The 54,080-nt window shown below is 69.3% G+C and carries 57 protein-coding genes, 1 tRNA gene and 1 pseudogene (2 of these 59 running past the window's edge); 41 read left to right on the forward strand and 18 right to left on the reverse strand.

What is annotated here, in order from left to right:
* Window positions 1-41 carry the 3' end of a DUF5779 family protein gene (locus tag ACQUQ0_RS08305; RefSeq protein ID WP_435184492.1) on the forward strand. It extends 244 nt beyond the left edge of the window, so only the last 41 of its 285 coding nucleotides appear in the window; the start codon falls outside the window, past its left edge; the stop codon is at window positions 39-41.
* A gap of 24 nt (window positions 42-65) precedes the next feature.
* On the opposite strand, the gene ACQUQ0_RS08310 is transcribed toward ACQUQ0_RS08305, so the two are convergent.
* Window positions 66-848, reverse strand: a complete 783-nt coding sequence (locus ACQUQ0_RS08310; protein ID WP_435184493.1) for a fosmidomycin resistance protein — start codon at window positions 846-848, stop codon at window positions 66-68.
* A gap of 147 nt (window positions 849-995) precedes the next feature.
* Here ACQUQ0_RS08310 and ACQUQ0_RS08315 point away from each other — a divergent pair, with 147 nt between their 5' ends.
* The 4 genes from ACQUQ0_RS08315 (at window position 996) to ACQUQ0_RS08330 (ending at window position 5,654) form a co-directional block, all read left to right on the forward strand.
* Window positions 996-3,290: a PAS domain S-box protein gene (locus tag ACQUQ0_RS08315; protein ID WP_435184495.1), complete on the forward strand. Its 2,295-nt coding sequence runs from the start codon at window positions 996-998 to the stop codon at window positions 3,288-3,290.
* A 73-nt stretch (window positions 3,291-3,363) separates the two neighbouring features.
* Complete coding sequence (locus ACQUQ0_RS08320; RefSeq protein ID WP_372389761.1) at window positions 3,364-3,690, forward strand: cupin domain-containing protein; 327 nt, start codon at window positions 3,364-3,366, stop codon at window positions 3,688-3,690.
* Between the two features lie 81 nt (window positions 3,691-3,771).
* The gene (locus ACQUQ0_RS08325) at window positions 3,772-4,746 is read left to right on the forward strand and encodes a beta-ribofuranosylaminobenzene 5'-phosphate synthase family protein (protein WP_435184496.1); all 975 of its coding nucleotides are present in this window, start codon (window positions 3,772-3,774) and stop codon (window positions 4,744-4,746) included.
* Between the two features lie 71 nt (window positions 4,747-4,817).
* Entirely contained in the window at window positions 4,818-5,654 is an 837-nt protein-coding gene (locus ACQUQ0_RS08330) for an RAD55 family ATPase (RefSeq protein ID WP_435184497.1), read from the forward strand.
* Window positions 5,655-5,674: 20 nt separating this feature from the next.
* On the opposite strand, the gene ACQUQ0_RS08335 is transcribed toward ACQUQ0_RS08330, so the two are convergent.
* A complete protein-coding gene (locus ACQUQ0_RS08335; RefSeq protein ID WP_435184498.1) occupies window positions 5,675-7,336 on the reverse strand; it encodes a sensor histidine kinase in 1,662 nt (553 codons plus the stop codon).
* A 570-nt stretch (window positions 7,337-7,906) separates the two neighbouring features.
* On the opposite strand from ACQUQ0_RS08335, the gene ACQUQ0_RS08340 reads away from it, so the two are divergent.
* The 7 genes from ACQUQ0_RS08340 to purF all read left to right on the forward strand — a co-directional run bounded on the left by ACQUQ0_RS08340 (window position 7,907) and on the right by purF (window position 15,705).
* Window positions 7,907-8,113 (forward strand): hypothetical protein, encoded by a 207-nt coding sequence (locus ACQUQ0_RS08340; protein WP_435184499.1) that lies wholly within the window; start codon window positions 7,907-7,909, stop codon window positions 8,111-8,113.
* A gap of 75 nt (window positions 8,114-8,188) precedes the next feature.
* The gene (locus ACQUQ0_RS08345; protein ID WP_435184500.1) at window positions 8,189-9,415 is read left to right on the forward strand and encodes an HD domain-containing protein; all 1,227 of its coding nucleotides are present in this window, start codon (window positions 8,189-8,191) and stop codon (window positions 9,413-9,415) included.
* 58 nt (window positions 9,416-9,473) lie between these two features.
* A complete protein-coding gene (locus ACQUQ0_RS08350) occupies window positions 9,474-10,487 on the forward strand; it encodes an amidohydrolase family protein (protein WP_435184501.1) in 1,014 nt (337 codons plus the stop codon).
* 86 nt (window positions 10,488-10,573) lie between these two features.
* A complete protein-coding gene (locus tag ACQUQ0_RS08355; protein ID WP_435184605.1) occupies window positions 10,574-11,293 on the forward strand; it encodes an alpha/beta fold hydrolase in 720 nt (239 codons plus the stop codon).
* A gap of 212 nt (window positions 11,294-11,505) precedes the next feature.
* Window positions 11,506-13,422, forward strand: a complete 1,917-nt coding sequence (dnaK, locus tag ACQUQ0_RS08360) for a molecular chaperone DnaK (protein ID WP_435184502.1) — start codon at window positions 11,506-11,508, stop codon at window positions 13,420-13,422.
* Window positions 13,423-13,581: 159 nt separating this feature from the next.
* Window positions 13,582-14,001 carry a hypothetical protein gene (locus tag ACQUQ0_RS08365; RefSeq protein ID WP_435184503.1) on the forward strand — a complete coding sequence of 140 codons (420 nt, stop codon included), beginning with the start codon at window positions 13,582-13,584 and terminating at the stop codon, window positions 13,999-14,001.
* A gap of 120 nt (window positions 14,002-14,121) precedes the next feature.
* The gene (gene purF / locus ACQUQ0_RS08370) at window positions 14,122-15,705 is read left to right on the forward strand and encodes an amidophosphoribosyltransferase (protein ID WP_435184504.1); all 1,584 of its coding nucleotides are present in this window, start codon (window positions 14,122-14,124) and stop codon (window positions 15,703-15,705) included.
* A gap of 36 nt (window positions 15,706-15,741) precedes the next feature.
* Here the strand turns inward: purF and ACQUQ0_RS08375 are convergent, their stop codons facing one another.
* Window positions 15,742-16,143, reverse strand: a complete 402-nt coding sequence (locus ACQUQ0_RS08375; protein ID WP_372389772.1) for a MoaD/ThiS family protein — start codon at window positions 16,141-16,143, stop codon at window positions 15,742-15,744.
* A 56-nt stretch (window positions 16,144-16,199) separates the two neighbouring features.
* A complete protein-coding gene (locus ACQUQ0_RS08380) occupies window positions 16,200-16,760 on the reverse strand; it encodes a DUF420 domain-containing protein (RefSeq protein ID WP_435184505.1) in 561 nt (186 codons plus the stop codon).
* Between the two features lie 119 nt (window positions 16,761-16,879).
* On the opposite strand from ACQUQ0_RS08380, the gene ACQUQ0_RS08385 reads away from it, so the two are divergent.
* The 5 genes from ACQUQ0_RS08385 to ACQUQ0_RS08405 all read left to right on the forward strand — a co-directional run bounded on the left by ACQUQ0_RS08385 (window position 16,880) and on the right by ACQUQ0_RS08405 (window position 20,185).
* A tRNA-Leu gene (locus ACQUQ0_RS08385) sits at window positions 16,880-16,964 on the forward strand.
* Window positions 16,965-17,126: 162 nt separating this feature from the next.
* Window positions 17,127-17,669, forward strand: a complete 543-nt coding sequence (locus tag ACQUQ0_RS08390) for a helix-turn-helix domain-containing protein (protein ID WP_435184506.1) — start codon at window positions 17,127-17,129, stop codon at window positions 17,667-17,669.
* A gap of 57 nt (window positions 17,670-17,726) precedes the next feature.
* Entirely contained in the window at window positions 17,727-18,941 is a 1,215-nt protein-coding gene (locus ACQUQ0_RS08395; RefSeq protein WP_435184508.1) for an alanyl-tRNA editing protein, read from the forward strand.
* Window positions 18,942-19,016: 75 nt separating this feature from the next.
* On the forward strand, window positions 19,017-19,589 hold the full coding sequence (locus tag ACQUQ0_RS08400; protein ID WP_435184509.1) for an HAD family hydrolase: 573 nt from the start codon (window positions 19,017-19,019) through the stop codon (window positions 19,587-19,589).
* Window positions 19,590-19,762: 173 nt separating this feature from the next.
* On the forward strand, window positions 19,763-20,185 hold the full coding sequence (locus ACQUQ0_RS08405; RefSeq protein ID WP_435184510.1) for a hypothetical protein: 423 nt from the start codon (window positions 19,763-19,765) through the stop codon (window positions 20,183-20,185).
* 23 nt (window positions 20,186-20,208) lie between these two features.
* Here ACQUQ0_RS08405 and ACQUQ0_RS08410 read toward each other — a convergent pair whose 3' ends face one another.
* From ACQUQ0_RS08410 to tbsP, 3 genes are all read right to left on the reverse strand, one after another.
* Entirely contained in the window at window positions 20,209-21,096 is an 888-nt protein-coding gene (locus ACQUQ0_RS08410) for a bifunctional methylenetetrahydrofolate dehydrogenase/methenyltetrahydrofolate cyclohydrolase (protein WP_435184511.1), read from the reverse strand.
* A 149-nt stretch (window positions 21,097-21,245) separates the two neighbouring features.
* A complete protein-coding gene (gene glyA / locus ACQUQ0_RS08415; protein WP_435184512.1) occupies window positions 21,246-22,493 on the reverse strand; it encodes a serine hydroxymethyltransferase in 1,248 nt (415 codons plus the stop codon).
* 86 nt (window positions 22,494-22,579) lie between these two features.
* Window positions 22,580-23,398, reverse strand: coding sequence for a transcriptional regulator TbsP (tbsP, locus tag ACQUQ0_RS08420; protein WP_435184513.1), 819 nt, complete (start codon window positions 23,396-23,398; stop codon window positions 22,580-22,582).
* 144 nt (window positions 23,399-23,542) lie between these two features.
* Between tbsP and ACQUQ0_RS08425 the strand changes: the two genes are divergently transcribed.
* On the forward strand, window positions 23,543-25,237 hold the full coding sequence (locus tag ACQUQ0_RS08425) for a YcaO-like family protein (protein ID WP_435184514.1): 1,695 nt from the start codon (window positions 23,543-23,545) through the stop codon (window positions 25,235-25,237).
* A gap of 166 nt (window positions 25,238-25,403) precedes the next feature.
* Here the strand turns inward: ACQUQ0_RS08425 and ACQUQ0_RS08430 are convergent, their stop codons facing one another.
* The gene (locus ACQUQ0_RS08430) at window positions 25,404-26,543 is read right to left on the reverse strand and encodes a DUF63 family protein (RefSeq protein ID WP_435184515.1); all 1,140 of its coding nucleotides are present in this window, start codon (window positions 26,541-26,543) and stop codon (window positions 25,404-25,406) included.
* Between the two features lie 92 nt (window positions 26,544-26,635).
* Window positions 26,636-27,430, reverse strand: a complete 795-nt coding sequence (locus tag ACQUQ0_RS08435) for an inositol monophosphatase family protein (protein WP_435184516.1) — start codon at window positions 27,428-27,430, stop codon at window positions 26,636-26,638.
* 164 nt (window positions 27,431-27,594) lie between these two features.
* Here ACQUQ0_RS08435 and ACQUQ0_RS08440 point away from each other — a divergent pair, with 164 nt between their 5' ends.
* A complete protein-coding gene (locus ACQUQ0_RS08440) occupies window positions 27,595-27,873 on the forward strand; it encodes a hypothetical protein (protein WP_435184518.1) in 279 nt (92 codons plus the stop codon).
* A 136-nt stretch (window positions 27,874-28,009) separates the two neighbouring features.
* Here ACQUQ0_RS08440 and ACQUQ0_RS08445 read toward each other — a convergent pair whose 3' ends face one another.
* Together ACQUQ0_RS08445 and ACQUQ0_RS08450 are read right to left on the reverse strand one after the other, a co-directional pair.
* On the reverse strand, window positions 28,010-28,984 hold the full coding sequence (locus ACQUQ0_RS08445; RefSeq protein WP_435184519.1) for a biotin--[acetyl-CoA-carboxylase] ligase: 975 nt from the start codon (window positions 28,982-28,984) through the stop codon (window positions 28,010-28,012).
* Between the two features lie 18 nt (window positions 28,985-29,002).
* A complete protein-coding gene (locus tag ACQUQ0_RS08450) occupies window positions 29,003-30,838 on the reverse strand; it encodes an acetyl-CoA carboxylase biotin carboxylase subunit (RefSeq protein ID WP_435184520.1) in 1,836 nt (611 codons plus the stop codon).
* Between the two features lie 206 nt (window positions 30,839-31,044).
* Between ACQUQ0_RS08450 and asd the strand changes: the two genes are divergently transcribed.
* The 5 genes from asd (at window position 31,045) to ACQUQ0_RS08475 (ending at window position 34,710) form a co-directional block, all read left to right on the forward strand.
* The gene (gene asd, locus ACQUQ0_RS08455; RefSeq protein WP_435184522.1) at window positions 31,045-32,079 is read left to right on the forward strand and encodes an aspartate-semialdehyde dehydrogenase; all 1,035 of its coding nucleotides are present in this window, start codon (window positions 31,045-31,047) and stop codon (window positions 32,077-32,079) included.
* 204 nt (window positions 32,080-32,283) lie between these two features.
* Window positions 32,284-32,766 (forward strand): redoxin domain-containing protein, encoded by a 483-nt coding sequence (locus tag ACQUQ0_RS08460; RefSeq protein ID WP_435184523.1) that lies wholly within the window; start codon window positions 32,284-32,286, stop codon window positions 32,764-32,766.
* Window positions 32,767-32,915: 149 nt separating this feature from the next.
* The gene (locus ACQUQ0_RS08465) at window positions 32,916-33,107 is read left to right on the forward strand and encodes a hypothetical protein (protein WP_435184524.1); all 192 of its coding nucleotides are present in this window, start codon (window positions 32,916-32,918) and stop codon (window positions 33,105-33,107) included.
* 47 nt (window positions 33,108-33,154) lie between these two features.
* The gene (locus tag ACQUQ0_RS08470; RefSeq protein WP_435184525.1) at window positions 33,155-33,712 is read left to right on the forward strand and encodes an HD domain-containing protein; all 558 of its coding nucleotides are present in this window, start codon (window positions 33,155-33,157) and stop codon (window positions 33,710-33,712) included.
* 125 nt (window positions 33,713-33,837) lie between these two features.
* Complete coding sequence (locus ACQUQ0_RS08475) at window positions 33,838-34,710, forward strand: CPBP family glutamic-type intramembrane protease (protein WP_435184526.1); 873 nt, start codon at window positions 33,838-33,840, stop codon at window positions 34,708-34,710.
* Window positions 34,711-34,824: 114 nt separating this feature from the next.
* Here the strand turns inward: ACQUQ0_RS08475 and ilvD are convergent, their stop codons facing one another.
* Window positions 34,825-36,579: a dihydroxy-acid dehydratase gene (gene ilvD, locus ACQUQ0_RS08480; RefSeq protein WP_435184527.1), complete on the reverse strand. Its 1,755-nt coding sequence runs from the start codon at window positions 36,577-36,579 to the stop codon at window positions 34,825-34,827.
* Between the two features lie 159 nt (window positions 36,580-36,738).
* Between ilvD and ACQUQ0_RS08485 the strand changes: the two genes are divergently transcribed.
* On the forward strand, window positions 36,739-37,290 hold the full coding sequence (locus tag ACQUQ0_RS08485; RefSeq protein ID WP_372389791.1) for a hypothetical protein: 552 nt from the start codon (window positions 36,739-36,741) through the stop codon (window positions 37,288-37,290).
* A 41-nt stretch (window positions 37,291-37,331) separates the two neighbouring features.
* On the opposite strand, the gene ACQUQ0_RS08490 is transcribed toward ACQUQ0_RS08485, so the two are convergent.
* From ACQUQ0_RS08490 to ACQUQ0_RS08505, 4 genes are all read right to left on the reverse strand, one after another.
* Entirely contained in the window at window positions 37,332-37,961 is a 630-nt protein-coding gene (locus ACQUQ0_RS08490; protein ID WP_435184528.1) for a MogA/MoaB family molybdenum cofactor biosynthesis protein, read from the reverse strand.
* 126 nt (window positions 37,962-38,087) lie between these two features.
* Complete coding sequence (locus tag ACQUQ0_RS08495) at window positions 38,088-38,264, reverse strand: 50S ribosomal protein L37e (RefSeq protein WP_089766274.1); 177 nt, start codon at window positions 38,262-38,264, stop codon at window positions 38,088-38,090.
* Window positions 38,261-38,494: an LSM domain-containing protein gene (locus ACQUQ0_RS08500; protein WP_435184531.1), complete on the reverse strand. Its 234-nt coding sequence runs from the start codon at window positions 38,492-38,494 to the stop codon at window positions 38,261-38,263. Before ACQUQ0_RS08500 ends, ACQUQ0_RS08495 begins: the two co-directional genes overlap by 4 nt.
* Window positions 38,495-38,617: 123 nt before the next feature.
* Window positions 38,618-39,835 carry a sensor histidine kinase gene (locus ACQUQ0_RS08505; protein ID WP_435184533.1) on the reverse strand — a complete coding sequence of 406 codons (1,218 nt, stop codon included), beginning with the start codon at window positions 39,833-39,835 and terminating at the stop codon, window positions 38,618-38,620.
* A 483-nt stretch (window positions 39,836-40,318) separates the two neighbouring features.
* Between ACQUQ0_RS08505 and ACQUQ0_RS08510 the strand changes: the two genes are divergently transcribed.
* Both ACQUQ0_RS08510 and idsA3 read left to right on the forward strand, forming a co-directional pair.
* Window positions 40,319-41,677, forward strand: coding sequence for an RNase J family beta-CASP ribonuclease (locus ACQUQ0_RS08510; RefSeq protein ID WP_435184535.1), 1,359 nt, complete (start codon window positions 40,319-40,321; stop codon window positions 41,675-41,677).
* A 1-nt stretch (window position 41,678) separates the two neighbouring features.
* A complete protein-coding gene (idsA3, locus tag ACQUQ0_RS08515) occupies window positions 41,679-42,725 on the forward strand; it encodes a geranylfarnesyl diphosphate synthase (protein ID WP_435184536.1) in 1,047 nt (348 codons plus the stop codon).
* Between the two features lie 33 nt (window positions 42,726-42,758).
* On the opposite strand, the gene ACQUQ0_RS08520 is transcribed toward idsA3, so the two are convergent.
* Complete coding sequence (locus tag ACQUQ0_RS08520; protein ID WP_435184537.1) at window positions 42,759-43,442, reverse strand: haloacid dehalogenase type II; 684 nt, start codon at window positions 43,440-43,442, stop codon at window positions 42,759-42,761.
* 198 nt (window positions 43,443-43,640) lie between these two features.
* Between ACQUQ0_RS08520 and ACQUQ0_RS08525 the strand changes: the two genes are divergently transcribed.
* The 7 genes and pseudogenes from ACQUQ0_RS08525 (at window position 43,641) to ACQUQ0_RS08555 (ending at window position 49,412) form a co-directional block, all read left to right on the forward strand.
* Window positions 43,641-43,967 carry a hypothetical protein gene (locus tag ACQUQ0_RS08525; protein ID WP_435184538.1) on the forward strand — a complete coding sequence of 109 codons (327 nt, stop codon included), beginning with the start codon at window positions 43,641-43,643 and terminating at the stop codon, window positions 43,965-43,967.
* A gap of 111 nt (window positions 43,968-44,078) precedes the next feature.
* Complete coding sequence (locus ACQUQ0_RS08530) at window positions 44,079-45,791, forward strand: glutamate--tRNA ligase (protein ID WP_435184540.1); 1,713 nt, start codon at window positions 44,079-44,081, stop codon at window positions 45,789-45,791.
* A 50-nt stretch (window positions 45,792-45,841) separates the two neighbouring features.
* Window positions 45,842-45,991: pseudogene (locus ACQUQ0_RS08535) on the forward strand (cyclase family protein); the annotation flags it as partial.
* A 216-nt stretch (window positions 45,992-46,207) separates the two neighbouring features.
* A complete protein-coding gene (locus ACQUQ0_RS08540) occupies window positions 46,208-46,558 on the forward strand; it encodes a hypothetical protein (protein ID WP_435184542.1) in 351 nt (116 codons plus the stop codon).
* 93 nt (window positions 46,559-46,651) lie between these two features.
* Window positions 46,652-47,197, forward strand: coding sequence for a hypothetical protein (locus ACQUQ0_RS08545; RefSeq protein WP_435184544.1), 546 nt, complete (start codon window positions 46,652-46,654; stop codon window positions 47,195-47,197).
* 58 nt (window positions 47,198-47,255) lie between these two features.
* On the forward strand, window positions 47,256-48,596 hold the full coding sequence (gene hisD / locus ACQUQ0_RS08550) for a histidinol dehydrogenase (RefSeq protein WP_435184546.1): 1,341 nt from the start codon (window positions 47,256-47,258) through the stop codon (window positions 48,594-48,596).
* A gap of 3 nt (window positions 48,597-48,599) precedes the next feature.
* Window positions 48,600-49,412 carry a class I SAM-dependent methyltransferase gene (locus ACQUQ0_RS08555; RefSeq protein WP_435184548.1) on the forward strand — a complete coding sequence of 271 codons (813 nt, stop codon included), beginning with the start codon at window positions 48,600-48,602 and terminating at the stop codon, window positions 49,410-49,412.
* Between the two features lie 34 nt (window positions 49,413-49,446).
* On the opposite strand, the gene ACQUQ0_RS08560 is transcribed toward ACQUQ0_RS08555, so the two are convergent.
* Window positions 49,447-49,875: a universal stress protein gene (locus tag ACQUQ0_RS08560; RefSeq protein ID WP_435184549.1), complete on the reverse strand. Its 429-nt coding sequence runs from the start codon at window positions 49,873-49,875 to the stop codon at window positions 49,447-49,449.
* 120 nt (window positions 49,876-49,995) lie between these two features.
* On the opposite strand from ACQUQ0_RS08560, the gene ACQUQ0_RS08565 reads away from it, so the two are divergent.
* The 7 genes from ACQUQ0_RS08565 to ACQUQ0_RS08595 all read left to right on the forward strand — a co-directional run.
* Window positions 49,996-50,358, forward strand: coding sequence for a HesB/IscA family protein (locus ACQUQ0_RS08565; protein WP_435184550.1), 363 nt, complete (start codon window positions 49,996-49,998; stop codon window positions 50,356-50,358).
* A gap of 65 nt (window positions 50,359-50,423) precedes the next feature.
* Window positions 50,424-50,675 carry a DUF5816 domain-containing protein gene (locus ACQUQ0_RS08570; RefSeq protein WP_435184552.1) on the forward strand — a complete coding sequence of 84 codons (252 nt, stop codon included), beginning with the start codon at window positions 50,424-50,426 and terminating at the stop codon, window positions 50,673-50,675.
* 99 nt (window positions 50,676-50,774) lie between these two features.
* Window positions 50,775-51,116 carry a DUF7116 family protein gene (locus ACQUQ0_RS08575; protein ID WP_435184553.1) on the forward strand — a complete coding sequence of 114 codons (342 nt, stop codon included), beginning with the start codon at window positions 50,775-50,777 and terminating at the stop codon, window positions 51,114-51,116.
* 142 nt (window positions 51,117-51,258) lie between these two features.
* Window positions 51,259-51,927, forward strand: a complete 669-nt coding sequence (locus tag ACQUQ0_RS08580; RefSeq protein WP_435184554.1) for a hypothetical protein — start codon at window positions 51,259-51,261, stop codon at window positions 51,925-51,927.
* On the forward strand, window positions 51,924-52,580 hold the full coding sequence (locus ACQUQ0_RS08585; protein ID WP_435184555.1) for a hypothetical protein: 657 nt from the start codon (window positions 51,924-51,926) through the stop codon (window positions 52,578-52,580). The genes ACQUQ0_RS08580 and ACQUQ0_RS08585 overlap by 4 nt, the downstream gene beginning before the upstream one ends.
* 78 nt (window positions 52,581-52,658) lie before the next feature.
* Complete coding sequence (locus ACQUQ0_RS08590; RefSeq protein WP_372389819.1) at window positions 52,659-52,865, forward strand: dodecin; 207 nt, start codon at window positions 52,659-52,661, stop codon at window positions 52,863-52,865.
* 90 nt (window positions 52,866-52,955) lie between these two features.
* On the forward strand, window positions 52,956-54,080 hold the 5' portion of the coding sequence (locus ACQUQ0_RS08595) for a bifunctional metallophosphatase/5'-nucleotidase (protein ID WP_435184556.1). Its footprint extends 270 nt past the window's final position; only the first 1,125 of its 1,395 coding nucleotides appear in the window; its start codon is at window positions 52,956-52,958; its stop codon lies beyond the right edge, outside the window.

A 54,080-nucleotide genomic window follows, 5' to 3' on the forward strand; every position in this document is an offset into this window, starting at 1 on the left:
TCTCGCCGCCGGGCGTCGAGATCAACACCGAACGGCTCTGAACGGGACCGGGCCGTGCCCGACGGTCACGCCCCGGGCAGGAACGTCAGCACGTGGCCGTCGTCGTCGACGACCCGGAGCCCGCCCTCGGCCGCGGTCGGCCCGGCGGCCCAGGGCCCGCCCGCCTCGACGGCCGCGTCGGGGTCGACCGTCCGGAGCGCCAGGTCGACGTGGAGGCCGCCGCGGGCGTCGGCGATCCCCAGTTGCGGCTCCCAGAGCTCCAGGTCGACGGGTCCCGAGAGCCGGACGCGGCGCCGCTCGTCGCCGCGGTCGACCACCTCGAAGCCGAGGCGTCGGTAGCGCGCCTCGGCGCGGTCCAGATCCGTGACCTCGAAGACGACCTCGAAGATGCCCGAAAGCGGCGGGGCTTCCGTATCGGCGGCCTCTCCCGGCGCGGTCGCGTCCGCCGACGTGTTCGACGCGTCGGCAGGGCTCTCTCCGTGGATGCCACCGATCTCGACGCAGTGGCCCGCGGGGTCGTAGACGTACAGCGAGTCGCTCGACCCGAACGAGAACTCGACGGGGTCGAGGTCGGCCAGGCGGCGTCGCCATCGGGGGTAGGCGGACCGGGACGTCGCGAACGCGAAGTGCGTGTGGACGCCTCCGCGGGGGCGGTCGACGGGCCGTCGGAGCACGAGCGCGGTCCGGCCCGCGCCGTCGTCGGGGCGCTCTGCGGCCTCGCCGATCGGGTAGCGGACGCGGGTCGCATCGGCCGCGTCGGCGGCGAGCCCGAGTCGGCCCTCGTAGAACTCCCGCACCGTCGCGAGATCTTTCGCCTCCAGCCCGAGTCTGGCGAGCCCGGTGAGCATACGCGTGCTCCGGACGCGACGGGCAAAGAGGTACTGGACGTCAGAGGGGGAGGACGGTTAGACGAGGAGATTCGACTCGGGGGCGGCGGGCTCCGAGGGCCCTCACCCGGGAAACCTATTTGACCGAGGTGTCTGTACGGAAAGGTGATGACCGAGAGCGGGGACCCGGTGCGTCCGATTTCAGACAGACACAGCGAAATCCGGGTCCTTCACGTGGACGACGATCCCGACTTCGTCGACCTCACCGCGTCGTTTCTGACTCGTCTCAACGACTCCTTTTCGGTCTACACCTCGACGAACCCCGAGACCGTCCTCGAACGCGTCCGCGGCGAGCGCCTCGACTGCGTCGTCAGCGACTACCAGATGCCACAGATGAACGGCCTGGAGCTGCTCGAACGCGTCCGCGACCTCGACGAGGACGTCCCGTTCATCCTCTTTACGGGCAAGGGCTCCGAGGAGATCGCGAGCAAGGCCATCTCCGCGGGCGTGACAGACTACCTCCAGAAGGAGGTCGGGACCGAGCAGTACACCGTCCTCGCGAACCGGATCGAAAACGCCGTCGAGCAGAACCGCTCCCTGGAGGCGCTGGCCGAGAGCCAACGGCGGCTCTCGCGGTTCATCGACCAGTCGCCGCTCGGCACGATCGAGTTCGACGAGAACTTAAGGATCGTCCGCGTGAACGAGGCCGCCGGGGAGATCACGGGCTACGAGCCCGAAGAGCTCGTCGGCGGGACCTGGCTGCCGATCGTCCCCGAGGCGGAGCGGCGGCACGTCGCCGAGGTCGAGCGGCAGCTCCTGTCGGACCGCGGCGGCTACCAGAGCGTCAACGAGATCGTCCGGAAGGACGGCGAGCGCCGGCTGTGTTCGTGGCACAACCGCGTCGTCACCGACGAGGACGGCGACGTGATCACGATCTTCTCGCAGTTCGAGGACATCACCGAGAAGCGCCGCCAGCGGCGGGAGCTCGAACGGACGAACGCGATCCGCTCGACGCTCTTCGAGACGCTGCCGGTCGGCGTGCTCGCCGAGGACGCCGACCGGAACGTCCTCCAGATCAACGACCGGCTGTTCGAGCTCTTCGAGCTCTCCCAGTCGCCCGAGGACGTCGTCGGCGACGACTGCGAGCGGTTCGCGGAACGGATCAGCGGCCGGTTCGCGGAGCCGGAGCGGTTCGTCGACCGGATCAACGAGATCATCGCGGAACGCGAGCCGGTCTGGAACGAGGAGGTCGTCTTCGCGGACGGCCGCGCGCTCGAACGGAGCTACCGGCCGATCGAACTGCCCGAGGGGCGGGGTCACCTGTGGGTCTACCACGACGTCTCCGAGCGGCGCGAGCGCGAGCGGCGGCTGGAGGCGGTGAACGAGACGGCCCGTGAGCTGATGCGCGCCGAGACAAACGAGCGGGTGGCCCAGATCGGCGTCGACGCCGCGCGGTCGATCCTCGATCTGGACCTGAACGCGATCCACCTCTACGACCCCGACGAGGGGCTCGATCCGGTCGCCTTCACCGAGGGGATCCACGACGTGATCGGGGAGCCGCCCACCTTCTCGCTCGACGACAGCATCGCGGGGCGAGTGTTTCAGGAGGGGGAACCGAGCGTCGTCACCGACGTCCACGAGGACCCCGACCGCCACAGCGACGACACCCCGATCAGGAGCGAGGTGTTCTTCCCGCTCGAAGACTACGGGATCCTCCTTGCGGGCTCTAAGGAGCCCGACGCCTTCGACGAGAGCGAACTCGTCCTCGGGGAGATCCTCAGCGTCAACATCGTCCGCGCGCTCGAACAGGTCGAGCGCAACGAGCGCCTCCGCGAGCGCGAGCGCGAACTGACCCGGCAGAACGCCCGGCTCGAACAGTTCGCCTCGGTGGTCTCTCACGACCTGCGCAATCCGCTGAACGTCGCGGAGGGCCGGCTCGAACTCGCGATGGAAGAGTGCGACAGCGAACAGCTGGAATCCGTCCGGAACGCCCACGAGCGGATGAAGTCGCTCGTCGACGACCTCCTGACGCTCGCCCGCAAGCGCGACACCGAGGTCGATCGGGAGCCGATCCGGCTCGACCAGTTCGTCCGGACCTGCTGGGCGAACGTCGACACCGGCGAGGCTGCGCTCGAAGTCGAGACCGAGAGGGAGCTCACCGCCGACGAGAGCCAGCTCAGACAGCTGTTCGAGAATCTGTTCCGGAACGCCGTCGAACACGGCGGCGCCGACGTCACCGTCACGGTGGGATCGGTCGACGGCGGCTTCTACGTCGAGGACGACGGCCCCGGAATCCCCGAGGAGGACCGCGACGAGATCTTCGAGTACGGCTTCTCGACGGCGCAGAACGGCACGGGCTTCGGCCTCGCGATCGTCCAGCAGTGCGTCGAGGCCCACGGCTGGGAGATCCGGCCCGCCGAGGGGGAGGCCGGCGGCGCCAGGTTCGAGATCTACACCGACTGAGTCGGCGGGCGAGCCCGTGGCGCCGGCGCCGCGACCGACAGCATATATACGACGCCGACGCACGTCCCCAACGATGACGCTCGATCTGTACCCCGAGGCGCGCGAGGCACTGGACCCCGACGACGGCGAGGTAGACACGACGGAGCTTGTCGTCACCGACGACGTCCTGGTGAAGGGGTTCGCGCTGGGCCCCGGCGCGGAGCTCGAACCGCACGAACACGCCGACAGCACCAACGTCTTCCACGTCCTCGAAGGCTCGGTCGTGGTCGTCCGCGACGGGGCCGAAGAGACCGTCGAGGCGCCGGGAGTCGTCCGACACGACCGCGGGGCCGTCCACGGCGCGCGCAACGAGTCCGACGACGTCGCCGTCTTCACCGCGAGCCTCTGCCCGCTACCCTGACGGGGGTGACGTGGCTTCCGACACCGGGTCGGATTGCCCCCGTCGCAATCACCAACGGCGTGTCGCCCCTCCGTTGCGGTGATGAGCCGTGTTCGCGTCGCGACCGGCGCCCGCCTCCACTTCGGTTTCGGCAATCTGAGTCTCGACCACGAGCGACTGTACGGCGGCCTGGGAGTCGGTCTGGACGCGCCGCGGACGGTGGTGACCGCCGAGCCTGCAGACGACGTCGCGTGCGCGCACGGCCTCGGCCGCGAGTACGCCAAGCGCGCGGTCGAACTGCTCGGCGTTTCGGGCGCGTCGGTGGCCGTCGAGTCGACGCTGCCGCGACACGTCGGACTCGGCAGCGGGACGCAGTTGGCGCTCGCGACCCTCGCGGCCGTCGCCCGCGCCCACGGTCGCGATCCGCGGGCGAGGTCGCGGGCGCCGGAACTGGGACGCGCCGGTCGCTCCGGCGTCGGCGTCGCGACGTTCGAGCGCGGCGGCGTCGTCGTCGACGGCGGCCACCCGAGCGAGGCGTTCACGCCCGAGCGCCCGGCCGACGGGACGTGGGAGACGCCGCCGGTCGTGACCCGTCGGGACGTGCCCGAGGGGTGGCGGTTCCTGCTCGTCGTCCCCGAGGCCGACGTCGGACGGAACGGCGAGTGCGAAGACGAGAGTATGCGCTGTGTGATCACTGACGCCGACCCGGGCGTCGCCGACCGGATCGCGGGCGTCGTCCTGCGGCGGCTGCTGCCGGCGCTCGCCGACGGGTCGGCCGCGCGGTTCGGCGCCGCCATCGAACGGATCGACCGACTCAACGGCCGCTGGTACGCCGACGAGCAGTCGGGGATCTACCGCGAGCCCGTCGGGACGCTCGTCGACCTCCTCTCCTCCGAGCCGTCCTGTTTCGGCGTCGGCCAGTCTTCGTGGGGCCCGTGCGTCTACGGCGTCACCGACGTCGACCACGCCGACGCGGCGCGGCGCGCGGGACAGGAAGCACTCCGGTCGGCCGACCTCGCCGGCGAGGTGCGCGTCGTCGCCGGACGGAACGAGGGCGCCGAGGTCGTCCGGACGTAGACTCGGGCGACCGCGCGGAGCCTCGGACGGCGCCCCGAAACCGTTAACGCCGCCGCCGGAAACGTGTGCGTATGGACTGCATCCCGTTCGGGGTCTCGCGCTTCGATCGGATCGTCGACGGCGGCGCGCCCCCGGGAACGGTCGTCCTGCTGGTCGGCGAACCCGGAGCCGGGGCCCGGGAGTTTATGTACACCAGCGCGACGATGAACGCGCTCGCCCACGGCGACGAGGAGCTCTTCGAGCTCCACTACGGCGACCTCCACGAGGCGGCGTCGCCGCCGCCGGAGGTCCACTACCTCTCTTTCACCGCCGACGAGTCGAACGTCCGCCGCGAGATGTCCTACGTCCTCGACGACGAGCTCGTCGAGGCCGCGGCCGACCGGATCACGGTCCGGGACTTCTCGCCGGAGTTCTTCCAGCTGAGTCCGGTCCCGCGGGAGTGGTACCTCGGCGAGACGACGACCCTGCGCGACCTCGGGGGTCGCGAGGAGCGCGCGGACGTCCTCACGGCGCTCGGGCAGTACCTCAACGCGAACGCCGCGGAGAACCTCGTCGTCATCGACTCCATCACCGACCTCGTCTCGGCGATCTCCGACGAGATGGCCTGGAACGACATCGCGATGCTCATCCGCGGGCTGGGGAAGGCCGCCCACCGGTGGAACGGGCTCATCCTGGCGTACGCCAGCAGGGAGACGCTCGAACCGACCGAACTCGGACACCTGATCGACGCCGCCGACGGGACGCTCCAGTTCGAGTGGGAGTCTGGCGGCTCCAAGCGCGCGCGGACGATGGTCGTCCAGGAGTTCCGCGGGGTGCTCTCACAGATCGAACGCGAGAACATCGTCCGCTTCGAGACCGAGATCCACGAGGGCGGCTTCGACGTCAGCGACGTGCGGAAGATTCGCTGACGATATCTCTTCGAGAACCGTCAGGACGCCGATACGACCTCCGACTCGATCTCGCTCGCCCCGACGATCTCGAATCTGGCGCCGCCGTCCGTGCCGTCGACCGCTCGGATCTCCCAGCTGTGGGCCTCGACGATCTCCGAGGCGATCGCGAGGCCGAAGCCCGTGCCGTCCGAGGCGGTCGTATAGCCCGCCTCGAAGACCTCCTCGCGGGCGTCTGCGGGGATACCGGGGCCGTCGTCTTCCACGTAGAAGCCGTCGTCCAGGCAGCCCACCGTGACGGTGACGTCGGCGCCGCCGTGCTCGATGGCGTTCCGGAACAGATTCTCGAACAGCTGCTGGAGCCGCTCGGGATCGGCCTCGATCTCGCACTCGACGTCTTCGGTGACGACGATGTCGGCCCCGTCGGCGTCGATCATCGACCAGGACCGCTCGGCGAGCCGCGATATCTCGACCCGCTCGGTCTCGTCGATCGAGGCGCCCTCGCGGGCGAGAGTCAGGATCTCCTCGATCAGCTGCTCCATCCGCTCGTGGGCGCGCACGACCGCGTCGAGGTGGTCGACGTCGCCGGAGTCGATCGCGAGCTCGGTCCGGCCCTTCGCGACCTGGAGGGGATTGCGGAGGTCGTGGCTGACGAGGCTGGCGAACTGTTCGAGCTTCTCGTTTTTCGCTTCGAGCTCCCGCCGGTACTGCTCGCGGTCGGTCACGTCCGTCAGGACGATCGATTGGCCCGTCTGGGCGCCCCCGGTGGTGAAGGGGTTCGACGAGACGTTGAAGTAGCGCGTCTCGCCGTCGATCTCGGCCTCGAACATCGGTTCCTCGTCGTCGAGCGCCGCCGACAGCCCCGGTGCGACCTCGCCGAGCGGCTCGTCGATCCCCTCCGAGAGCGCGGGAAAGAGGTCTACCGCACGCGCGCTGTAGTCGCGGATCTCCCCGTCCTCGTCGAGGACGATGATCGGATCGGCGGCCTCGCCCGCCACCCGGACGTACTGGAAGCGGTCGAAGTAGACCGAGAACACCCCGACCGCGAACGCGGCCACCCCGATCGAGGAGTAGGTGATGTCGAGCGCCCACGGGAATATCGCGCCGGCGACGTCGAAGACCACCGGGATGCCGGTCAGCGCCAACAGGACGAAGAGCGGTCTGGTGTCGGTGTTGACGCGGACGAACAGCTCGAAGAGCGTGAAGAAGCCGACGGCGGTGAGCGCGTAGGCGACACCCATCACGAGCCAGTGGAGCGGGCGGTGTCTGACCTGGAGGTACGCAAAGGGCGTCTCGACGACCTCCGCGACGAAGTACCAGTGGTGGACCGGATTCGTCACTTTCACCGCCACGATGAGGAGAAACACCGCGACGAACGCCTTCCGGACCGTGGTGCTGCGGTGGAGCGATCGCCCGGTGTAGGCCGAACAGAAGTACAGCCACGGACCGACAGACGCGAGGCCGACGACGAGGCCGACCTCGTAGAAGACGTACTGGAGCGTCGGTGTCGGCATCGTCAGATATCCGACGTGGGCGGCCGCCCAGCCGCCGCTCGTGACGAGGAGCCAGAAGAGCCCTCGGCGAGTCTCTTCGTGTTCGATCCGGCGGCATCTGGGGACCATCCAGAGGCAGGCGACGGCGGCGGCGGCGAACGCGAGAACGTAGAGTCCGTAGAGCGCGCCGCCCGATAGTGAAAGCGGCATTACTTGATATACGGACATTGGTATGAGTCGGTAATAAGCCACCGACCCGGAGCAAAACGTGATGACTGGAGTGGGGTGTCGATCGGCGGTTTGGGTGCATTCCCCGTGGGTGCCTCTGGCTCGGGCGGCGGGTGGAGACGGGACCGGCCGCCAGCGGTGAGTGCCGCGAGCGGGTGGTCAGCCCGGCACGCGGCGGTTCGAGGCCGGCCGGAGCAGGACCGGCCCGATAGCCCGCACCCGGCACGCTGTCAGCGCGGCGGGATGCCGCGAGTGCGGCCCCCCTGTGCCGGGGTGCGGGCGTCGCCGACCCGTCCATCCATCGGGTCGGCGTACCGCGACGCCGCCGAAGCGACGTCGCGGTTACCCCTTGGACGGGGAAGTACTTCAACAGAGGAGACCGTCAATTCGGATTTGATCCGCGGCGAAATTCAAATCCGGCTAAATTCGGCTAAAACGTCGACGGATCGACGGACTTCGTAGGGTCGAAAATATGCGCTCGATAGTCGCCTCCCCTGACGCGCGTTCCGGCGGACCGACGGCTTTTCGGTCGGAGAAGCGGAGTCGTCGGGTATGTGGTCCCGAGACGCCCTCCTGTTCGCCATCCTCCTCGCGCTGTTGAGCCTCGCGTCCCGCCTGCCCGCGGGGGACAGTTCCCAGCCGCTCTTGGCCGCCGCGGGAATCCTCGGTGTCGTCGCGTTCGCCGGCCGGACGCTGCACGCGGTCGCCGAAGCGTTTCAGCCGCCGGAATCGGACGGCGGGAGCGACGCGCCTGACTGACGCTCGCCGGTCCGGCGGGTGCTCCGGGCTCCGGGTCGGGCGACGCTTTTTGTAGGATCCGGCGCTAGCCGACGTATGGCGACGATCAAAGACAGCGTCCACGACCACATCGAGGTCGAGGGCGTTGCCGAAGCCCTCCTCGACACCGAGCCGGTCCAGCGGCTCCGACACATCAAGCAACTGGGCACGGTGCAGTTGGTCTACCCCTCGGCGAACCACACGCGGTTCGAACACTCCCTGGGCGTGTACCACCTGGCCGACCGCGCGCTCGACCACCTCGGCATCGGCGGCGTCCAGGGCGAGCGCATCCGCGCGGCGGCGCTCCTCCACGACGTCGGCCACGGGCCGTACAGCCACAACGTCGAGGAGGTGACCCACCGACACACCGGGAAGTACCACGACGACGTCGGGGAACTCCTCGCGCAGGGCGAGGTCGGCGAGACCCTCCGCGACCACGACCTCGACCCCGAGCGCATCGCGGGGCTCGTCGCCGGCGAGGGCCAGTACGGGCAGTTGGTCTCCGGCGAACTCGACGTCGACCGGATGGACTACCTCGTCCGCGACGCCCACCACACGGGCGTCCCCTACGGCACGATCGACCACGAGCGGCTGATCCGCGAGCTCACCTTCGTCGACGGGGAGCTGGTGCTCGCGGAGGGGAACGTCCAGACCGCTGAGTCGCTCCTGCTCGCGCGGGCGCTGATGAACCCGACCGTCTATCAACACCACGTCGCTCGGATCTCGAAGGCGATGCTCCGCCGGGGCGCAGAGCGGCTGCTCGACCAGCCCGACATCTCGGCCCAGCAGCTCCGCCGGATGGACGACCACGACCTGCTCGCCGCGCTGCGGGCCACCCCCGAAACGAGCGAAGTGGCCCGCCGGCTCTTCACTCGCGACCTCTACAAGCGCGCGGTCTGGGCCGAGCTCGAAGCCGTCCCCGAGGACGTCGTCGACGCCGACGTCGAGACCCTCCGGGACCTCGAACGGGCCGTCGCCGAGCGGACGGGGCTCGCCCACGAGGAGGTCGTCCTCGACGTCCCCGAGCGCCCCTCGATGACGGAGTCGACCTCGCGGGTGATGGTGAGCGGCGAGATGCGGCAGCTGGGCAAGCAGTCGCCGCTGGTGTCGGCGCTCCGTACCGCCCAGAAACAGCAGTGGCGGCTCGGCGTCTACGTCCCCGAATCCGAGACCGACCGCGCGGGACGGGCCGCCGTCGAGGCGCTCGGGCTCGATCTCGACGGCGCGCTCGTCTCGGACGTCCGCCCCGGCGTGACGGCGACGCTGGACGAGTTCACCGACTGATCCCCCCGGGGCCGCCCTGCCGAGGGTTTCAAGCCGCTGGGTCGGCGACGATGAGCCGATGCTCATCGAGGGGACGATACTCGCGGGGCCGTCGTTCGAGCCGATCGAGGGCCGCGTCGTCGTCGAGGACGGAGAGATCCGGGCGGTCGAGGAGGCCGAGGTGCATTCGGAGAACATCGTGCTGCCGGCGTTCGTCAACGCCCACACGCACATCGGCGACTCGATCGCCAAGGAGGCCGGCGCGGGGCTCTCCCTGGACGAACTCGTCGCGCCGCCGGACGGGCTCAAACACCGGCTCCTCCGCGCCGCCAGCCGGGAGGAGACCGTCGGCGCGATGCGGCGCTCGCTCAAGCTGATGGGCGACACCGGCACGGCCGCCTGCGTGGAATTCCGCGAGGGGGGCGTCGAGGGCGTGGAGTACATCCGCGAGGCCGCCGCGGACCTCCCGATCGAGCCGGTCGTGCTGGGCCGGGAGACCGAAGCCGCGATGCGCGAGTCGGACGGCTTCGGCGCCTCGGGCGCGCGCGACGGCGACTTCGACAGCCTGCGGACCGCCACTCGCGAGGAGGGAAAGCTCTTCGGCATCCACGCCGGCGAGCGCGACCCCCACGACGTCAACCCCGCCTTGGACCTCGATCCCGACTTCCTCGTCCACATGGTCCACCCCGAACCCCTCCACTACGAGCGGCTGGCGGACAACGAGATCCCCGTCGTGGTGTGTCCCCGCTCCAATCTCGTGACCGGCGTGGGGGTGCCGCCGGTCCGCGAACTCGCCGAGCGGACCACCGTCGCGCTCGGCACCGACAACGTGATGCTGAACTCCCCGTCGATGTTCCGGGAGATGGAGTTCACCGCGAAGCTCGCGGACGTCTCCGCCAGGGAGGTCCTCCGGATGGCGACGCGGAACGGCGCCGAGATCGCGGGGCTCGACTGCGGGCTGATCGAGGCCGGGCGGCCGGCGAAACTGCTCGTCCTCGACGGCGACTCCGACAACCTCGCGGGGGCCCAGGACGTCGTCCGCGCCGTCGTCCGGCGGGCCGGCGCGGCGGACGTGAAGGACGTCATCTACTGAGCGAACGGGTCGGTTTTTTCCGCCCGCGACGCCGATGTGTGGACGTGATCAGATCGCCGCTCACCGCCGTGCGCGAGACGCCCCGCGTGCGGGTCACGCGACGGGGACGGCCGGGGGACGAGGACCTGCTCGTCGTCCTCGGGTGGGGGAACCGCCCGGAGCACGAGCACGTCGCGTGGCTGCTGACCCGACTCGTCGAGGCAGGCTACCGCGTCCACGCGGTCACCATCCCGACGAACGGGTGGGACTTCGAGGCGCAGTACCGCGCGCCGGTCGCGTCGTACACCGCCGACCGCGACTTCGAGGCGGTCCTGAGCCACAGCACGGGCGGACTCGTCGCCGAACACCTCGACGGCTACCGCAACGTCTTCCTGAGCCCGTGGTGGGGGATCGCGACCGACGGGTGGCTCGACCGGGTCGTGACCGACCTCTTCACGAAGATCCCGTCGGCGCGACGGCTCTACGACCCCGACTTCGGCCCCGACGCCATCGGTGATCTGAAGTCCGCAGCAGAGGCCGCCGCCGGGCCGCAGGGGATCTCGCCCGCGTTCCTCGCGACGATCCGCGAGGCGCAGTCGCGGCTCGGGCCGTTCGACGACGGGGACGTGGTGGTCTACACGCCGAGCGACCGGATCGTCGATCCCGACGCGATCGAGGCACGCGTGCCGCCGGTGAACCGCCGAAAGTACGACGGGGGCCACGAGTTCTTCGCGTCGTCGGGTCGCGAGGAGATCTTGGAGGACGTCCTCGCCGCGCTGGAGTCGGGGCCGGCGGCCTTCGAGGGATCCGACGGCACCGACGAGTGAGGACGTCGCCGTCGGCCGGCACGGTCGGCTCGGCCGTCGATCGCTGGCGCTCGTGAGGACCGGACGAAGGCTGAGCGGCGCTTCGATATAAATCCATCTACCTGCCAACGACTCACACGATCAAACCGCACGACAGCGACGACCCCATCGGTGGCGGTGTGAACCACCGTCTAGTAACCTTTAACCGATTTAGACCAGTAGTTGGCGGCAAGATGGCGAGCAACAAGATCCTCGGTATCGACCTCGGTACCACGAACAGCGCGTTCGCGGTGATGGAAGGGGGCGACCCGGAGATCATCGTGAACTCCGAGGGCGAGCGGACGACGCCCTCCGTCGTCGCCTTCGACGACGGGGAGCGTCTCGTCGGGAAACCGGCGAAGAACCAGGCGGTCAAGAACCCCGAGCAGACGGTGCAGTCGATCAAGCGCCATATGGGCGAAGAGGACTACACCGTCGAACTCGACGGCGAGGACTACACGCCCGAGCAGGTCTCGGCGATGATCCTCCAGAAGATCAAGCGCGACGCCGAGGAGTACCTCGGGGACGAGGTCGAGAAGGCGGTCATCACGGTCCCCGCGTACTTCAACGACCGCCAGCGCCAGGCCACGAAGGACGCCGGCGAGATCGCCGGCTTCGAGGTCGAGCGCATCGTCAACGAGCCGACCGCGGCGTCGATGGCCTACGGCCTCGACGACGAGTCCGACCAGACCGTCCTCGTCTACGACCTCGGTGGCGGCACCTTCGACGTCTCTATTCTCGATCTCGGCGGCGGCGTCTACGAGGTCGTCGCGACCAACGGCGACAACGACCTCGGCGGCGACGACTGGGACGAGGCCATCGTCGACTACCTCGCCGACGCGTTCGAAGACGAACACGGGATCGACCTCCGCGACGACCGGCAGGCGCTCCAGCGGCTCGAAGACGCCGCCGAGGAGGCGAAGATCGAACTCAGCAGCCGGAAGGAGACCACGATCAGCCTCCCGTTCATCGCGACAACGGACTCGGGCCCGCTCGACCTCGAAGAGAAGCTCACCCGCGCGAAGTTCGAGTCCCTCACCGCGGACCTGCTCGACCGGACGGTCGACCCGACAGAGCAGGCGCTCTCGGACGCCGGCTACGACAAGTCCGACATCGACGAGGTGATCCTCGTCGGCGGCTCCACGCGGATGCCGCAGGTCCAAGAGAAGGTCGAGGAGATGACCGGCAAGGAGCCGAAGAAGAACGTCAACCCCGACGAGGCCGTCGCGCTCGGCGCGGCGATCCAGGGCGGCGTCCTCGGCGGCGAGGTCGACGACATCGTCCTGCTGGACGTCACGCCGCTGTCGCTCGGGATCGAGGTGAAGGGCGGCCTCTTCGAGCGGCTCATCGAGAAGAACACCACGATCCCGACCGAGGAGTCGAAGATCTTCACGACCGCGGCCGACAATCAGACCTCGGTGAACGTCCGGGTCTTCCAGGGCGAGCGCGAGATCGCCGAGGAGAACGAGCTCCTGGGCGAGTTCCAGCTCACGGGCATCCCGCCGGCGCCGGCCGGCACCCCGCAGATCGAGGTCGCGTTCAACATCGACGAGAACGGCATCGTGAACGTCGAGGCCGAGGACAAGGGCTCCGGGAACGCCGAGTCGATCACCATCGAGGGCGGCGCGGGCCTCTCCGACGAGGAGATCGAGGAGATGCAGCAGGAGGCCGAAGAACACGCCGAGGAAGACGAGCGCCGCCGCGAGCGCATCGAGGCGCGCAACGAGGCCGAGAGCACGATCCAGCGCGCGGAGACCCTGCTCGAAGAGAACGAGGAGAACGTCGACGACGACCTCCGGGAGTCGATCGAGGCGAAGATCGAAGACGTCGAGGAGGTCCTCGAAGACGAGGACGCCACGAAGGAGGAACTCGAAGAGGTCACAGAGGCGCTGACCTCCGAACTCCAGGAGATCGGCAAGCAGATGTACGAGGCCCAGCAGGCTGCGGGCGGCGCGGGCGGCGCCGGTGCGGGTGCCGCGGGCGCAGGTCCCGGCGGCGCCGGTCCGGGCGGCGCGGGCCCCGGCGGAATGGGCGGCGCCGGCGCGTCCGGCGACGGCGACGAGTACGTCGACGCCGACTTCGAGGACGTCGACGACGAAGAAGAAGAGTAGCCGGAGCGCTCGTCTGCTCACGAGAATTATCTCGTAGACGTCGACACCGAGAACGAGGATCCGGCCACGCGGCCCTCTCCTAGCCGCGTTCTGTTTCGAAACCGCCGGACGAAACGGGGACGGATTTATGTAATTCATCTAGTATTTTTTGGCGGAGATATGTCAAAAGCACTCAAGGCATCCGGATTCCTCGGTCTGGCGACGATGATGGCGGTCGGCCTGCACCAGTTCGTGATTCTCTCGGGCGGCAACCCCGTTTCGCCGTGGATGATCGGTGGACACGCCCACCTGGGCGTGCTCTCCATCCTGGCGATCGTGATAGGCTTTGCCGTCCCCGCGCTCGGCGTCACCGGGCAGCTTCGGACGGCCGTGACGGTCCTCTACATCGCCGGGCAGTGGGGGATCCCCGGCATCGTCTGGCTCGGCGAGGGGTTCGGCCTCACCTTCCTGATGCCGACGGGCTTCCTGTGGGGGCTCGCGCTCATCGCCTCGATGCTCATCATATTCTACGTGACGATCACAGGCGACGGCGACGCGGGCGACCGCGGCCCGACGGCGACGGCGCCCGCGGACGACTGATCGGCCCCATCCCGCGGCAGGGGGCTCGATTTAGTCACGTTCGTGTATACTTTCGGCCGAGAAAAGGCAGAAGATGGCATATGGACGGGTTTTTAGCCCCCGGAATCCGTACGATCGGATATGTCAGACGGGCGGGACCCATCGAACCCCACACCCGGACGCGGACCGACGGACGCGGGATCGGCGCACACACGAGCGAGCGACCCGGCGGAGACCCGGGCTGACCTCTCGGGGCCGACCGAGAAGTGCGGGGTCGTCGGCGTCGCGCTCGAAGACCGGGCCGCGGCACGCCCGCTGTACTACTCCCTGTACGCCCTCCAGCACCGGGGCCAGGAGTCGGCGGGCATCGTCACTCACGACGGCTTCCAGCAGCACAGCCACGTCGAGATGGGCCTCGTCGGCGACGCCTTCGACGAGGCCGACATCGAGTCGCTGGCGGGCCAGACCGGCATCGGCCACGTCCGGTACCCGACTTCCGGCGGCGTCAACGCCTCCTGCGCCCAGCCCTTCTCCGTCTCGTTCAAGTCGGGTTCGCTCGGGCTCTCGCACAACGGCAACCTCGTCAACGCCGACGAGATCCGCGACGAACTCGCCGAACTGGGCCACGCGTTCACCTCCGACGGCGACACGGAAGTGATCGCCCACGACCTCGCGCGGAACCTCCTCGAGGCCGATCTGGTCCGCGCCGTCAAGCGGACGATGGACCGCATCCACGGCTCCTACGCGCTGACGATTATGCACGACGAGACCGTGCTCGCGGTCCGTGACCCGCAGGGGAACCGCCCGCTCTGTATCGGCAAACTCGACGACGGCTACGTCGTCGCCTCCGAGTCGGCCGCGATCGACACCCTCGACGGCGAGCTCGTCCGCGACGTCCGTCCCGGAGAGCTCGTCGTGCTCGAAGCCGACGGCTCCGGCTTCGACTCCTACCAACTGGTCGAACAGGAGAACACCGCCCACTGCTTCTTCGAACACGTCTACTTCGCCCGCCCGGACTCGATCATCGACGACACGCTCGTCTACGAGGCCCGCCGCGGCCTCGGTCGGAAGCTCTGGGACGAGTGCGGCGTCGAGACCGACGTGGTCCTACCAGTGCCGGACTCCGGGCGCGCTTTCGCCTCCGGCTACGCCGAGGCCGCAAACGAGACGACGCCCGACGGCGCCGCCCGCGGGGAGGACGAAGAGCCCGTCGAGTTCGCCGAGGGACTGATGAAGAACCGCTACGTCGGCCGGACGTTCATCATGCCGACCCAGGACGAGCGCGAGCGCGCCGTGCGGCTGAAGCTCAATCCGATAAAGAGCACGATCGAGGGCCGCTCTGTCACGATCATCGACGACAGCATCGTCCGCGGGACGACCTCGCGCCAGCTCGTCTCCCTGCTCCGCGACGCCGGCGCCGAGGAGGTCCACGTCCGGATCGGCGCGCCGCCGATCGTCTCGCCGTGCTATATGGGGATCGACATGGCCTCCCGCGAGGAGCTCATCGCCGCCGACCGCTCGATCGAGGAGATCTCCGAGGAGATCGGCGCCGACAGCCTGGGCTACCTCTCGGTCGACGCCATCGCCGAGGTGCTGGAGCAGTCGAAGCTCGATCTGTGTCTCGGGTGCGTCACCGGCGAGTACCCCTACGACATCGACGGCGAGGAGACCGACCGCGACGTGAGTCGCCCAGTGATCGGCGACCCCGCGCTGGCCGACGACTGAGCGGCGCCGACGGGGAATCCGGGCGCTAGCGACGTCTCAGACGCAGAAGAGGAACGGATTGACGAGCGCGACCCGGTCGCCGTCGTCCAGTTCGGTGTCAAAGCCGTCGAGCGTCTCGTTGAACCGCCCGTTCACCAGGATCCGCGCGTAGGCCCGCGTCTGTTCGCCGTCGGGGTTCTTCAGGAGGTCGCCGGGGACGTCGCCGGCGTCGATCGGCGCCCACCCGCGGGTGGCGGACTCGGCTTCCGTCTCGGCGATCACGAGGTCGCGGACGTCGTGTTCCTCGAAGAACGCCGCGGCGAACTCCCGTAGCGTGTCGCCCTCGAACGTGAAGGTGATACTCGGCGTCCCGAGGGCGTCGCGGACGTGGCCGGTCGCGCGCACCTCGACGGTCGTCTCGGGCCGCTGTCGGAGATCCGTGGTCGATGTCTGGGCCATACAGGCGGTAGCACCGCCGATCGGTTAGGCGGATCGGCGAACATCTTCGCCCGGCGTCAGTAGACCACGTACAGGAGCAGGTAGACCACGTCGCCGAGGAAGAACGAGATCAGCCACAGCGAGGCGGCGATTCGGCCCACGCGGCGATGGGCGGTGTCGTAGATGGCGCTGACGGGCCGCGTGACCGCGAGCAACAGCACGTAGTACACGAGCGGGATGCAGACGATCGCCAGGAGGATGTGGACCGCCAGGATCGGGAGGTAGACGAACTGGTACACCGTCTCCGGACCCGGAAATTCGGCCGGGCCCCGAAGCGCGATCCGGTAGAGATACAGGACGAGAAAGGCGACGAAGAGCCCGAGCGTCGAGAGCATCATCGCGCGGTGGCGGTCGACGTCGCCGGCGCGGATGAACCGGACCCCGAGGACGATCGTCACGATCGCGAGGGTGCTGAAGACGGCGTTGATGTGGGGGATCGCATCGAGGAATGCGGACGGCGCCGTCGGGAGAAGCCCCACCGGAACGGCTCCGAGAACGGTCCCGAAGACCGCCGCCAACGAGACGACCGTGAGCGCGGCCGTGAGTCCCGGCACGTGGTCTCGCGCGCGGAGTTCCATACCGAAGAATGCCGGACGGAGCGGTAAAAACAGTGCCGACTCACGCCCGCTCCGCCGTCGAAAGGAAACTCATTTAAATTACCCCGGACAAGCACTGAGTGCGTAATACGACACCGCGAGCGTGGGTAGCCAAGCCAGGCCAACGGCGCAGCGTTGAGGGCGCTGTCCCATAGGGGTCCGCCGGTTCAAATCCGGTCCCACGCATCGCACGGCGGCACACCCGCCACTCGATGCAGGTGCTCATCCCTTCGGGGACACAGCACCCACGCACAATTCTACCGCAGCTACCCCGGACAGCCACGGGTGCGGATTCCGTCACGCGGTCCGGGGGGTACGCTTTACACCGTGGAGGCAGTACGGAAGGCTATGCCGAAATACTCCACCGGTAGCGGCGGGGACGGTGGCGACGGGGACAGCTGCGAGCTCTGCGGCCGCGCCACCGGCTCGCTCCGGCGCGCGAACGTCGCTGGCGCGGAACTTCTGGTCTGCGAGGACTGCGCTCCGCACGACGACTCTCGGAAACGGAGCGGCTCGGGTACCGGCGCAGGCGCAGGCACCGAAAGCGGGAACGGCGCCGGCGGCGACTCGGGGCCGTCCCGGAAGAAACGCGCCGCCCAGCGACAGGCGCGGATGTACGACCGGGCGAAGGGCGACTCCTCCCACTGGGAGGAGTCCGGGACGGACTACGAGCGCGACCGCCTCCCGTACCTCGTGACCGGGTACGGCGAGCGCACCGAGACCGCCCGACAGGAGGCGGGGCTCACGACGGAGGAACTGGCGGCCGAACTCGACGTCGCGGAAGAGGACGTGGTCGCGGTCGAGCAGGGCCGCGCGACGCGGGCCGGCGTCGGCGGCTCGCTGATCCGGGCGCTCGAAGAACGGCTGGACGTCGACCTGGTCGACGAGTAACCGATCAGCCGATCGGAACTGCCACCATTTTTGTCGGCGCCACGCCTGAGCGGGTGTATGAACACGCGCGCACCGGCGGAGCCGGAGGTCCGTGAGTTCACCGCCGAGGTCGTCGACGTCGACGCCGACGACCGGACGGTGACGCTCGATCAGACGTACTTCTACGCCGAGAGCGGGGGCCAGCCGGCCGATACCGGAACGATCGACGGAATCCGCGTCGTGGACGTCCAGGACGACGGCGAGGTCGTGCGGCACACGCTCGCCGAGGAACCGGGCCCGGGCTTCGAGGCCGGCGAGACGGTCACGGGCGTCGTCGACGACGACTTCCGGACCTACTGTATGCGGGCTCACACCGCGAGTCACCTGCTCTATGGCGCCGGCCGACGGCTCCTGGAGGACCTCGGCTACGGCGGCTTCGACATCTCCGAGGAGAAGGTCCGCGTCGACTTCACGACGACGACCGACATCGACGACGAGACGCTCGTCGAACTCGAACGGCTCACGAACCGTGCCGTGTGGGAATCCCGGGACGTGAGCTGGTACGAACTCCCGACAGAGGAAGCCACCGCTCGTGAGGACGTCGCGTTCAACACCAAGACCGAAGAGGGCGTGATGGCCGGCGCCGACACGGTCCGGATCGTCGAGGTCGACGGCTGGGACGTCGCCGCCTGCGGCGGCACCCACGTCTCGAACACCCGCGAGATCGGGCCGGTCACGGTGCTCGACCGCTCGAACCCCGGCGAGGGGCTCACCCGCGTCGAGTTCGCGGTCGGCCCCGACGGCATCGACCGCCGGGCGAAACAGCACGCCGCGCTCCGCGAGACGGCGGCCGAACTCGAAACGAACACAGGCGAACTCGCCACGACGGCCGCGTCGCTCCGGAGCGAGCGCGACGACCTCGAAGCGCGCGTCCGCGAACTCGAACAGTCGGCGCTCTCGAACGCGCTCTCTGACTTCGAGACCGTCGACAAGGCGGCAACGTGGCGACTCGGCGTCCTCGTCGACGCTGACCCGAACGACGCCGGCGACGCAGCCAAGGACGCCGTCGACGACGACGGCGTGATCGTCGCCGTCGGCGACGGCGAGCGCCCGTTCGTCGTGGTCGCGGCCGGTCCGGACAGCGGCGTCAACGCCGGCGACGTGGTCGACGACGTGACCGACGCGTTCGGCGGCGGTGGCGGCGGCGGGCCGCCGTTCGGCCAGGGCGGCGGCCTCGACGCCTCGCCCGAGGACGTCCTCGACTACGTCCGGGAGTGGGAGCCGAGCGACTGACGCCGATCGCTGACCGCTCTCCCTCGAGCCGACGCTTCCGAAGCGCCTTTTCCCGTAGCGATCCTATCGACTCCGATGATGGACGGTACGCAGTCGGACGCGAGGCGTCCGCTCGACGGCTTCGACGCCGCGGTCTGGGACCTCGACGGGACGCTCGTCCGACTCCCCGTCGACTGGGACCGGGTCACCCGCGACGTCGCCGCCGTCTTCGAGTCGGCCGGCCACGACGTCCCCGGGACGGACCTCTGGGACCTCTTGCAGCGCGCGGACGGGACCGACCTCGCCCAGGAGGTCGAAACCACGATCGCCGACCACGAGCGGGCCGAGGCGATACACGCCGAGCGGCTCCCGTACGCCGACGCCGTCGGCGGATTCGACGCCGAGGGCGTCTGCTCGCTGAACTGCGAGGACGCATGTCGGACCGCGCTCGACGTCCACGGACTCACGCCGCACGTCGACGCCGTCGTGGGCCGAGACACCATCCCGGCGCGGAAGCCCGACCCGGCGCCGCTCCTGGAGACGATCCGGCGGCTCGGCGTCGACGCCGACGACGTCGTCTTCGTCGGCGACTCGCCGCGGGACGAAGAGGCGGCGCGGCGGGCCGACGTGGCGTTTCGGTACGTCGACGACGCCTCTCCGCGGCGATAGGCTAACAGGCGGCACGGCCGCTCGCGGGACGGCGTGCCGCACACCCGCGTTACGCCCCGCGGTCGCTCTCAGCGCACGGCGGGGGTGGCGTCCCGATCGCACTCGAACGCTCGGAGCGACCGCTCCGGTTCCGGCCGGGGCCGTTAAGTCCGGTCAGACCCGATTCCGCGGCGATGAGCTATCCCGTTCGCTACTACTGTCCCCACTGCGGAGCGGTGTTCGAGTTGGAACGCGAGGGCTACCTCGCGGACAAGTCCGTCACCCCGTATCCGCTCGTCGGCTGGGAGTACGTCGCGCCCGACGCGGACTTCGAATCCGCCGACGGCGTTCGTCTCGTCTGCGGCGACGGAGCGGACGGCCTGCGGTGGATCGGCGAACGGAGCGAGGCCGACGACGTCGAGGACCCCTCGTCGGAGGCGCCGTGCGGCCGGGAGCTGTACCTCTCGTTCGTCCGCTTCGTCGACGGCGAGGAGGTCGAACCCGAACCCGAGCGCGTACAGACGACGATCGCGGGAGCGGGACCGTCGGGTCCGCGCGGAACCGACGGGCCTCGCGGGCCGGGCGGTCCGAGCGGCTCGGGCGGATTCGAGCGGTAGTCAGAAAACCAGAAAACGACGACTCAGGGAAGGTCGACGTCGATACCGGCCACGTCGCCGGCGGCCTTCACGGTGTTCCACAGGAGCATCGCGCGGGTCATCGGACCGACGCCGCCCGGTACGGGCGTGATCGCGCTGGCCTTCTCCTTGGCGCTCTCGTACTCGACGTCGCCGATGAGCTCGGAGCCCTCGTCGGTCTCGACGCGGTTGATCCCGACGTCGATGACGACGGTGCCCTCGGTGAGCATCTCGCCGTCGATCATCTCGGGGACGCCCGCGGCGGCGATGACGATGTCGGCGTTGCGGGTCTTCTCGGCGAGGTCGTCGGTGCGGGAGTGACAGACCGTCACGGTCGCGTTGCCGCCTTCGTCCTTCTGGATCAAGAGGTTCGCCATCGGCTTGCCGACGATGTTCGAGCGGCCGACGACGACGGCTTCCGCGCCCTCGGTCTCGACGTTCGCGGCTTCGAGGAGCTTCTGGACGCCGTGGGGCGTACAGGGCTTGTACCGGGCGTTGCCCGCGACGAGGCGGCCGACGTTCTCGGGGTGGAAGCCGTCGACGTCCTTCGCGGGGTCGATGCTCCGCAGGACCTCGCGCTCGTCGACGTGATCGGGGAGGGGCATCTGGACGAGGATGCCGTGGACCTCGGGGTCGGCGTTGAGTTCGTCGATGGTGTCGAAGAGCTCCTCGGCCGGGGCCTCGGGGTCGATCTCGACGTCCTTCGTCGCGATGCCGACCTCCTCGCAGTCCTCGTGTTTCATCCGGACGTACGAGGCGCTCGCGGGGTCGTTGTTCATCAGTACGGTCGCGAGACACGGCGTCGTCCCCGCCTCTGTCAGCGTCTCGATGCTGTCGAGGAGGCCGTCTCGGACGTCCTGGGCGACGGCGTTGCCGTCGATGATCTCCGTCATATCCAACAGAGAGCGGGTAGCACACTTCAAATGTGCGGGTTCGGTCTCGCCGGGCGTCGGTAAATGTCGCGGGATATCGTCACCGAAAGCGAACCCTGTAAAAAGAATAACCCTCAGAGAGGGACTCTATCTCCGATTCTCCGCTACTGCTACTCGTAGAGCGGGTACTCGTCGCAGAGTTCCTGGACCCGCTCGCTCACGTCGGCGACGACGTCCTCGTCGTCGTGGTCGTCGACGACGCGGACGACGAGTTCCCCGACCTCGCGGACGGCGTCCTCGTCGAAGCCGCGGGTCGTCAGCGCCGGCGTCCCGAGACGGATCCCGCTGGGGTCGAACGCCGAGCGCGTCTCGCCGGGCACCGTGTTCGCGTTCATCACGATGCCGGTCTCCTCGAGCGCGGCCTCGACGTTCTTGCCCGTCGTGTCCGGATGCGAGGGTCGGAGGTCCACGAGCACGAGGTGGTTGTCGGTGCCGCCCGATACGAGTTCGAGTCCCTGCTCGCGGAGTTCGTCCGCGAGGGCCTTGGCGTTCGCGACGGTCTGTTCGGCATACGCCTCGAATTCGGGCGAGAGCGCCTCTTTGAAGCCGACGGCCTTGCCGGCGATGTTGTGCATCAGCGGGCCGCCCTGCGCGCCGGGGAAGACGGCGTTGTCGACGGCGTCAGCGTGTTCCTCGTCGCACATAATGATCCCGCCGCGACCGGCGCGGATGGTCTTGTGCGTCGAGCCCGTCACGAAGTCCGCGACGCCGACGGGCGAGGCGTGGACGCCCGCGGCGACGAGCCCCGTGATGTGGGCGATGTCCGCGAGGTGGTAGGCGTCGACCGATTCGGCGATCTCCTGCACCCGCTCGAAGTCGACCTCGCGCGGGTACGCGGAGTACCCCGAGACGATGATGTCGGGCTCGAAGGTCTCTGCTTTCTCCGCGAGGTCTTCGTAATCCACGTAGCCGGTGTCGGCGTCGACCTCGTACTGCTCGACCTCGTAGGTCTTGCCCGTGAAGTTGGCCGGATGGCCGTGCGAGAGGTGGCCGCCGTGAGTCAGGTCCAGCGAGAGGATCTTATCACCCGGTTCGAGCATCGCCAGGTAGACGCCCATATTCGCCTGGGTACCCGAGTGCGGCTGGACGTTGACGTGCTCGGCGCCCCACAGTTCCTTCGCGCGCTCGATCGCCAGTTCCTCGATCCCGTCGGCGTACTCACAGCCCGCGTAGTAGCGCTCGCCCGGGTACCCCTCGGCGTACTTGTTCGTGAGCGCGCTCCCCTGGGCTTCGAGCACCGCCTCGCTCACGTGGTTCTCGCTCGCGATCATCGCCAGCGTGTCCCGCTGCCGCTGTACCTCGTCTGAGAGCGCGTCGGCGACGGCCGGGTCGACGTCGCGGACGTGGCTGCAATCCATACGTGATACCGAGCCCGTACCTCCAATAAGTGTGTCCACTTCGTCTCCGGCGTCGCCGTCGGGGGCGACGCTACGCCCGCGAGCGATCAGTTCAGGAGGTCGCGCGCGACGGCCGCGAGCTCGTCGAGGTCGGCGTCGGCGAGGCGCTCGTCCGCGAGGCGCAGCCGGAGCCGCGGGCGCCCCACGTCGATCGGGACCTTCTCGGTCTCGATCAATCCCCGCTCTTCGAGGTCGCTCTTCGTGCGCGAGAACGTCGCCTTGCTCGCGATGCCGACGTCTTCGCCCCACTTCGAGACGTCGTAGAGGAGCACCTCGTTCCGGGCGGCGACGAGCAGGCTGATCGTCACCTCGTCGATGCCGTCCGCGCCGTCGACCGACTGAAGGGAGTCCAGAACCCCGTCGAACTCGTCCCGGACGTCGCCGCCGAGGTCGTCTTCGAGCGACGACCGGACCTCGGAGAGCGCCGGCGTCCGGAGACGGAACGCCTCGGCCTCCTCGAAGCGCTCGCGGTACGTCTCGTGAGCGCTCTCGACGAAGGACTCGTCGTCGGTCGTCAGGCCGGCCACGCTGTCGCCGGCGGCGACGACGGCGACGACGGACGACTCCGTCACCAAGAGCGTGTTCGACGTGCCCTCGGCAGTGCTCCGGAGGTCCAGGGACCCGGACGCGACGAGATCGGCCGCGTGGCTGGCGACGAGGAAGTCGCCCATCACCGACTTCAGCTGCGACTCGCCGGCGAGGACCCGGAGTTCGGGCGGCGCGTCGGCGCCGACGGCGAACTCGACGAGCGACTCCACGACGGCGTCGCTCGGCCCGATCACGTAGACGGGGCCCGAGGCCGCCCGGAGGGACGACGACAGGACGTGCTCGACGCTGTCTCCGAGCACGTTCGACGCGGGGGACATACTTTGTCTTATTTACCAGTGTCTACTTAATTTTACCGCAGTCGGGGCTGTATATTCCCCGGACCGGACGCGAGAGGCATCTCGGGAGCGCTTCCGCGTTCCGAGACCCGGCGATTTTTCCCCGTGAGCGTCGAGGGCGGATCTATGACCTACGAGATCGAACTCGCCGGCAGCGGTCCGGCCGCGGCGGCCGCGCGGGCGGCCTTCGAGGACGTCGACGCGACAGTCGGGACCGGCTTCGACGACCCGGCGCTGACTCTCGCCGTCGTCCCCGCCGGACGGGACGCCGCCGGACTGGTCGGCTCCGACGACCGCCTCGTGCTCGTCGAGATCGGCGGCGTCGGCGGCCGCCCGATCGAGAGTCTCGACGCCGCGGTCTCGGTGTTCGACGCCGACGGGCCGCGGTTCGACGACCTCCGGACCCGCGTGGCCGCGACGACCGACGCCGAGGGCTCTCCCTCGGGCGATCGCAGCGCGGTTCGACTCGCCGGCGCGGTCGCCGGACGGCGCGCCGTGGCCCTGCTCGCCGGCGATACGAGCGTCGCGGGCACCACGGTCGAGGTGTCCGGGACCGGCATCGGGGCCGAGCGGCCGGTGCTTCCCGTGCCCGACCCGGACTCGCGGGCCCGAGCGGTCCGCCGCGACCACCGGTCGGTCGATATCGACGACTCGCTGGCGCGGGCGGAGCGGGCGCTCGACGAGCGGACCGGACTCGTCGCTCAGGTCGGCGAGCGGGAGTCGTTCCCCGTCCCGTACTACCTCGCCCGGATCGCGACGACCGAGGGCTTCAGCGACGCCCGCGCCGCCGAGCTCGCCGCGGGCGTGGACCCCGACTGGGACGTCGCCTTTATGAAGGCGCTCGGTGAGGGCCTCGAACGCTACTGCGCCGGCGTCTATCGGCAGGCGGAGTTCACGGTCGCGCCGGAGCGTACGCGCTCGCGGCCGGTTCCGCCGTCGGCGTTCGTTCTCCCCGAAGACACCGCGTCGGTCGACCCGGACACGCCGATACCCTGGGTCGCAGGCGAGGACCTCCACACCGGCGAGTCGGCGTCCCTGCCGGCGGAGTTCGTTCACTACCCGCCCCCGTCGGAGCGACACAAGCCCGCGATCACGACCGGCCTCGGACTCGGCAACTCGGGGGCGGAGGCGCTGCTCTCGGGGCTCTACGAGGTGATCGAGCGCGACGCCACGATGCTCGCGTGGTACTCGTCGTTCGAGCCGCTCGGGCTCTCCGTCTCGGATTCGCGCTACGAGGAACTGCGGAAGCGCGCGCGAGCCGAAGACCTGTCGGTGACGTCGCTCCTCGTCACGCAGGACGTCGACGTGCCGGTCGTCGCGAGCGCGGTCCACCGCGACGGCGAGTGGCCGCGGTTCGCCGTCGGATCGGGGGCCTCGCTGGGTCCGGCCGACGCCGCGCGGTCGGCGCTGGCGGAGGCGCTCCAGAACTGGATGGAACTGCGCTCGATGGGTCCCGAAGGAGCGGCCGAGGAAGGGGGCGCGATCGGAGCGCACGCCGACTTTCCGGCGGCCGCACAGTCCTTCGTCGATCCCGACGTGACGGTGCCGGCCGCGGAAGTGGGTCCCGCGGACGTTCCGGCTGGAGAGGCCGAGCTATCGGAGGCGCTGGATCGCGTCGCCGACGCCGGCCTCGACGCCTACGCCGCGCGGACGACGACGGCGGACGTCGCATCGCTCGGATTCGAGGCGGTCCGGGTGCTCGTGCCGGCGGCGCAGCCGCTGTTCCAGGGCGAGCCGTTCTTCGGCGAGCGGGCGCGGACGGTCCCCGAATCGCTGGGGTTCGAACCGCAGTTAGATCGGGCGTATCACCCGTACCCGTAGGGTATGAGGCGCGACCGACGCTCCGCTATCGGTCCAAAGCGAACAGCCGACACGGGCCGCTCGCGCGACGACGTGTCGGACACCCGCGGCCCGTCGCGCGGCACATTCCGGGGAGACGCGGGGTCTGGCCGCGTGCGAGTATAAAAATCCGGGGGTGCGAATCGGTTCAGACGCCGAAGGTCGCCCGGAGCATATCCCGGGTGCCCGGGCCCAGTCCGACCGCGAGGACCGCGACGAGGAGCAGTATCGTGTACCGCGGGCTCTCCTCGAAGATCTCCTCTTCGAAGACCCAGAGCACGAACGTCGCCGCGACGAGCTTCAGGACGAGGAACGGCCAGGTGTCGCCCGTGACGGCGAGCACCGACGCCGGCAGCACCGCGCCGGTGACGTCCACGACGAACTGATTCACCGGGTGCTTCGGGACCAGGTTCGGGCCGGCGCCGATCGCGGTCATCCAGTCGAGGCCGACGACGTTCGCGACGCCGTCGACGGCGTGGCCCCACAGGACCACGAAGCCGATCCGGCCGGTCCCGGCGTTCACCGCGGGCGCGTACCGCTCGATGAGCCACCAGGAGGCGGCCGCGGCGAGCGTCGCCCCGACGAGGACGATGACGAGGACCTGGGGGTAGAACTCGACGCCCTCGGCGCCGGAGACGACGAGCGAGGCGAGATATCCGATCGTCACGACGAGAATCGCGGTCCCGATTCCGAAGAGCAGCCGATCGTAGCGCTCGACGAGGTCCGCTCGCACCGCGGCGACGGCGGCGACGACAGCCGCGAGCGTGATCGCGAAGACCGTGAAGTAGATGATCGGGCTGATGACGAGCGTGTTCAGGGGGTAGCTGATGAGCGCGTCGGCGGCCGAGCCGGCGTCGTTCGCGTCCTCGACGACTCGGAGCGCGCCCCCGAAGAAGACGAATGGCAAGAGCGCGTAGAAGAACCTCCGGTCGGTCCCGAGATCGAGTCGGCGGAGGAGGAACACCACGCCGATGAGGGCGACGAGCAGCGTCAGCATATACCCGACCTCGGAGACGAGCGTGTAGCCGGGGTAGGCGACCGGCTCGGCCGCGTTCGCACACGCCTGCGCGTCGTAGAGGTACTGGACCGTGTTCCCCGGCCGGATCGCACAGACCGCGGAGTTGGCGTCGGCCTGGACGGGGCCCCAGAAGTAGTGCCAGATGAAGCCGTCGTAGACGACCTCCGGGCGGACGAGCGTCCCGACGACGAGGGCCGCAAGCGCCAGGAGGACGCCCGCCCCCCAGAGGCGTTCGGGGTCCGATCCGACCCGGTCTGCGACTGTCGACATACACGGAACCCCGGTTCCGGACGTGTTGAGGATTCCGGTCGACGGCGGGCGATCGACCGCCGGGCGGCACCGATTCCGCGAGGGAACGCCGATTACTCCCCGTCGATCTCGCGGGCGGCGTCGAGGAGGGCGTCGTGGACGCCGCCGTTGGAGGCGACGAGCCCGACCGAATCGTGGCGCCAGCGGTCCCCCGACAGGTCCGTGACGGTCCCGCCGGCCGCGCGCACCATCGCGACGCCAGCGACCGTGTCCCAGGGGTGCGACCGGATGTTCGTGACGACGCCGTCCAGGGAGCCGTCGGCCACGCCCGCCAGCTCCGCCTGGGCACAGCCGATCCGGCGGAGGTCCCCGAAGCGGTCGACGAGGGCCTGACACGCCCGGGTGTACTGATCGCGCGAGTCGAAGTCCCACCACATCGTCGGCGTGGCGACGCCGGCCTCGGGGTCCGTCTCCGCGGAGACGGTCACGACCTCGCCGTTCCGATACGTCGTCTCGCCGTCGGTCCAGTAGTCGTCGCCGAGGGCCGGCAGCGACGTCGCGCCCGCCGCCGGGTCGCCGTCGCGGACGACGGCCACGGCCGTGCCCCACGAGCGGATGCCGCGGACGAAGTTGTTCGTCCCGTCGATCGGGTCGACGATCCACGCGGTGCCGGAATCCGGCACCGACTTCGAGGCCCCCTCTTCCTCGCCGACGATCGCGGCCTCCGGGTACTCTCCGCGGATCACGTCGATGACGGCGGCCTGCGCGTCCCGGTCGGCCTGGGTGACGACGTCGGTCTTTTCGCCCTTCTGCTCGACATCGATGCCCGTCCGAAAGCGGTCGGCCGCGACCGCCGCGCCCGCCTCGGCCGCCCGGCGGGCCAGCGCCACAAGGTCTCCGTTCGCCATACCGACCCTCCAAGCCCGCGCGAGGTAAACGTCTCGGACCGGGACCCGGCGGCTCGATCGCGATCCCCGTGGTCCCCGCTCGCGCGGTTCTCCGTCGACACGAGACGATTAACTCGATTTCGAGTCTGAGTACACTTTAGTTATCGGGACCGTATATGACAGATATGAACCCGTCCGACGCGGCACGACAGCTCCGATACGCGGTCGCCTCGCAGGCCGACACCTACGACTACGAGATCAGCCACTGGGAAGCGCACGCCTACGAGGACGTCTTCGCAGAGGTCGCCGACCGCGGGGACCTCTCGGACGTGATGAACGTCGTCGAGGAACTCGGCGACCGCTTTGTCGACGGCACGCGACCCTCGGCGGCCGAGGCGCGGCAGATCGCCGACGGCGTGCTCACGGCCGGCGGACGGCCGCTCACGGACGGCGGCGAGAACTGATAGTGGTTACTCTCGTGTCTCCCCGCTGAACGCCACCCCGAGTGACGGCGTTCGGCGGTAAACAGCGAGAGTAATCCTATGAGCCGGCCGTCGCGGCGGACGCTCTTTTCACCGCAGTTTCGGGGAGTCAGTCTCCTCACTCGGAGTCGCTCGGCCGCAAGTGCTCGCAGTCGCCGGCGCTGACGACGCGCTCGCCGTCGTCGGTGCGGACCACGAGGCTGCCGGGGAGCCGGACGTCGACGGCCTCGCCCTCGATCGTCTCGGTCGGCGTCTCGACGCGGACGCGACGCCCGAGCGTCGCGGCGTACCCGCGCCACGCGTCCAAGATGTCGCTCGGATCGGCGCCCTCGCCGGTCAGCTCAGCGAACCGCTCCAGCACGCGCTGGAGGAACACCCGACGGTCGACGTCGCCGACCTCGGCGCGGAGGCTCGTCGCCCCGGGCGGCAGCGCGTCGGCGTCGACGTTCGCGTTCACGCCGATGCCGACGACGAGCCACGACACCCGGTCGGCCTCGCCCTCCATCTCCGTCAGGATCCCCGAGAGCTTCCGCTCTGGGCGTCCCGTATCGTCGCGTCCGTCGTCCTCGGCCGCCACGAGCACGTCGTTCGGCCACTTGATCCGGGCGTCGACGCCGGCCTCGCGGGCGGCACGCGCGACGGCGACCGCCGCGGCGAGGGTGTAGATCGGGACCTCCGCGGGCGGGCGTCGCGGGCGAACGAGCAGGCTGGCCCAGACGCCGCCCGCGGGCGATCGCCACTCGCGGTCGAGCCGGCCGCGGCCGCCGGTCTGCTCCTCTGCGACCACCACTACGTCTTCCTCGCCGTCGGCGGCGAGCACGCGGGCGCAGTCGTTCGTGCTCGGGAGCCGGTCGTGGTACTCGATCCGGTACGGCGCGTCGAGGCCGAACTCGATCGCCGCGGCGCCGTACTCCGGAACGGAGGCGACCTCGTAGCCGTCGTCGGTGCTCTCGATTTCGAAGCCTGCGTCCCGGAGGGCTTCGATGTGCTTCCAGACCGCCGCCCGCGACACGCCCAGGCGGTCGGCAAGCGCCGGTCCTTCGACGGGTCCGGCTTCGAGCGCCGCCAGGACGTCGCGTCGGGTGTCGTTCATCGCTGGAGTCACGCCGCGCTATTCGAGGACGACGAGGGTGTCGCCCATATCGACGCTGTCGCCCTCGGCGACGAGGACGTCGGAGACGGTGCCGCCGCGCTCGGTGACGACGTCGTTCTCCATCTTCATCGCCTCCAGGACGCAGACCACGTCGCCGGCGCCGACCTCGTCGCCGACCTCGACGTCGACGGCCAGGATCGTCCCCTGCATCTCGGCGGTGACCTGCTCGCCGTCGCCCTCGACGACGACCTCCTCGTCGTCGGACTCAGCCGCCTCCGGGCGGGAACGGGTCGACGGTCCGCCGGCGTCGGCGGCCGCTCCCGCGCCGTTGGCGACTGCCTCGACGTCCGGGACCGGCGGCGCGCCGCGCTCTTCGAGGTTCACCTCGAAGCGCTTGCCGTTGACCTCGACGGTGAACTCCCGTTCGGTGACGTCGTCGCCCTCGCCGTCGTCGTCCTCTCCGGTGTCGTCGCTCCCCGCATCGCCCCACTGCTCGACCGCCTGGTCGATGCGCTCGCGGTCGAGCTCCTCGTCGAGGTACTTCGTCGTGTGCTCGCCCGCCCGGAACGTCTCGTCTGTCACCATCAGCCGGTGGAACGGGATGATCGTCTCGATGCCCCGGATCTCGAACTCAGAGAGCGCCCGCTCCGACCTGGCGAGGCACTCCTCGCGGTCCCCCGCGGCGACGATCAGCTTCGCGATCATCGAGTCGTAGTCGCCGCCGATCTCGTCGCCCTGGCGGACGGCGTCGTCGATGCGGACGCCCGGTCCGCCGGGCGGGTCGTAGGTCTCCAGCGAGCCCGTCGCGGGCGCGAAGTCGTCGGCGGCGTTCTCGGCGTTGATCCGGTACTCGATCGCGTGGCCCTCGATCTCGACGTCGTCCTGTGCGAAGTCGATCTCCTCGCCGGCGGCGACCCGCAGTTGCCACTTCACCACGTCGATGCCGGTGACCTCCTCGGTCGCGGTGTGTTCGACCTGGATCCGCGTGTTCACCTCCATAAAGTAGAACTCCCCGTCTTCGACGAGGAACTCCACGGTGCCGGCGTTGGTGTACTCCGCCTCGCGGACCCCGCGGCGGGCCGCGTTGCCGATGCGCTCCCGGAGGTCGGCGTCGAGCGCCGGCGACGGCGCCTCTTCGATCACCTTCTGGTGGCGTCGCTGGAGCGAGCAGTCGCGCTCGCCGAGGTGCCGGACGTTGCCGTGCTCGTCCGCGAGGATCTGGACCTCGATGTGGCGCGGGGATTCAAGGTACTTCTCGACGTAGACGGAGGAGTTGTCGAAGTAGGCCTCGCCCTCGCGCTGGGCTGTCTCCAGTTGGTCTTCGACCTCGTCCTCGGAGTGGACGACCTTGAGGCCGCGGCCGCCGCCGCCGCCCTCGGCCTTGATCGCGACGGGGTAGCCGTACTCCGCGGCGATCCCCTTCACCTCGTCGGCGGACTCGACGGGCTCTGTCGTCCCGGGGACGACCGGCACGTCGGCCTCCTGCATCAGCGCGCGGGCCTTCGTTTTCTCGCCGAGGCGCTCCATCGCGTCGGCGGAGGGCCCGATCCAGGTGAGGTCGCTCGCTTCGACCTTCCGGGCGAACTCGGCGTTCTCTGCGAGGAAGCCGTAGCCCGGGTGGACGGCGTCGGCGCCGGCCTTCCGTCCGGCCTCGATGACCGCCTCGTGGTCGAGGTAGGAGTCGGCGGCGCGCGCGGGGCCGACGTTGTACGCCTCGTCGGCGTAGCGCACGTGTCCCGCGTGCTTGTCGGCGTCGCTGTACACCGCGACGGTCCGCACGCCCAGGTCGCGGCAGGCCCGTATCACCCGCACGGCGATCTCTCCGCGGTTGGCGACGAGCACCTTGGTGAACATTTGGCGATGTATTCCGAAACGCGGTACCTCTATCTGTCGGTTCCCGACGAATCGAGTATCGACGACCGTCGAATAGTCCGGCTCGGAGACGACGCCAGAACTGACCGTTCGGCGGGGCAATCAGCCCACGACGTTTCAATTTTGAACGTCCGTGAAATACGTCGCGAATCCAAACCGCCTTATGTGTGTGTCTCCCACGCCCACCAATGTCAGTACGTGTCGGCATTCTCGGTGCGACCGGTGCGGTGGGACAGCGATTCATCCAGCTTCTCGACGACCACCCGACGTTCGAGCTCGCGGCGGTGACCGCCTCCGAGGAGAGCGCGGGCAAGACCTACCGCGAGGCGGCGAAGTGGCGCGTCAACACGCCGATCCCGGACGACGTCGCGGAGATGACCGTCGGCGCCACGACGCCCGACGACGTCCCGGACGACGTCGATCTGCTCTTCTCCTCGCTCCCGTCGGGCGCCGCCGCGGAGGTCGAACCCGACTTCCTTGAGGAAGGCTACGTCGTCTCCTCGAACTCCTCGAACGACCGGATGGCACCCGACGTCCCGCTCACGATCCCCGAGATCAACCCCGGCCACCTCGATCTGATCGAGGTCCAGCGCGACGAGCGCGGCTGGGACGGCGCCCTCGTGAAGAACCCGAACTGCTCGACGATCACGATGGTTCCGACGCTCGCGGCGCTCGATCAGTTCGGGCTCGAGTCCGTGCAGGTCTCGACCCTGCAGGCCGTCTCCGGCGCGGGCTACTCCGGCGTCACCTCGATGGAGATCATCGACAACGCCATCCCGCACATCGGCGGCGAGGAGGAGAAGATGGAGACCGAATCGCGGAAGCTCCTGGGCACCTTCGACGGCACGGGCGTCGACCTCCACGGGATGGACGTCGCCGCCTCCTGCAACCGCATCCCGACGCTCGACGGCCACCTGGAGAACGTCTTCGCCGAGACCGAAGAGGACGTCTCCCCGGAGGACGCGGCCGCGGCGATGCGGGAGTACCCGAGCGCGGACCTGCCCTCCTCGCCGGACCAGCTCATCCACGTCTTCGAGGACCTCGAACGGCCGCAGCCCCGACTCGACCGCGAGCGCGGCGACGGGATGCAGATCTCCGCCGGCGGCCTCCAGGAGACCGAGGCCGGCCTGAAGTACAACTGTCTGGCGCACAACACCATCCGCGGCGCGGCCGGCGCGTCGCTCCTCAACGGCGAACTGCTCGTCGAAGAGGGCTGGGTCTGAGACTCGACCGCTCGCGTCACTAGGACGGCCTCGTCGGGATCGCGTCTCCCCCGCGGTCGTGATAGTGATTCCTCTCACTGTTTACCGCCGAACGCCACCCCCGGTAACGGCGTTCGGCGGTAAGAGACGAGAGTAATCACTATGAGTCGTGCGAACACGTTCCCCACCAGGTTTTGGTCGTTCGGTTCGTATCCGCCGAACGGGATGTCCGACACACCGTCCGAAGGCGACGAAGCACCGACGTTCACCGCGACGTACAAGGGCAGCGACCACGAGACGTTCGACCTCGCCGACCACCTCGGCGACGGGCCCGTCGTGCTGGCCTTCTTCCCTGGCGCGTTCACGCCGCCGTGTTCGAACGAGATGGTGGCGCTGCAGGAGCGCTACGGCGACTTCGCGGACGCGGGCGCGACGCTCTTCGGCGTGAGCGCCGACTCGTCGTTCTCGCTCGGGGCGTTCGCCGACGAGTACGACCTGGCGTTCGATCTCGTGAGCGACATGTCCGGCGACGCCATCGAGGCGTACGGCCTCTCGATGGAGATCCCCGACCTGGGGCTGTACGGCATCGCCAACCGCGCGGTGTTCGTCCTCGACGACGACGGCGTCGTCACCTACAGCTGGGTCGCCGAAGATCCCACGAACGAACCCGACTACGAGGAACTCCTCGCCGCGGTCGAGGCGCTCTGATACTGACTGCGCTCGCCTCTTCCCGGTGAGCGCCGTCAACGGGAGTGTCGCTCGGCGGTAAGATACGAGAGTAATCACTGTGAGAGTACGTAGTGTGAGGCGGTCGCGACGGACGGAACCGATTTCTTCCGGCCGGCCGAAGCGAGCGTATGGTTTCGTCTCCCGCCCTCCGACGGACGGTCCGCCGGTGTACGGCCGTGCTCGTTCTCGCGGTCGGCGTCGCGGCCGGAAGCGTCGTGACGTCGAGTTACCTGGCGCCGTCGCTGCTAGCGGCCGGCGCGCTGCTCTTTCTGCTCGGGAGCGTCGTCTACACCCCCGAGTGGGCTGTCGAGGACGAGTAGGCCCACAGAACGGGAACCTACTTGCGCGGCAGGCCCCTAACGCGGGTATGACCGACGAGGCGGTCCGGGCGGCGTTCCCCGAACTCGACGCGATCGAGGACGAGGAGTTGCGCACGGGCGTCGTCGACGCCTGGACCACGGCGATGGCCGAACACGACGTCGAGGACCTGCGGTCGGTGCCGTGGCTCCCGCCGACGCAGCGCGAGCTCTCCCTGCGCGACGAGTACCTAGTCGATCACGTCCGCGACGTGGCCGCAGGCGCCATCTCGCTCGCCGCGGCGCTCCTGGACCGCCGCGGGCCCGTACTTGACATCGACACCGACACACTCGTCGCGGGTGCGCTCGTCCACGACGTGAGCAAACTGGCCGAGTTCGAGGGAATGGACGACACCGCCGTCTACGACCTGCTCGGGCACCCCTACTACGGCGTCCACGTCGTCGCGCGGAGCGGGCTCCCGATCGAACTGGCGCACATCGTGCTCTCGCATACGAGCCGCACGACCGTCGAGCCCGCGACGATCGAAGCCGAGATCGTCAGGCGGGTCGACGAGGTCGCCGCCGCGGCGATCCGGTGGCGGGCGACCGACGACCTGCGGACGGTCTGAACCCCGCCGCGTTCACACCTCCTCAACGGAAGTATCACACTGTCTCAGGGACGAATCGCCTTCCAGCGCCCCGAACTCGTATAAAATGAAAGAACTTTTCGAGAACTCGGCTGGATTTTCGAAAGATGTTGCGCACCGATGCGGACCCGCCGGCGTTCGAGAGCGGGTCCTTGGTCCCCGTCGCAACGTACCTCCTCGTAATCTCCGTCCTCTCGGGGTTACTGTTCGTAGCCCCGGGCGCGTCGCCACCGCCCCTCTTGGGAATGGCCTGGGGCGTCTTTCTGGTCGCACTCGTCATCGGCGCACTCGGAGTGGAGGGTGTTTCGGCACGCACGATCCTCCCGTCCGCTCGAACACTCCTGGCCGCAGTCGGCAGTGTCGTCGTGTTCTGGACGCTCTACAACCTCGTCGCCGCCGTCCTCGCGACCGCCGGCGTTCACGGGTTCGAGACTACGTTGTCGAGGGTGGCTGCTAACCCGATGCTGTACCTTGCAGCCCTGTTGAGTTCGCTCGTGTTCACCGCGATTCCGGAGGAGTTCCTCTTCCGCACCTATTTGCAGCAGAAACTCACCGCGTTGGCCGGTGGCGGAACTCGCCGCGCGGTCGGCTCCGGCCTGGTCGTCGTGGCAGTCCTGTTCGCTCTTTTCCACCTCCCGAGGTGGTTTATCGGAATGGAACACGGGATCGGCGCGGCACTGGGGTCCCGACTCCTTACGCTGACCCTTATGGGGGTGGCGTATGGGGTCGTGTACGCGCTCACGCGCAACCTCTGGCTGGTCGCGCTGTTCCACGCGACGATGAATCAGCCGCCGCTCTTGATCACCGTGGACGTACCCTCCGAGATGCACTTCGCGGTCGGTCTCGTCGAGTATGTCGCCATCGTTGCGATCGTGTACCTGACCACTCGCGTCACCGAATCCGAGCCGTCCGTCCCTGTCTGGACACGGACGGAGACCGGATCCGCGACGAGCGACCAACCACGCACGGCCCGCTCGTGAGCGCCGATTTTCTGACCGTCTTTCTGTCAACACCCGGTGGTGGCTCGTCGGGAGAGGGGTTCGGAAACGCTGCGAGACGACGCTGACGATCCGCCTGAGAAAAGTTCGCCCTGTCTACCGCTTCGCGCCCGGATTCGTCACCGCGCCGTTCGCCGCCGACCCGAAGTCGTTGCCGTACTTCGCGAGCACGCCGGAAGTGTACGCCGGCTCCGCCGGCTCCCACTCTTCTTTCCGGGCATCGAGTTCTTCCTCCGAGAGGTCGACAGAGAGCTCCCGCTCGAGGATGTCGACGGTGATCTCGTCGCCGTCCTCGACGAGGCCGATCGCGCCGCCGACGGCGGCCTCCGGCGCGACGTGGCCGACCATCGGGCCGCGGGTCGCCCCGGAGAAGCGGCCGTCGGTCAGGAGCGCGACGTCGTCCTCGTGGCCCTGGCCCACCACGGCCGCGGTGACGCCGAGCATCTCGCGCATCCCGGGACCGCCCTGCGGGCCCTCGTTGCGGATGACGATGACGTCGCCCGACTCGATGTGGCCCTCTTGGACGTACTCCATCGCCGCCTCCTCGTTCTCGAAGACGCGCGCCGGGCCCTGGTGGTGGAATTTGTCGTCGCCGGTGACCTTCAGGACCGCCCCGTCGGGCGCGAGGTTGCCCGTGAGGATCTTGATCGCGCCCTCCTCCTGGTAGGGCTCGTCGACGGTGTAGATGAAGTCCCCCTCGATCTCGTCGTCGTCCGGGAGGTCCAGTTCGTCGAGTTCCTCCTCGATGGTCCGGCCGGTGACGGTCATCGCGTCGCCGTGGAACAGCCCCGCATCGAGGAGGCGCCGGATCACGACCGGGACGCCGCCCTCCTCGTGGAGGTCGTTCATCGTCTTCGTGCCGCCGGGCTGGAGGTTCGCGATCTTCGGCGTCCGGCGGGAGATCTCGTCGAACTCCTCGATCGAGAGGTCGATGCCGGCCTCCGCGGCGAGCGCGAGCAGGTGCAGGACCGCGTTGGTCGAGCCGCCGATCGCGACCTGGAGCGCGATGGCGTTCTCGAAGGACTCCTTGGTGAGGATGTCCGAGGGGCGGATGTCGTTTTCGACGGCGTTGAGGACGGCCTCGCCCGAGCGGCGCGCGACGTCGTAGCGCTCCGGCGACTCGGCGGGCGCGTCGGCGGTGCCGAGCGGCGCCAGCCCGAGGGCCTCCGAGATCGACGCCATCGTGTTGGCGGTGAACATCCCGCCGCAGGAGCCCGCGCCGGGGCAGGCGTGGCGCTCTAAGTCGTCGAGTTCGTCGGCGCTCATCTCGCCCTCGGCGTAGGTGCCGACGCCCTCGAAGACGTTCTGGATGGTGACGTCGCGGCCGTCGTGCTCGCCGGGCATGATCGACCCGCCGTAGAGGAACACCGAGGGCAGGTCGGTCCGGATCGAAGCCATCATCATTCCGGGGAGGTTCTTGTCGCAGCCCGCGACCGTGACCAGGGCGTCCATCCGCTCGCCGAAGGCGACGAGTTCGACGGAGTCGGCGATGACCTCCCGCGAGATCAGCGAGGCCTTCATCCCCTCGGTCCCCATCGAGATGGCGTCCGAGATGGTGATCGTCCCGAACTCGATCGGCATCCCGCCGGCGTCCTCGACGCCCTCGACGGCCGCGTCGGCGACGTCGTCGAGGTGGACGTTACACGGCGTGATGTCGGCCGCCGGGTTGGCGACGCCGACCATCGGCGAGCCGAGGTCCTCGTCGTCGAAGCCCATCGCGCGGAACATCGCCCGGTGCGGGGCCTTGTCGGCTCCCTCGGTGACGTCCGCGCTGGGGAGGTCGGGGTCCTTCCCGCTGGAGAACGGCTCCTCGTCGCCGTCCTCGCGTTCGCGTGGTTCCTGCTTGCTCATACATCAGGGTTGTCGCAGCGCCATTAAAAGGCCACGTTTGGGGCGGTCGGCGTCGATCGGTCCGACGCGGACGGCGAGACGGCGGCCGGGCACGCGGCTTCCGAACTGTCCGGTACTTACAAGCGCTCGCTGGACGAACGGATGTATAATACCCGAAGAATGGTTCAATCGGACATATCGCAGACGGAGTACGAGACGAGCCAGGAGCTGATGGACCTGCTCCGGTACACGGCGGAGTCGCTGAGCCTGGACTTCACGCGGTGGGACGAACAGCACGTCTCAGGCCCCAGCCTCTACTTCCTGGTCGTCGCCGACGTCGACGTGAGCGGGTACACGGATCCGCTCGGCGCCAACAAGTGGCCGGTCAATCGGTGTCGGGTGGTCTCGGGCTCGGCCGAGGCGTTTGTCGAGGCGGCGCGGGACGTCGCGTTCACCTGCGACGGCGCGATCGTCGTCGCCGCCGACGGGACCGTCCAAGAGCAGATGGTCCGGGTCAGGAGCCCCAGCCACGAGTCGACCGCGGCGTTCGACCTGGAGTACGCCGACTGGATGGGAACGAAGCATATGAGCGCGCTCGAAGCGTCGACGCGCGAGGAGGTGCTGTGGGCGGTGACGCTCAGCGAGGAGGACGGCCGCGTGACCTCGTTCCTGAACGGGACCTACCAGGACTACCCCCGCGAGGAGATCGGCGGGCGGTGGCGGCCCGAGTGACGGCGGCCGCCGGTCCCCGTCCTCGAGTTATGTGACTACTGTCAGTTCTCGTCTCCGTCCCCGTCCCGCGTCGCCAATCCCGCGAGGTGGGGCGCCTCGGGGACGATGATCTCCTCGCTTCCGAGCCGCGCGGCGTTCTCGCTCCCCGGCAGACAGAACACGGGGACGCCCTGGACGACGCCCGCGGTCGCCCGCGTCCCGACGATTCGGGTGCCGATCTCGGCCTCCGAGCGCCGCCGGAACAGCTCCCCGAAGCCCGGCAGCGACTTCGCGAAGAGGTCCCCGACCGCCTCGACGGTCACGTCGTCGGGCGTCACGCCGGTCCCGCCGGTCGTCACCGCGACGTCGACGTCCTCGCGGTCGACGAGGCGGTCCACGGTCGACTGTACGGCGTCGAAGTCGTCCTCGACGACCTCGCGGACGGCGACGTCGTGGCCCTCGGCCTCGAACGCCGCCTCGATCACGTCGCCGGCGGGGTCGTCCTCCAGCGACCGCGAGGTCGAGATCGTGACCACCGCCGCCTGCAGCGTGCCGACGTCGTGGGCGTGGTGGCCGTCGTGGTCGTGACTGTGCCCATCCTGATCGTGGGCGTGGCCGTGGTGATCGTGTCCGTCTCCGTGGTCGTGACTGTGATCGTCCCCGTGATCGTGATCCGAATCGTGATCGCTCATACACTGGGGTTTTCGCCCCACCGACAAAGGTCCACAGTATTCAGGTGGCCCTCTGAGATGGCGAGGCCGACACCGAATGAATGGACCGCGAAAACTGTCTGCAGCGAGGAGACGAGAGCGCGGGCGTCAGTTGTCGCCGGCCTTCGACTGCCACTCGTAGTCGCGGCGCTTCGCGGACTTCCCGAAGCCGCACGACGAACAGACCTTCTTCTTCACGTGGTAGGACTTCTCGCCGCAGCGTCGGCATTTGACGTGCGTCGTCTTGTTCTTCTTACCTTGACTCGGGGTGCCTGCGCCCGTCATATTTGTATCGTCACGACGTTGTCGCCGCGTATAATCGTTGTGTCTTCGACCGCTGTGACCTCCAGTTCGGCCTGGACGGCGTCGTCGACGTCGGTCGCCGGCTCGAGGACGGCGTTCATATGCTGGTCGTATCCGGCGAGCGTGCCGTAGTACGCCGTGCCGTCCTTCAGCGTGATCGTGACGACATCTTCGAGCGCGGCTTCGAGAACGTCGAGGGGTCGTCCGCTCATACCCCAAGCGCCTCCCGTTTCGGTATTAAATGTGCCGGACCGGCCCCGTCCCCGGGGAATTCGCCCGAGGCGCGCGATGCGACTCCGGGTGTCGGCCTGTACGGATGGCCGCCCGTGTCCGACTCAGCTACGACGGGCCTCTTCCTCGACGAGCGGGACCGAGAGCACCACCACGCCGCCGGCGTAGTCGTCGTCGCCGACCGAGATCGCCCCGCCGAGCTGTCGGATGATGAACCGGACGATCCAAAAGCCCAGCCCGCTCCCGTGGCGGAGCGGCGTCTCCTCCTCCTCGAAGAGGGCGACGCGCTCGTGGTCCGGAATCCCGGGCCCGCGGTCGGCGATCTGAACGTCGACGTAGCCCGCCGCGTCGCTGGCCGAGATCGTGACCGTCACGACCTGGCAGTCCGCGTGCTTGATCCCGTTCTCGCAGAGTTCGACGACCGCGGGGTGGAGGCGCTCGGAGACCGAAAGCGCCGGGTCGACCTCGATCGAGGCCCGGACGGTGCTCTCGGGCCAGTCCCGCGTCACGGACGTCCGGACCGCGTTCGTGAGGTGTTCCAGGGTCACCGTCCCCCCGGCGTCCTCGTCGAACAGGCGCTCGATCTGCCGGGCCTTCTCCGCGAGGCCGATCCACCGGTCGGCGATGCGGTCGATCACCTCCGCGGAGGCGGCGACCTCCTCGTCGTCGTGCTCGGCGAGGGTCCGCGCGTGCCCGCGCAAGAGATTCAGATCGTTGCGGACGTTGTGGCGCATCAGTCGATTGAGGACGTCGGCCTGCCGCTCCCGGTGTTTCCGACGCGTGACGTCGATGTGGAAGAGGACGCGGCCGCGGGCGTCGCGTCGGGGCACGCCCTCGACCAAGGTGTGTATCAGGCGGCCGTCGCCACCTACGAGACAGTGTTCGACGGTCGAAGCGCCCAGGTGCGAGACCCAGCGTTCGTGGCGCCAGTCGGCTCGGTCCGACTGCGGCCCGTCGGTCGGGTCGGCGCCGGACGACGAATCGGCCAACCGCTCCCTATCGCCTACGGTCGCGCCGTCGAAGTTCGAGGGCTCGTCCGCCGCCGGGGCGGAACTCCACGGCCAGGAGTCGCCGCCGTCGGACCGGGTCGACCACGGCCCCTTTTCGGGCCCGGTGTCGGGCGTGGTCTCAGACGCGTAGACCGAACGGAGCGGCCGGCCGGTGAGTTCGTCGGACGACAGATCGAGCCGGCGGACGAACGCGTCGTTGCACTCTTCGATGCGCTCTGTGCCCCGGCCGTCGACGACGGTCCGAACCGCCAGCAACGGGAGTTGCTCGAACGCCCCCACGTCCCCCCTCGTGAACACCCCGTCACGATCCATCGTACATCACGCTCGTGGGAAGGACTACCAGATAGGCTAATGAACCTTGCCTCGGAAGTATCGAATGCGATAACTCGGATCCGATTTTATCACCGTTTCGAGCGGTCGAACCGCCCGCCGATGCGTCTTTCTGACCGCCCGACTGCGTCGGTACAAACGGTGAGAATCGGGGCCGGCGTCTTTGAACGCGCGTGCGCCCCGGGTGCTCGTCCGGCGGCGCGAGACGGGCGAGCGCCAACCCGGTTAGTTTTTAGTACCGGGCCGAGAATGGCCTCGTACCAGACTCCCGCGGGCAAGTGCCCGACCGCCGGGCACGCGGGACCGACGACCGACGCGCTGCAAGACGCCGGGGCCGATCGGTCCCGAGACCGGCCCACTCGGGCCACGGAACTCGACGGGACGTTTACGTGAGCACACTCGCCACGTCGGCGGACAGTCGCGACGACCGTCCGCACCGGTGGCTTTCGATGCTCGGATTCGACTATGGAAATCGAAATTGCGACAATCGGCGGATACGAAGAGGTCGGTCGGCAGATGACGGCCGTTCGCGCGGGCGACGACGTCGTCATCTTCGACATGGGCCTGAACCTCAGTCAGGTCCTGATCCACGACAACGTGGAGACCGAAAAGATGCACAGCCTCGATCTGATCGACATGGGCGCCATCCCGGACGACCGGGTGATGTCCGACCTCGAGGGCGACGTGCAGGCCATCGTGCCGACGCACGGCCACCTCGACCACATCGGCGCCATCTCGAAGCTGGCCCACCGGTACAACGCGCCGGTCGTGGCCTCGCCCTTCACGATCGAGCTGGTGAAACAGCAGGTCGAAGGCGAGACGAAGTTCTCCGAGAGCTTCAACAACGACCTCGTGAAGATGGAGGCCGGCGAGACGATGTCGATCGGCGACTCCGGCAACGTCGAACTCGAGTTCGTCCACGTGACCCACTCGATCATCGACGCGATCAACCCCGTCCTCCACACGCCCGAGGGCGCGATCGTCTACGGCCTCGACAAGCGGATGGACCACTCGCCGGTCCTGGAGGACCCGATCGATATGGAGCGGTTCCGCGAGATCGGCCGCGAGGGCAACGGCGTCCTCTGTTACATCGAGGACTGCACCAACGCGGGCCGGAAAGGCCGGACGCCCTCGGAGTCCCACGCGCGCTCGCACCTCGAAGACACTATCCGCTCCATCGAGGACTACGACGGCGGCATCGTCGCCACGACGTTCTCCTCGCACGTCTCGCGGGTCTCCTCGCTCGTCGAGTTCGCCAAGGACATCGAGCGCCAGCCCGTCCTCCTCGGCCGCTCGATGGAGAAGTACTCCGGGACGGCCGAGCGGCTCGGCTTCGTCGACTTCCCCGACGACGTCGGGATGTACGGCCACCGCAAGTCCGTCGACCGGACGTTCAAGCGGATCATGAAGGAGGGCAAGGAGAACTACCTGCCCATCGTGACCGGCCACCAGGGCGAGCCGCGCGCGATGCTCACCCGGATGGGGCGCGGCGAGACCCCCTACGAGATCGAGGACGGCGACAAGGTCATCTTCTCGGCGCGGGTCATCCCCGAGCCGACGAACGAGGGCCAGCGCTACCAGTCCGAGCGCCTCCTGAAGATGCAGGGCGCCCGCATCTACGACGAGATCCACGTCTCGGGGCACCTGCGCGAGGAGGGCCACTACCAGATGATCGACGCGCTCCAGCCCCAGCACATCATCCCGGCTCACCAGGACCTGCAGGGCTTCTCGCCGTACGTCGACCTCGCGGAGTCGCAGGGCTACGCGCTGGGGCGGGACCTGCACGTCACGCGGAACGGCAATATGATCCAGCTGGTGGAGTGAGATGAGCTCGGAAGCGACGGAGGAACGGGTGCTCGAGGCCATCGCCGCGCGGCGCGAACTCGTCAACGACGCGCTCGACGACGACGTGCCGATGGGGTCGCCCGAGCGGCTCTACGAGGCGACGCGCTACCTCTTGAAGGCCGGCGGCAAGCGGCTCCGGCCGACGGTCTCGCTTCTGACCGCCGAGGCGCTGGCGGACGTCGAGCCGCTGTCTGCGGACTACCGCGCGTTCCCCGCGCTCGACGGCACGGAGATCGACGTGATGTCGGCGGCCACGAGCATCGAGGTCATCCAGTCGTTCACGCTCATCCACGACGACATAATGGACGACGACGACCTCCGTCGCGGCGTCCCCGCGGTCCACAAGGAGTACGACACCGAGACCGCGATCCTCGCGGGCGACACACTCTATGCGAAGGCCTTCGAGCTGCTCTCGGAGACGGGCGCCGACCCCGCGGACGGCCTCGAAGCCGTCCGGCGGCTGGCGACGACCTGCACGCAGATCTGCGAGGGCCAGGCGCTCGACATCGAGTTCGAGCGCCGGACCGAGGTGCTCCCCGAGGAGTACCTGGAAATGATCGAGCTGAAGACCGCGGTGCTGTACGGGACCGCGACCGCGACGGCCGCGACGCTGATGGGCGCCGACGACGACGTGGTGGAGGCGCTCTACCGCTACGGCATCGACTCCGGGCGGGCGTTCCAGATCCAGGACGACGTCCTCGATCTGACCGTCTCCTCGGAGCAGCTCGGCAAGCAGCGCGGCTCGGACCTCGTCGAGAACAAGGAGACGCTCATCACGCTCCACGCCCGTCAGCAGGGCGTCGACGTGGACGGCCTCGTCGAGACCGACGACGTCGACGACGTCTCCGAGGCGGAGATCGAGGCGGCGGTCGAGCGACTCGAAGCCGCCGGCTCGATCGAGTACGCCGAACAGAAGGCCGAAGAGCTGACCGCGCGGGCGAAAGAGCACCTCGACGTCCTGCCGGACAACGAGGCGCGCGACCTGCTCGCGGACATCGCGGACTACCTCATCACCCGCGGGTACTGACGCGGGCGCGTTCTCCCGCGGTCGCCTCGCCGCTCACGCAGACAGCGCCTCGGCCAGTTCGTCGAACGTCTCGACCGTCAGGTCCGGATCGCCGCCGAAGCCGTCCCAGGGATCGCCCTTCCGGTCGACCCGGACGCCCTGCATCCCGGCGTGCTGGGCGCCGTACACGTCGAACCACGCGGCGGTCACGTGCGCGATCTCGTCGATCGGCGTCCCCGTCCGCGCGGCGGCGTGGCGGTAGAGTTCGGCGTCGGGCTTGAACGTCCGCACCTCGTCGGCGCTGATCGTGTCCGCGATCAGGTCGCCGATGTCGGCGTGGTCGACCATCGAGGCCAGCATCTCGGGGTCGCCGTTGGAGACGACGTAGCAGTCGTAGCACGCCTCGCGGAGCCGTTCGATCCCGTGCCGGACGTCGTCGAAGACGTCGAGTTCGTGATAGACGGCCAGGATCTCGTCGCGCTCCGAGTCCCGGATGTCGACGCCGTGGGCGTCGAGCGCGTACTGGAGCGCGTCGCGGTTCATCTCGTAGAAGGGCTGGTAGGCGTCGACGTGGTTGGCGACGAAGGTGTACTCGATCGAGCGCGCCCGCCAGAGCTTCGAGACCGGCTCGGGGTCGTCGACCCGGTCGGCGAGGGCGGCCTCGGCGGCGTCGACGTCGACGATGGTGCTGTACGAGTCGAAGGTGACCGTGCGGACGCGGTCGGGGTCGAAGGACATCGCCGGGGGATTACAGAGCCACCGACAAAACAGTGAGGCGGCGGTCCCGCGCGGCCGGACGGTTCTTGTCGTCGGCGGATGAAGGCGACGTGTGGTCTCGAGCACGCGGCTGTACGGCGCGGCGATCGCGTTCGCCTCGGGTCTGTACTCGCTGTGGAGCGCGTCGATGACGGCGCGGACGGGCGTCGGCGGTGGCTGATGGCCGCGATCGGCGTCGTCGTGCTCGTCCACGGGGCCGTCCTGCTCACGAGCTATGCGTCCCGACTGCGGGGTACGAACGGCCCGCTGATGATCGGATACGCCGCGGTGATGCTCCTGCTCCAGGCGCTTTCGGGGGCCGGGATGACGACGATGGGCGGGTCGGGTCCGGGATCGATGAACGGCGGGATGGCGGACGGCGGAATGATGGGCGAAAGCGCGATCAGTGCCGGGATGGGCTGGGACGCCGGAATGGTGTTTCTGGCCCTGTTGATGCTCGTCAGCGGCGGCATTATGACGCGAGAGCGGGACTCGACAGGTATGTGAGTCGGCGGGAGCGACCGACATCGGCACCGTGGACGACCACGGGCGGGTCCGCGACCGCTCCGGCCCCGGAATCCGCTTCTGTTTTTACCGGGGAGGACGCACCGACGCCTAATGGACGACGATCTACGCGAGCGCGTCGAGCGCGCGGCGGAGAAACACGCCCTGCTCAACGCGGTCAAGTACGAGAGCGACGCCGACGTCGGCGCCGTGATGGGCCCGCTGATGGGCGAGAACCCCGACTTCCGGGAGCACGGCGACGAGATCCCGGGCGTGGTCGGCGGCGTCGTTGCCCGCGTCAACGACCTCTCGACCGAGAAGAAGCGCGAGCGGCTGGAAGAGCTCGCGCCCGAGGAGTTGGCCGAGATCGAGGCCGAAGACGAGGGCGACGACCACGACCTCCCGGACCTCCCGAACGCCGAGGACAACGACGAGGTGCGGATGCGCGCCGCGCCGAACCCTAACGGCCCCTGGCACATCGGCCACGCGCGGATGCCCGCGGTCATCGGGACGTACAAGGAGCGCTACGACGGGTCGTTCGTCGTCCGCTTCGACGACACCGACCCCGAGACGAAGCGCCCGGATCTGGACGCCTACGACGCCATCCTGGAGGACATCGACTACCTCGGCTTCGAGCCCGACGAGGTCATCGTCGCCTCCGACCGCCTGGAGACCTACTACGAGCACGCCCGCGAGCTGATCGAACGCGGCGGGGCCTACACCTGTTCGTGTTCGGGAGAGGCCTTCTCGGACCTGAAGAACAGCGGCGAGGCGTGCCCACACCGCGACAAGGACGAGTCGACGACGATGGCGGAGTTCGAGGAAATGGTCGACGGCGAGTACGACGCCGGCGAGATGGTCCTCCGGGTCAGGACCGACATCGAGCACAAGAACCCCGCGCTGCGCGACTGGGTCGCCTTCCGGATGATCGACACGCCGCACCCGCGCGAGGAAGCCGCGTCCTACCGCTGCTGGCCGATGCTCGACTTCCAGTCGGGCGTCGACGACCACCTCACGGGCGTCACCCACATCATCCGCGGCATCGACCTCCAGGACTCCGCGAAGCGCCAGCAGTTCGTCTACGACTACTTCGGCTGGGAGTACCCCGAGGTCGTCCACTGGGGCCACGTCCAGGTCGACGCCTACGACGTGAAGCTCTCGACCTCGGAGCTCAAAGCGAAGATCGAGGCCGGCGAGCTCGACGGCTGGGACGACCCGCGAGCGCCGACCCTTCAGAGCCTCCGTCGGCGGGGGATCCGCGGCGAGGCCGTCGTCGAGGCGCTCACGGCGCTCGGGACCTCGACCTCGAACGTCGACCTCTCGATGAGTTCGATCTACGCCGAGAACAGAGAGCTCGTCGACGACGAGGCCGAGCGCTACTTCCTCGTCCGCGACGGGCGAGCACTCGAGGTCGAGGGCGGCCCCGACGCCGGACACCCGCCGCTGCACCCCGACCACCAGGAGCGCGGCGAGCGGACGATCCCGGCCGACCGGGTCGTCGTCGAGCCCGAGGACGTGCCCGCGGAAGGCGAGCGCGTCTGGCTGAAGGGCTACGCCTGCGTCCGTCGCGAGGGCGACGCGCTCGTGGCGACCGGCGATTCCATCGACGCGGTGCGCGAGGGCGGCGTCGACGTGATCCACTGGGCGCCGGCCGAAGACAACGTCGAGGTGCGGATGCGGACGCCCGACGGCGACGTGAGCGGCGTCGCAGAGCCCGACTTCGCCGGGACCGACGTCGACGACGTCGTCCAGTTCGAGCGGATCGGCTTCGCCCGCGTCGACGACCACGGCACCGAGGAGTCGGTCGCCTACTGGACGCACCCGTGAGCCGGGAGCGGGACGCGGGATCGACGGAGGGCGACGGGACCGACCGCGACATCGTCGACCTCACGAGGCCGGTCGAGTCCGGAACGCCGACGTATCCCGGCGATCCGGAGGTTCGAATCGAGCCCCACGCGACCCACGCGGACGACGGCTACCGCGTCTCCCGCGTCGCCCTCGGCAGTCACGCCGGCACGCACGTCGACGGCGTACCGGCCCGCGTCTTCGCTCGCGTGTGAGGCGCGCGCCGCGGGGAGAGTCGGACGGATGCCCGATCACCAGGGCCCGGGTCGACCGATCGGCGGGCGTCCGGCTTAATTCGGATTAAACGCGGAAAAACGGCGTGAAAACCGGTCGAACCGCGGTTCACGGTCGTCCCGGTTTAGGTACTCTCGGGTCGTCCGTCCGGGTGAGGATCGACGATGAAGCGAACAACGATACTCGCCGCCGCGCTCGCGGTGCTCGTCGCCGCGACGGGCGCGGCGGTCGCGGCGCCCGGAAGCACAGCCCAGTCAGACGTCGGAAGCGCGGACGCGGCCGGCGACGCGCCCGCACAGGCGCAGTCAGGTGCCGAGGGGGCGGGCGACGCCGGGCCGCCGGACGAGCTGCCCGGTCCCGTCCCGGACTTCGTCTCGGAGATTCACGGGCTGATCCAGCAGTTCATCGACGGCACGCTGGACTCCCTGGGGCCGAGCGTGAGCGAGGCGGCCGGGAACGGCGACGGTAGTTCAACCGACGGATCGGACGCGGACACCGCGACGACGGGCCCGTGAGCCGGTCCCGGCCCCCGAAGGGTGACCGATACCACTTTGGGCGGGTCGGACGAATAGCGAGGCGAACGCAGGACCCCTCCCGCTGAGCTGGCTATGGAAGGCAAACCGATCATCATCATCGCGCTCTTGGTCGCGGTCGGCGGCGGCGCCGCCGTCATCGGCGGCGATCTGCTCCCCGGAAACGGCGACGAGAGCACGGCACCGTTCCCGACCGAGACGCCGGGAACGAGCACGGCGACGGAGACCGGCGGCTCCGGCGACGCGACCGCTACGGCGACAGCGACGCCGACGCCGCCGTTCGGATTCGTGATCGAGGACATCGTGTCCTGCGGGACGACCTGCCGGAACGTCACCTCGACGCTCGTGAACCAACAGGACACGACGGCCTCGGACATCACCGTCTACACGCGGATCTTCGCCGGTCGAGGCGTCGGCAGCGACGACGACGTCATCTGGCGCGGCCAGGAGACCGTCGGCACGCTCGGCGCCGGCGAGTCGTACACGACGACGCGACAGGTCAAACTGGAGCTCTCCGAGGCGCTCGCCGTCCGGAACAACGACGGCTGGATCACCGTCCAGACGACCGTCGAGACGGCCGACCAGACCGTGACGTTCACCGACGAGCGGCAGGTCGCCTGACCGGCTCCTCACTCCCGGATCCGGAACGTCCTTACCCGCAGGCGCCGAACCGCGCGGTATGGTGCTTGAAGTGCGGGCCGTCTCCGACCTCTCGCCCGACGAGCGCGCGGCCTTCTTCGACCGCGACGCGGGCGTGAGCGACGTCCGGAGCGACGTCGAGGAGATCGTCGACCGGGTGCGGACCGAGGGCGACGTGGCCGTCCGGGAGTTCTGCCGGGAGTTCGACGGCGTGGAGGTGGGCAACCTCGACGTGACCGACGACGCAGAGCGGGCCTACGACGAGATCGACGCCGAGGTGCGCGAGGCGATCGAGACCGCCGCGGCGAACGTCCGGGCGTTCCACGAGCGGCAGGTCCCCGAGGACTGGCGGGACTCGTTCGGCGGCGACTCGGGCGGCGTCCAGGAGCTCGGCCGCCGCTTCCGCCCGCTGGAACGCGTCGGCGTCTACGCCCCCGGCGGGACGGCCGCCTACCCCTCCAGCGTCCTGATGGGCGTCGTCCCCGCGAAGGTCGCGGGCGTCGACCACGTCGCGCTCGCGACGCCCCCGGCCGAGGAACTGAATCCGGTGACGCTCGCGGCCGCCCACGTCGCGGGGGCGGACCGGATCTACAGCGTCGGCGGCGCGCAGGCGATCGGCGCGCTCGCGTACGGGACAGAGAGCGTCACGGGCGTCCAGAAGGTCGTCGGGCCGGGGAACAAGTGGGTCACTGCGGCGAAAGCGGCCGTCCGCGGCGACGTCGACATCGACTTCCTGGCCGGGCCCTCGGAGGTCCTGGTGCTCGCCGACGAGACCGCCGACCCCGACCTCGTCGCCGCCGACCTCGTCGCCCAGGCCGAACACGACCCCGCCGCGTCGGTCGTCGCCGTCACCGACGACGAGGCGCTGGCGGCCGACGTCGTCGAGGCCGCAGAACGCGAGATCGACGACCGCGAGCGCGCCGGGGTGATCCGCGAGGCGCTCGAAAACGACGCCTCGGGCGTCCTCCACGCCCGCTCGATGTCCGAGGCGGTGCTGTTCGCCGAGGAGTACGCCGCCGAGCACCTCTCGATCCAGGCCGACGACGACGAGGCCCTGTTGGACCGGATCACGAACGCCGGGAGCGTCTTCCTCGGACCGCACACGCCCGTCGCGGCCGGCGACTACGCCTCCGGGACGAACCACGTGCTCCCGACCTCCGGCGGCGCGAAGCGCTACGGCGGCCTCTCGGTCGATACGTTCCTCCGGTCGACGACGGTCCAGCGCCTCGACCGCGACGGCCTGGACGCCCTCGCGGACACGATCACGACGCTCGCCGAGGCCGAGGGGTTGGAGGCTCACGCCGAGAGCGTCAGGGCGCGGTTCGACGACGGAGAGGCCGGGGCGGGATCCGATTCCGACCCCGAGGCGGAGCCCGAGTAACGGATGGTCGCCCGCCGCCCGCCGACGTTCGCCGACGCCTGCCGCGCCGTCCTCGACGACTCCGCGGGCGACCACGCCGCCGACACGACGCTCGCGCCGATCCACGCGCGGACTGTCCCTGAGACGTGGGGCGAGCGGCGCGCCCACCTCGTCCGGACTCGCTTCCCGGCGGACGTCGAGCGGGTCCTCGAACTCGGCTGCGGGATCGGCGCGCTCCTCGGGCCGCTGAGCGCGCGGTACGACGTCGTCGGCGTCGACGACGCCCGCGCGTACCTCCGCTTTCCGGCCGCGCGCGGCGAGGCGGTCGTCAGGGGCCGGCCGACGGATCCCCCGGTCGGAGCCGCCTTCGACGCCGCCTGCGTCCTGGAGCGTAGCGCCGCGCGGTACGGGCCGCTGGACCTCTGTGTGGCGGCCTACGCGTCGCTCCGGCCCGGCGGCATCGCCGTCGTCGCGGTGCCCACCGACCCAAGAGCGGTGATCGAGCCCGGAGTCGAGACGTACAGCGGCGCGCGATACTTCCTGGAGCGCGCGGTCGACGTGGCGGGCGACGGCACCGCCGTCGTCGACTACCGCGTCACCGACCGGCGGACCGGCGACGCGGCGGTGGCGACCGAGCGCCGAACCGTCGCCACGACCTCGGCGGACGGGCTCGCGGCCGCGCTGCGCACCGCGGGCTTCGAGGACGTGCTCGTCTCCGGGGAGAGCGATCTGCCGGGCCTCGTCGTCGGGCGCGGCGTCCGCCCCGTCGAGACCGGCGCTGCGGGCGCGGACCTCGAAGCGCTCCCGTCCGGAGACGAGGAGCGAGAGTGGGAGTGAGAGTGAGAGTGAAAGTGGGGGCGAGCCCGAACGGTCAGTCGGACTCCTCGCTGCGGATCGTCAGGACGGCCACCGGGGAGCGTCGCACGACCCGCTCGGTCGTGCTCCCGAGGAGATACCGATCGAGCCCGCGGCGGCCGTGGGTGCCCATCACGATGACGTCGGCGTCGACGGCGTCGGCGTAATCGAGGATCGTTTCGACCGGATCGCCCGTCTCCACGGCGTCGACGAGGTCGACGGTGTCGGTGAGTCGTTCTGTCGCGTCGGCCAGGATCCGCTCGCCCTCCTGTTCGAGCGCGTCGACGACCTCGCCGCCGAGCGTCGTGACGCTGTCGCGGTTGCTGTCTGCGACATAGAGGAGATGGAGCGTCGCGCCGTGGTCCCGCGCCAGCCCCACCGCGTGGTCGAGCGCCGCGTTGGCCTGGTCGCTGCCGTCGGTCGGAACGAGGATGGTGTCGTACATATCTGGGGGTTCGCAAGCGGAGAGGATATAACCCTCGCAGGCCGGCGTAATCGGATCCGGTTATCCCCTCGGGGGGTCGGTGGCGTCAACATTAACATCGTCGGCGCGGAAGGGGTGAGTATGAGTACAGAGACGGCCGGCGGCGCCGACGCGACCGTCACCGTCACACAGGAGGCTGCCGAGGAGGCGCTCGGCCTCATCGAGTCCGAGGGGCTCGACACCGACGAGGCGGGACTCCGCCTGTTCGTCCAGCAGGGCGGCTGTGCGGGCCTTTCCTACGGGATGCGGTTCGATCACGAGCCGGAGCCCGACGACGCGGTCGTCGAACAGCACGGCCTCCGAGTCTTCGTCGACCCGGCGAGCCAGAACTACGTCGGCGGTTCGACGCTGCGCTACGAGGGCGGCCTCCAGGGCGCGGGCTTCCACGTCGAGAACCCGAACGTCGTCAGCGAGTGCGGCTGCGGCGAGTCCTTCCGGACGTAACGCGGCCGGCGCTCGATCGACGGGCCGAGCGTGAGGCCTATACTGCCACATCGTCAACCCCGGGTATGGCTGTCGAACTCGATCCCGTCGCCGCGCCCGGCGGCGAGACGGTGTACGTCGATCGCGACCGGTCCGAGCGGGGGGCAAAGGGGCCGTTCTACGTCGCGTACGCGACCCCCGACGAGACGGAGCGCTGGGGGTTCTTCTGTGCGAACTGCGAGTCGGCGGACAACGCGATGGACACGATGGGTAGAATCGAGTGCAACGTCTGCGGCAACATCCGCAAGCCCGACGAGTGGGACGCCGCCCACGAGTAATCCGACCGAAACCGGAATCTGAGCCACCGTCGCCCGCGATTCCCAGGTGTGTGATACCGTAACAAGATTTATGCACCAGGCTGTCGTAGGACCGAATATATGCCCCCTGTCAGCATGCCTCCCTCGGAGGACGCCCGGGCGATCTTCAGTCGGCTGGGCTACAGTGTCTCTGGCGACGGCGCGGAGTTCGTCGCCGAGCGAAAGTGGCGCACCGTCCGCGTCACGGCGCTTGCGGACGGCGACGACCTCAACGGACGCCGCGCGCTCGCGGACGGCGGCGAGCCGTCGAACGACTATCAGTTCCGATGCTTCGTCGCGCCGAAGGAAGCGACAGGGGACGTACAGAATCGGCTCGCGAGCGTCGATCCCGGATACGAGTGGGCCGTGATCGGCGTCGACGACGACGGCGACTACGACGTCCACCTGCCGGACGTCTCCTGAACGCCGTCGGCGTCGGGGCCGACACCGCGCGCTTTTCCGTGCCGGCGTGACCGACTCGAACGGACCGAGAGCCCGCAGCTCGTCGACCGCGTCGCTACCGACCCACGAACCGTTTTGTATCCGCCGGTACCTACCCGTCGATATGTCGGACTCCGGGCTGTCGAGCGTCGTCGAGAGCCGCCGCGTCAACGCCGCCCTCGCGGGGTGCATCGCGCTGTTCCTGGCGGCCGCGGCGGTCTGGCAGTTCCTCGACGGGGAACTGGAGTGGGCGGGGTTCACCGTCGCGGTCCTGGTGGTCGCGTTGATCCCGCCGGTCGCCCGCCGCCGCCCGACGGCGATGCTGCCCTGGGAGGTCGTCTTCCTGGCGGCGCTGCCGATCCTCTCCCGCGCGCTCGTCGCCGGCGAGACCGTCGGCGGGATGACGTTCTCGGGGCGGATCATCACCTACGTCGCCGTGGCGGCGCTCGCGCTCCTGGTCGCCGTCGAACTGGACGTGTTCACGGGCGTGAAGATGAACCACCGCTTCGCGGTCGCCTTCGTCGTCGTGACGACGATGGCCGCCGCCGGCATCTGGGCGGTCGTCCGGTGGCTCTCGGACGTTCTCATCGGGACGCGGTTCCTCTACGACGGCCGGACGGAGCACGTGATCGAGGAGGCGCTGATGTGGGACTTCGTCGCCGCGACGCTCGCCGGCGTCGCCGCCGGCGTCCTGTTCGAGTACTACTTCCGGCGGCACGCCCGCCTCCTGAAACGGATCCCCGACGCCGAGCCGGGCGCCAGGCCCGACGGCGAGGAGGTGCCCACCCGATGAGGGTCCGCGACCACCTCCAGATCACCGTGCGGCGCCAGCGCCAGGCCGCGCGCGCGATGCAGTTCCTCCTGGCGGTGATGTTCCTGGGCGGCCTCGCGCTCCGGAACGCGGGGGTCGCTGTGAACGCGCTCGTGGGCCTGCTCGTGACGTTCCTGCCGGGCGTCCTCGAAGAGGACCTCGGCATCCCGATCGACGCCGGCCTCGCGCTGTGGATCACCGCGGCGGTCTTCCTCCACGGACTGGGGACGATCACGATTCCGGGGATCGGCAAGCCCTACGCCGACGTCTGGTGGTGGGACCACCTGACGCACGCGCTGTCGGCCAGCCTCGTCGCGGGCGTCGGCTACGCGACGACCCGCGCGGTCGACATCCACTCGGACGCCGTCACGTTCCCGCCGCGGTTCCAGTTCGTCTTCATCCTCCTTTTCGTCCTCGCGTTCGGGGTCTTCTGGGAGGTGATCGAGTTCGCCATCGGCCTCGCGGCCTCGCTCACGGGAACCCCTGGCGTCCTCACCCAGTACGGTCTCGGGGACTCGATGCTGGATCTCGTCTTCGACACCGTCGGCGCGGTCCTCGTGGCCATCTACGGGAGCAATCAGCTCTCGGAGGTCATCGACGCCCTGACGGCGCGACTCGAAGCGGCGCAGGGCTGACCAAGAGCGCGATCGACCTTCGGAGATCGGCCGCCTCCCCGAGACTTATCGTGCTCCGTGCTGTACCTCCGCACGGCGATGGTCTTCAAGAAGGTCACCCTGATCGGTCGTAGCGGCGAGAGCTTCGACGAGGCGGTCGACGACGCGATCGACCGCGCGGAGGAGACGCTCGACAACGTCCACTGGATCGAGGTGGACGAACTCGGCGTCGAGATCGCCTCCGTCGAAGACAGAGAGTACCAGGCGGAGGTCACCGTCGCGTTCCAGCTCCGAGACGGCGACTAGCGGACGCGAGCCCGGACGCGACGACCCGCGCGTCGGCCCGACCGTGACACACCGACGATTTCTTCTCCGTCGCCCGACCAGACAGTGGCAATGCCGCGTCTCCTCCACTACTCTGACATCGAGAACGTCTACGACGACCCGGTCCGCGTGGGTCGGCTGGCGGGCGCGGTGCGCTCGCTCGACGGCCCGGACGCGGTGGTCTGCGGCAGCGGCGACAACACCGCGCCGGGCGTGCTCTCGCTCATCGAGCGCGGTCGGCAGGCGCTCGATTTCTTCCGCGCCGTCGACGCCGACGTCGAGACCTTCGGCAACCACGACTTCGACTACGGGCCGGCGGCAGCGCGGGACCTCGTCGCCGACGCGCCCCAGACCTGGCTCTCCGCGAACGTCTTCGACGCCGACGGGGAGCGCTTTGCGAGCAACTACGTCGTCCCCGCGACGGTGATCGAGGTCGACGGGGCGCGCTTGGGATTCTTCGGCGTCACCGACCCGGCGACGCCGTCGCTGAATCCGATGGCCGGCGACATCCGGGTCACGGATCCCTACGAGGCCGCCGCCGAGGCCGCCGCCTCGCTCCGCGAGCGTGACGTCGACTCCGTCGTCGCCATCTCGCACCTGGGTGGCGGCGACGACGAACTGGTCCGCCGGGTCGACGTCGACCTCGTCCTCGGCGGGCACGTCCACGCCGAGCGCCGGGAGCGGATCGACGGGACGCCCCTGCTCCGGCCGGGCGCGAACGGTCACGTGATCTTCGAGGTCCGCCTCGGCGACGGGATCGACGTCGTACGCCACGAGACGGGCGACGCGCCGGTCGCCGAAGACGTCGTCGAGGCCCTCGAAGGCCGCGTCGACGCCGCCGGCTTGGACGAGGTGGTCGCCCGCGTGGCGGACCCGCTCGACCGGAGCGAGGAGACGGTCTTCGGCGGCGAGTGCCGCCTCGGCAACTTCGTCGCCGACGCCTACCGGTGGTCGCTCGGCGCCGACGTCGGCCTCCAGAACAGCGGCGGAATCCGCAACGGGCCGCCGCTGTCGGGCGACGTGACCGTCGCCGACCTCGTGAGCGTCATCCCCTTCGAGGAGCACGTCGTCCGCGCGGAGGTCACCGGCGCGGAGCTCCGCGAGATCGCCCGCGAGTCCGCGGCCAGCGTCGTCGACTTCGGCGAGCCCGGCTGGTGGCACGGCCACTTCTCGGGTCTGTCCGTCCGCTGGGACGAC

The sequence above is a fragment of the Halobellus sp. EA9 genome, from assembly GCF_051195055.1.
In the GTDB taxonomy this organism is placed as follows: Archaea; Halobacteriota; Halobacteria; order Halobacteriales; family Haloferacaceae; genus Haloquadratum; species Haloquadratum rubicundus.

Excerpts from the sequence above, each read along its gene's own strand:
- ACQUQ0_RS08310 (WP_435184493.1), bottom strand. The coding sequence starts at position 848 with ATGCTCACCGGGCTCGCCAGACTCGGGCTGGAGGCGAAAGATCTCGCG.
- ACQUQ0_RS08315 (WP_435184495.1), top strand. The coding sequence starts at position 996 with ATGACCGAGAGCGGGGACCCGGTGCGTCCGATTTCAGACAGACACAGC.
- ACQUQ0_RS08320 (WP_372389761.1), top strand. The coding sequence starts at position 3,364 with ATGACGCTCGATCTGTACCCCGAGGCGCGCGAGGCACTGGACCCCGAC.
- ACQUQ0_RS08325 (WP_435184496.1), top strand. The coding sequence starts at position 3,772 with ATGAGCCGTGTTCGCGTCGCGACCGGCGCCCGCCTCCACTTCGGTTTC.
- ACQUQ0_RS08330 (WP_435184497.1), top strand. The coding sequence starts at position 4,818 with ATGGACTGCATCCCGTTCGGGGTCTCGCGCTTCGATCGGATCGTCGAC.
- ACQUQ0_RS08335 (WP_435184498.1), bottom strand. The coding sequence starts at position 7,336 with ATGCCGCTTTCACTATCGGGCGGCGCGCTCTACGGACTCTACGTTCTC.
- ACQUQ0_RS08340 (WP_435184499.1), top strand. The coding sequence starts at position 7,907 with ATGTGGTCCCGAGACGCCCTCCTGTTCGCCATCCTCCTCGCGCTGTTG.
- ACQUQ0_RS08345 (WP_435184500.1), top strand. The coding sequence starts at position 8,189 with ATGGCGACGATCAAAGACAGCGTCCACGACCACATCGAGGTCGAGGGC.
- ACQUQ0_RS08350 (WP_435184501.1), top strand. The coding sequence starts at position 9,474 with ATGCTCATCGAGGGGACGATACTCGCGGGGCCGTCGTTCGAGCCGATC.
- dnaK (WP_435184502.1), top strand. The coding sequence starts at position 11,506 with ATGGCGAGCAACAAGATCCTCGGTATCGACCTCGGTACCACGAACAGC.
- ACQUQ0_RS08365 (WP_435184503.1), top strand. The coding sequence starts at position 13,582 with ATGTCAAAAGCACTCAAGGCATCCGGATTCCTCGGTCTGGCGACGATG.
- purF (WP_435184504.1), top strand. The coding sequence starts at position 14,122 with ATGTCAGACGGGCGGGACCCATCGAACCCCACACCCGGACGCGGACCG.
- ACQUQ0_RS08375 (WP_372389772.1), bottom strand. The coding sequence starts at position 16,143 with ATGGCCCAGACATCGACCACGGATCTCCGACAGCGGCCCGAGACGACC.
- ACQUQ0_RS08380 (WP_435184505.1), bottom strand. The coding sequence starts at position 16,760 with ATGGAACTCCGCGCGCGAGACCACGTGCCGGGACTCACGGCCGCGCTC.
- ACQUQ0_RS08390 (WP_435184506.1), top strand. The coding sequence starts at position 17,127 with ATGCCGAAATACTCCACCGGTAGCGGCGGGGACGGTGGCGACGGGGAC.
- ACQUQ0_RS08395 (WP_435184508.1), top strand. The coding sequence starts at position 17,727 with ATGAACACGCGCGCACCGGCGGAGCCGGAGGTCCGTGAGTTCACCGCC.
- ACQUQ0_RS08400 (WP_435184509.1), top strand. The coding sequence starts at position 19,017 with ATGATGGACGGTACGCAGTCGGACGCGAGGCGTCCGCTCGACGGCTTC.
- ACQUQ0_RS08405 (WP_435184510.1), top strand. The coding sequence starts at position 19,763 with ATGAGCTATCCCGTTCGCTACTACTGTCCCCACTGCGGAGCGGTGTTC.
- ACQUQ0_RS08410 (WP_435184511.1), bottom strand. The coding sequence starts at position 21,096 with ATGACGGAGATCATCGACGGCAACGCCGTCGCCCAGGACGTCCGAGAC.
- glyA (WP_435184512.1), bottom strand. The coding sequence starts at position 22,493 with ATGGATTGCAGCCACGTCCGCGACGTCGACCCGGCCGTCGCCGACGCG.
- tbsP (WP_435184513.1), bottom strand. The coding sequence starts at position 23,398 with ATGTCCCCCGCGTCGAACGTGCTCGGAGACAGCGTCGAGCACGTCCTG.
- ACQUQ0_RS08425 (WP_435184514.1), top strand. The coding sequence starts at position 23,543 with ATGACCTACGAGATCGAACTCGCCGGCAGCGGTCCGGCCGCGGCGGCC.
- ACQUQ0_RS08430 (WP_435184515.1), bottom strand. The coding sequence starts at position 26,543 with ATGTCGACAGTCGCAGACCGGGTCGGATCGGACCCCGAACGCCTCTGG.
- ACQUQ0_RS08435 (WP_435184516.1), bottom strand. The coding sequence starts at position 27,430 with ATGGCGAACGGAGACCTTGTGGCGCTGGCCCGCCGGGCGGCCGAGGCG.
- ACQUQ0_RS08440 (WP_435184518.1), top strand. The coding sequence starts at position 27,595 with ATGAACCCGTCCGACGCGGCACGACAGCTCCGATACGCGGTCGCCTCG.
- ACQUQ0_RS08445 (WP_435184519.1), bottom strand. The coding sequence starts at position 28,984 with ATGAACGACACCCGACGCGACGTCCTGGCGGCGCTCGAAGCCGGACCC.
- ACQUQ0_RS08450 (WP_435184520.1), bottom strand. The coding sequence starts at position 30,838 with ATGTTCACCAAGGTGCTCGTCGCCAACCGCGGAGAGATCGCCGTGCGG.
- asd (WP_435184522.1), top strand. The coding sequence starts at position 31,045 with ATGTCAGTACGTGTCGGCATTCTCGGTGCGACCGGTGCGGTGGGACAG.
- ACQUQ0_RS08460 (WP_435184523.1), top strand. The coding sequence starts at position 32,284 with ATGTCCGACACACCGTCCGAAGGCGACGAAGCACCGACGTTCACCGCG.
- ACQUQ0_RS08465 (WP_435184524.1), top strand. The coding sequence starts at position 32,916 with ATGGTTTCGTCTCCCGCCCTCCGACGGACGGTCCGCCGGTGTACGGCC.
- ACQUQ0_RS08470 (WP_435184525.1), top strand. The coding sequence starts at position 33,155 with ATGACCGACGAGGCGGTCCGGGCGGCGTTCCCCGAACTCGACGCGATC.
- ACQUQ0_RS08475 (WP_435184526.1), top strand. The coding sequence starts at position 33,838 with ATGTTGCGCACCGATGCGGACCCGCCGGCGTTCGAGAGCGGGTCCTTG.
- ilvD (WP_435184527.1), bottom strand. The coding sequence starts at position 36,579 with ATGAGCAAGCAGGAACCACGCGAACGCGAGGACGGCGACGAGGAGCCG.
- ACQUQ0_RS08485 (WP_372389791.1), top strand. The coding sequence starts at position 36,739 with ATGGTTCAATCGGACATATCGCAGACGGAGTACGAGACGAGCCAGGAG.
- ACQUQ0_RS08490 (WP_435184528.1), bottom strand. The coding sequence starts at position 37,961 with ATGAGCGATCACGATTCGGATCACGATCACGGGGACGATCACAGTCAC.
- ACQUQ0_RS08495 (WP_089766274.1), bottom strand. The coding sequence starts at position 38,264 with ATGACGGGCGCAGGCACCCCGAGTCAAGGTAAGAAGAACAAGACGACG.
- ACQUQ0_RS08500 (WP_435184531.1), bottom strand. The coding sequence starts at position 38,494 with ATGAGCGGACGACCCCTCGACGTTCTCGAAGCCGCGCTCGAAGATGTC.
- ACQUQ0_RS08505 (WP_435184533.1), bottom strand. The coding sequence starts at position 39,835 with ATGGATCGTGACGGGGTGTTCACGAGGGGGGACGTGGGGGCGTTCGAG.
- ACQUQ0_RS08510 (WP_435184535.1), top strand. The coding sequence starts at position 40,319 with ATGGAAATCGAAATTGCGACAATCGGCGGATACGAAGAGGTCGGTCGG.
- idsA3 (WP_435184536.1), top strand. The coding sequence starts at position 41,679 with ATGAGCTCGGAAGCGACGGAGGAACGGGTGCTCGAGGCCATCGCCGCG.
- ACQUQ0_RS08520 (WP_435184537.1), bottom strand. The coding sequence starts at position 43,442 with ATGTCCTTCGACCCCGACCGCGTCCGCACGGTCACCTTCGACTCGTAC.
- ACQUQ0_RS08525 (WP_435184538.1), top strand. The coding sequence starts at position 43,641 with ATGGCCGCGATCGGCGTCGTCGTGCTCGTCCACGGGGCCGTCCTGCTC.
- ACQUQ0_RS08530 (WP_435184540.1), top strand. The coding sequence starts at position 44,079 with ATGGACGACGATCTACGCGAGCGCGTCGAGCGCGCGGCGGAGAAACAC.
- ACQUQ0_RS08540 (WP_435184542.1), top strand. The coding sequence starts at position 46,208 with ATGAAGCGAACAACGATACTCGCCGCCGCGCTCGCGGTGCTCGTCGCC.
- ACQUQ0_RS08545 (WP_435184544.1), top strand. The coding sequence starts at position 46,652 with ATGGAAGGCAAACCGATCATCATCATCGCGCTCTTGGTCGCGGTCGGC.
- hisD (WP_435184546.1), top strand. The coding sequence starts at position 47,256 with ATGGTGCTTGAAGTGCGGGCCGTCTCCGACCTCTCGCCCGACGAGCGC.
- ACQUQ0_RS08555 (WP_435184548.1), top strand. The coding sequence starts at position 48,600 with ATGGTCGCCCGCCGCCCGCCGACGTTCGCCGACGCCTGCCGCGCCGTC.
- ACQUQ0_RS08560 (WP_435184549.1), bottom strand. The coding sequence starts at position 49,875 with ATGTACGACACCATCCTCGTTCCGACCGACGGCAGCGACCAGGCCAAC.
- ACQUQ0_RS08565 (WP_435184550.1), top strand. The coding sequence starts at position 49,996 with ATGAGTACAGAGACGGCCGGCGGCGCCGACGCGACCGTCACCGTCACA.
- ACQUQ0_RS08570 (WP_435184552.1), top strand. The coding sequence starts at position 50,424 with ATGGCTGTCGAACTCGATCCCGTCGCCGCGCCCGGCGGCGAGACGGTG.
- ACQUQ0_RS08575 (WP_435184553.1), top strand. The coding sequence starts at position 50,775 with ATGCCCCCTGTCAGCATGCCTCCCTCGGAGGACGCCCGGGCGATCTTC.
- ACQUQ0_RS08580 (WP_435184554.1), top strand. The coding sequence starts at position 51,259 with ATGTCGGACTCCGGGCTGTCGAGCGTCGTCGAGAGCCGCCGCGTCAAC.
- ACQUQ0_RS08585 (WP_435184555.1), top strand. The coding sequence starts at position 51,924 with ATGAGGGTCCGCGACCACCTCCAGATCACCGTGCGGCGCCAGCGCCAG.
- ACQUQ0_RS08590 (WP_372389819.1), top strand. The coding sequence starts at position 52,659 with ATGGTCTTCAAGAAGGTCACCCTGATCGGTCGTAGCGGCGAGAGCTTC.